Source organism: Mycobacterium sp. P2_H7 (assembly GCF_056403275.1).
Genome location: NZ_JBFUFU010000022.1, coordinates 56,486 through 111,886, shown reverse-complemented (window position 1 = coordinate 111,886; position 55,401 = coordinate 56,486). Strand labels below are relative to the sequence as shown.

At 65.4% G+C, this 55,401-nt stretch carries 57 protein-coding genes (1 of these 57 running past the window's edge); 33 read left to right on the top strand and 24 right to left on the bottom strand.

Annotated features, from left to right (window positions below):
• On the bottom strand, positions 1 to 803 hold an 803-nt coding region (locus AC1DY7_RS28260; RefSeq protein WP_477497062.1), incomplete at its 3' end, for an amidohydrolase family protein.
• A gap of 19 nt (positions 804 to 822) precedes the next feature.
• On the bottom strand, positions 823 to 1,941 hold the full coding sequence (locus tag AC1DY7_RS28255) for an amidohydrolase family protein (RefSeq protein ID WP_477497061.1): 1,119 nt from the start codon (positions 1,939 to 1,941) through the stop codon (positions 823 to 825).
• Positions 1,942 to 2,185: 244 nt separating this feature from the next.
• On the opposite strand from AC1DY7_RS28255, the gene AC1DY7_RS28250 reads away from it, so the two are divergent.
• Both AC1DY7_RS28250 and AC1DY7_RS28245 read left to right on the top strand, forming a co-directional pair.
• Positions 2,186 to 3,214, top strand: a complete 1,029-nt coding sequence (locus AC1DY7_RS28250; RefSeq protein WP_477497060.1) for an acyl-CoA dehydrogenase family protein — start codon at positions 2,186 to 2,188, stop codon at positions 3,212 to 3,214.
• Positions 3,198 to 4,361 carry an acyl-CoA dehydrogenase family protein gene (locus tag AC1DY7_RS28245; RefSeq protein WP_477497059.1) on the top strand — a complete coding sequence of 388 codons (1,164 nt, stop codon included), beginning with the start codon at positions 3,198 to 3,200 and terminating at the stop codon, positions 4,359 to 4,361. Before AC1DY7_RS28250 ends, AC1DY7_RS28245 begins: the two co-directional genes overlap by 17 nt.
• Here AC1DY7_RS28245 and AC1DY7_RS28240 read toward each other — a convergent pair.
• The 6 genes from AC1DY7_RS28240 to AC1DY7_RS28215 all read right to left on the bottom strand — a co-directional run bounded on the left by AC1DY7_RS28240 (position 4,355) and on the right by AC1DY7_RS28215 (position 8,850).
• Positions 4,355 to 4,693: a hemophore-related protein gene (locus AC1DY7_RS28240; protein ID WP_477497058.1), complete on the bottom strand. Its 339-nt coding sequence runs from the start codon at positions 4,691 to 4,693 to the stop codon at positions 4,355 to 4,357. The two genes, AC1DY7_RS28245 and AC1DY7_RS28240, sit on opposite strands and share 7 nt — an antisense overlap.
• A 239-nt stretch (positions 4,694 to 4,932) precedes the next feature.
• Entirely contained in the window at positions 4,933 to 5,475 is a 543-nt protein-coding gene (locus AC1DY7_RS28235; RefSeq protein WP_477497069.1) for a TetR family transcriptional regulator, read from the bottom strand.
• A gap of 120 nt (positions 5,476 to 5,595) precedes the next feature.
• Positions 5,596 to 6,963, bottom strand: coding sequence for a cytochrome P450 (locus AC1DY7_RS28230; protein WP_477497057.1), 1,368 nt, complete (start codon positions 6,961 to 6,963; stop codon positions 5,596 to 5,598).
• Between the two features lie 54 nt (positions 6,964 to 7,017).
• Complete coding sequence (locus AC1DY7_RS28225; RefSeq protein WP_477497056.1) at positions 7,018 to 7,209, bottom strand: ferredoxin; 192 nt, start codon at positions 7,207 to 7,209, stop codon at positions 7,018 to 7,020.
• Positions 7,210 to 7,258: 49 nt separating this feature from the next.
• Positions 7,259 to 8,131, bottom strand: coding sequence for a mycofactocin-coupled SDR family oxidoreductase (locus AC1DY7_RS28220; RefSeq protein ID WP_477497055.1), 873 nt, complete (start codon positions 8,129 to 8,131; stop codon positions 7,259 to 7,261).
• A gap of 17 nt (positions 8,132 to 8,148) precedes the next feature.
• Complete coding sequence (locus AC1DY7_RS28215) at positions 8,149 to 8,850, bottom strand: SDR family NAD(P)-dependent oxidoreductase (RefSeq protein WP_477497054.1); 702 nt, start codon at positions 8,848 to 8,850, stop codon at positions 8,149 to 8,151.
• A gap of 299 nt (positions 8,851 to 9,149) precedes the next feature.
• Here AC1DY7_RS28215 and AC1DY7_RS28210 point away from each other — a divergent pair, with 299 nt between their 5' ends.
• The 15 genes from AC1DY7_RS28210 (at position 9,150) to AC1DY7_RS28140 (ending at position 25,160) form a co-directional block, all read left to right on the top strand.
• Positions 9,150 to 10,580 carry an aldehyde dehydrogenase family protein gene (locus AC1DY7_RS28210; protein WP_477497068.1) on the top strand — a complete coding sequence of 477 codons (1,431 nt, stop codon included), beginning with the start codon at positions 9,150 to 9,152 and terminating at the stop codon, positions 10,578 to 10,580.
• A complete protein-coding gene (locus tag AC1DY7_RS28205) occupies positions 10,580 to 11,788 on the top strand; it encodes a CaiB/BaiF CoA transferase family protein (protein ID WP_477497053.1) in 1,209 nt (402 codons plus the stop codon). The genes AC1DY7_RS28210 and AC1DY7_RS28205 overlap by 1 nt, the downstream gene beginning before the upstream one ends.
• 31 nt (positions 11,789 to 11,819) lie before the next feature.
• A complete protein-coding gene (locus tag AC1DY7_RS28200; RefSeq protein ID WP_477497052.1) occupies positions 11,820 to 12,995 on the top strand; it encodes a Zn-ribbon domain-containing OB-fold protein in 1,176 nt (391 codons plus the stop codon).
• 85 nt (positions 12,996 to 13,080) lie between these two features.
• Positions 13,081 to 14,250, top strand: coding sequence for a thiolase C-terminal domain-containing protein (locus tag AC1DY7_RS28195; RefSeq protein ID WP_477497051.1), 1,170 nt, complete (start codon positions 13,081 to 13,083; stop codon positions 14,248 to 14,250).
• On the top strand, positions 14,240 to 15,049 hold the full coding sequence (locus AC1DY7_RS28190; protein ID WP_477497050.1) for an MlaE family ABC transporter permease: 810 nt from the start codon (positions 14,240 to 14,242) through the stop codon (positions 15,047 to 15,049). Before AC1DY7_RS28195 ends, AC1DY7_RS28190 begins: the two co-directional genes overlap by 11 nt.
• A gap of 4 nt (positions 15,050 to 15,053) precedes the next feature.
• Positions 15,054 to 15,911, top strand: coding sequence for an MlaE family ABC transporter permease (locus AC1DY7_RS28185; protein WP_477497049.1), 858 nt, complete (start codon positions 15,054 to 15,056; stop codon positions 15,909 to 15,911).
• Between the two features lie 13 nt (positions 15,912 to 15,924).
• The gene (locus tag AC1DY7_RS28180; protein ID WP_477497048.1) at positions 15,925 to 17,121 is read left to right on the top strand and encodes an MCE family protein; all 1,197 of its coding nucleotides are present in this window, start codon (positions 15,925 to 15,927) and stop codon (positions 17,119 to 17,121) included.
• Positions 17,118 to 18,146 (top strand): MCE family protein, encoded by a 1,029-nt coding sequence (locus AC1DY7_RS28175; protein WP_477497047.1) that lies wholly within the window; start codon positions 17,118 to 17,120, stop codon positions 18,144 to 18,146. Before AC1DY7_RS28180 ends, AC1DY7_RS28175 begins: the two co-directional genes overlap by 4 nt.
• Before the next feature lie 34 nt (positions 18,147 to 18,180).
• A complete protein-coding gene (locus tag AC1DY7_RS28170; RefSeq protein WP_477497046.1) occupies positions 18,181 to 19,275 on the top strand; it encodes an MCE family protein in 1,095 nt (364 codons plus the stop codon).
• Positions 19,272 to 20,744, top strand: coding sequence for an MCE family protein (locus AC1DY7_RS28165; protein WP_477497045.1), 1,473 nt, complete (start codon positions 19,272 to 19,274; stop codon positions 20,742 to 20,744). The genes AC1DY7_RS28170 and AC1DY7_RS28165 overlap by 4 nt, the downstream gene beginning before the upstream one ends.
• Complete coding sequence (locus AC1DY7_RS28160; protein WP_477497044.1) at positions 20,744 to 22,039, top strand: MCE family protein; 1,296 nt, start codon at positions 20,744 to 20,746, stop codon at positions 22,037 to 22,039. The genes AC1DY7_RS28165 and AC1DY7_RS28160 overlap by 1 nt, the downstream gene beginning before the upstream one ends.
• A complete protein-coding gene (locus AC1DY7_RS28155) occupies positions 22,040 to 23,686 on the top strand; it encodes an MCE family protein (RefSeq protein WP_477497043.1) in 1,647 nt (548 codons plus the stop codon). It begins immediately after the preceding gene.
• A gap of 31 nt (positions 23,687 to 23,717) precedes the next feature.
• Positions 23,718 to 24,227 (top strand): Rv2253/PknI dimerization domain-containing protein, encoded by a 510-nt coding sequence (locus AC1DY7_RS28150; protein WP_477497042.1) that lies wholly within the window; start codon positions 23,718 to 23,720, stop codon positions 24,225 to 24,227.
• A gap of 38 nt (positions 24,228 to 24,265) precedes the next feature.
• Positions 24,266 to 24,664: a hypothetical protein gene (locus tag AC1DY7_RS28145; protein WP_477497067.1), complete on the top strand. Its 399-nt coding sequence runs from the start codon at positions 24,266 to 24,268 to the stop codon at positions 24,662 to 24,664.
• Between the two features lie 40 nt (positions 24,665 to 24,704).
• Complete coding sequence (locus AC1DY7_RS28140; RefSeq protein WP_477497041.1) at positions 24,705 to 25,160, top strand: hypothetical protein; 456 nt, start codon at positions 24,705 to 24,707, stop codon at positions 25,158 to 25,160.
• A 26-nt stretch (positions 25,161 to 25,186) separates the two neighbouring features.
• On the opposite strand, the gene AC1DY7_RS28135 is transcribed toward AC1DY7_RS28140, so the two are convergent.
• The 5 genes from AC1DY7_RS28135 to AC1DY7_RS28115 form a co-directional block, all read right to left on the bottom strand.
• Positions 25,187 to 25,834, bottom strand: a complete 648-nt coding sequence (locus tag AC1DY7_RS28135; protein ID WP_477497040.1) for a hypothetical protein — start codon at positions 25,832 to 25,834, stop codon at positions 25,187 to 25,189.
• Positions 25,831 to 26,592, bottom strand: coding sequence for a VirB8/TrbF family protein (locus AC1DY7_RS28130; protein ID WP_477497039.1), 762 nt, complete (start codon positions 26,590 to 26,592; stop codon positions 25,831 to 25,833). The genes AC1DY7_RS28135 and AC1DY7_RS28130 overlap by 4 nt, the downstream gene beginning before the upstream one ends.
• A 226-nt stretch (positions 26,593 to 26,818) precedes the next feature.
• Complete coding sequence (locus tag AC1DY7_RS28125) at positions 26,819 to 27,202, bottom strand: hypothetical protein (RefSeq protein WP_477497066.1); 384 nt, start codon at positions 27,200 to 27,202, stop codon at positions 26,819 to 26,821.
• 210 nt (positions 27,203 to 27,412) lie between these two features.
• The gene (locus tag AC1DY7_RS28120; RefSeq protein ID WP_477497038.1) at positions 27,413 to 28,015 is read right to left on the bottom strand and encodes a TetR/AcrR family transcriptional regulator; all 603 of its coding nucleotides are present in this window, start codon (positions 28,013 to 28,015) and stop codon (positions 27,413 to 27,415) included.
• An 84-nt stretch (positions 28,016 to 28,099) separates the two neighbouring features.
• Positions 28,100 to 29,380, bottom strand: coding sequence for a cytochrome P450 (locus AC1DY7_RS28115; RefSeq protein ID WP_477497037.1), 1,281 nt, complete (start codon positions 29,378 to 29,380; stop codon positions 28,100 to 28,102).
• A gap of 160 nt (positions 29,381 to 29,540) precedes the next feature.
• Here AC1DY7_RS28115 and AC1DY7_RS28110 point away from each other — a divergent pair, with 160 nt between their 5' ends.
• Positions 29,541 to 30,206, top strand: coding sequence for a TetR/AcrR family transcriptional regulator (locus tag AC1DY7_RS28110; protein ID WP_477497036.1), 666 nt, complete (start codon positions 29,541 to 29,543; stop codon positions 30,204 to 30,206).
• Between the two features lie 5 nt (positions 30,207 to 30,211).
• Here AC1DY7_RS28110 and AC1DY7_RS28105 read toward each other — a convergent pair whose 3' ends face one another.
• Genes AC1DY7_RS28105 through AC1DY7_RS28090 form a run of 4 tightly spaced genes read right to left on the bottom strand, consistent with a single transcriptional unit; the run spans position 30,212 to position 32,585 of the window.
• Positions 30,212 to 30,490 carry a cytochrome C oxidase subunit IV family protein gene (locus AC1DY7_RS28105; protein WP_477497035.1) on the bottom strand — a complete coding sequence of 93 codons (279 nt, stop codon included), beginning with the start codon at positions 30,488 to 30,490 and terminating at the stop codon, positions 30,212 to 30,214.
• A gap of 6 nt (positions 30,491 to 30,496) precedes the next feature.
• Complete coding sequence (locus tag AC1DY7_RS28100) at positions 30,497 to 31,096, bottom strand: cytochrome c oxidase subunit 3 family protein (protein ID WP_477497034.1); 600 nt, start codon at positions 31,094 to 31,096, stop codon at positions 30,497 to 30,499.
• Positions 31,093 to 31,884, bottom strand: a complete 792-nt coding sequence (locus AC1DY7_RS28095) for a hypothetical protein (protein WP_477497033.1) — start codon at positions 31,882 to 31,884, stop codon at positions 31,093 to 31,095. Before AC1DY7_RS28095 ends, AC1DY7_RS28100 begins: the two co-directional genes overlap by 4 nt.
• A complete protein-coding gene (locus AC1DY7_RS28090; protein WP_477497032.1) occupies positions 31,881 to 32,585 on the bottom strand; it encodes a hypothetical protein in 705 nt (234 codons plus the stop codon). The genes AC1DY7_RS28095 and AC1DY7_RS28090 overlap by 4 nt, the downstream gene beginning before the upstream one ends.
• 106 nt (positions 32,586 to 32,691) lie before the next feature.
• Here AC1DY7_RS28090 and AC1DY7_RS28085 point away from each other — a divergent pair, with 106 nt between their 5' ends.
• Complete coding sequence (locus AC1DY7_RS28085) at positions 32,692 to 33,207, top strand: VOC family protein (RefSeq protein ID WP_477497031.1); 516 nt, start codon at positions 32,692 to 32,694, stop codon at positions 33,205 to 33,207.
• Between the two features lie 11 nt (positions 33,208 to 33,218).
• Here the strand turns inward: AC1DY7_RS28085 and AC1DY7_RS28080 are convergent, their stop codons facing one another.
• Positions 33,219 to 33,935, bottom strand: a complete 717-nt coding sequence (locus tag AC1DY7_RS28080) for an enoyl-CoA hydratase/isomerase family protein (RefSeq protein WP_477497030.1) — start codon at positions 33,933 to 33,935, stop codon at positions 33,219 to 33,221.
• Positions 33,936 to 33,993: 58 nt separating this feature from the next.
• On the opposite strand from AC1DY7_RS28080, the gene AC1DY7_RS28075 reads away from it, so the two are divergent.
• From AC1DY7_RS28075 to AC1DY7_RS28050, 6 genes are read left to right on the top strand one after another with little or no spacing between them, the layout of a single operon-like run.
• A complete protein-coding gene (locus tag AC1DY7_RS28075; RefSeq protein WP_477497029.1) occupies positions 33,994 to 35,553 on the top strand; it encodes an AMP-binding protein in 1,560 nt (519 codons plus the stop codon).
• A gap of 60 nt (positions 35,554 to 35,613) precedes the next feature.
• Positions 35,614 to 36,804, top strand: a complete 1,191-nt coding sequence (locus tag AC1DY7_RS28070) for an amidohydrolase family protein (RefSeq protein ID WP_477497028.1) — start codon at positions 35,614 to 35,616, stop codon at positions 36,802 to 36,804.
• On the top strand, positions 36,805 to 38,319 hold the full coding sequence (locus tag AC1DY7_RS28065; protein ID WP_477497027.1) for a FadD3 family acyl-CoA ligase: 1,515 nt from the start codon (positions 36,805 to 36,807) through the stop codon (positions 38,317 to 38,319).
• Between the two features lie 35 nt (positions 38,320 to 38,354).
• On the top strand, positions 38,355 to 39,560 hold the full coding sequence (locus AC1DY7_RS28060) for a cytochrome P450 (RefSeq protein WP_477497026.1): 1,206 nt from the start codon (positions 38,355 to 38,357) through the stop codon (positions 39,558 to 39,560).
• A 19-nt stretch (positions 39,561 to 39,579) separates the two neighbouring features.
• On the top strand, positions 39,580 to 40,356 hold the full coding sequence (locus AC1DY7_RS28055) for an SDR family NAD(P)-dependent oxidoreductase (protein WP_477497025.1): 777 nt from the start codon (positions 39,580 to 39,582) through the stop codon (positions 40,354 to 40,356).
• A gap of 11 nt (positions 40,357 to 40,367) precedes the next feature.
• Positions 40,368 to 41,720, top strand: a complete 1,353-nt coding sequence (locus tag AC1DY7_RS28050) for a cytochrome P450 (RefSeq protein WP_477497024.1) — start codon at positions 40,368 to 40,370, stop codon at positions 41,718 to 41,720.
• A 10-nt stretch (positions 41,721 to 41,730) separates the two neighbouring features.
• On the opposite strand, the gene AC1DY7_RS28045 is transcribed toward AC1DY7_RS28050, so the two are convergent.
• Both AC1DY7_RS28045 and AC1DY7_RS28040 read right to left on the bottom strand, forming a co-directional pair.
• Entirely contained in the window at positions 41,731 to 42,543 is an 813-nt protein-coding gene (locus AC1DY7_RS28045) for a Coq4 family protein (RefSeq protein WP_477497023.1), read from the bottom strand.
• Between the two features lie 23 nt (positions 42,544 to 42,566).
• On the bottom strand, positions 42,567 to 43,376 hold the full coding sequence (locus AC1DY7_RS28040; protein ID WP_477497022.1) for a phthiotriol/phenolphthiotriol dimycocerosates methyltransferase: 810 nt from the start codon (positions 43,374 to 43,376) through the stop codon (positions 42,567 to 42,569).
• 123 nt (positions 43,377 to 43,499) lie between these two features.
• On the opposite strand from AC1DY7_RS28040, the gene AC1DY7_RS28035 reads away from it, so the two are divergent.
• The 3 genes from AC1DY7_RS28035 to AC1DY7_RS28025 are packed head-to-tail and all read left to right on the top strand — an operon-like array spanning position 43,500 to position 46,452.
• Positions 43,500 to 44,879 (top strand): cytochrome P450, encoded by a 1,380-nt coding sequence (locus AC1DY7_RS28035; RefSeq protein ID WP_477497021.1) that lies wholly within the window; start codon positions 43,500 to 43,502, stop codon positions 44,877 to 44,879.
• Between the two features lie 10 nt (positions 44,880 to 44,889).
• Positions 44,890 to 45,549, top strand: a complete 660-nt coding sequence (locus AC1DY7_RS28030) for an SDR family NAD(P)-dependent oxidoreductase (RefSeq protein ID WP_477497020.1) — start codon at positions 44,890 to 44,892, stop codon at positions 45,547 to 45,549.
• A 57-nt stretch (positions 45,550 to 45,606) separates the two neighbouring features.
• Positions 45,607 to 46,452 carry a phthiotriol/phenolphthiotriol dimycocerosates methyltransferase gene (locus AC1DY7_RS28025; RefSeq protein ID WP_477497019.1) on the top strand — a complete coding sequence of 282 codons (846 nt, stop codon included), beginning with the start codon at positions 45,607 to 45,609 and terminating at the stop codon, positions 46,450 to 46,452.
• Between the two features lie 5 nt (positions 46,453 to 46,457).
• On the opposite strand, the gene AC1DY7_RS28020 is transcribed toward AC1DY7_RS28025, so the two are convergent.
• Entirely contained in the window at positions 46,458 to 47,843 is a 1,386-nt protein-coding gene (locus tag AC1DY7_RS28020; RefSeq protein ID WP_477497018.1) for a wax ester/triacylglycerol synthase family O-acyltransferase, read from the bottom strand.
• Between the two features lie 128 nt (positions 47,844 to 47,971).
• Between AC1DY7_RS28020 and AC1DY7_RS28015 the strand changes: the two genes are divergently transcribed.
• Genes AC1DY7_RS28015 through AC1DY7_RS28005 form a run of 3 tightly spaced genes read left to right on the top strand, consistent with a single transcriptional unit; the run spans position 47,972 to position 50,546 of the window.
• Positions 47,972 to 48,937, top strand: coding sequence for an NADPH:quinone oxidoreductase family protein (locus AC1DY7_RS28015; protein WP_477497065.1), 966 nt, complete (start codon positions 47,972 to 47,974; stop codon positions 48,935 to 48,937).
• Between the two features lie 22 nt (positions 48,938 to 48,959).
• Positions 48,960 to 49,967 (top strand): patatin-like phospholipase family protein, encoded by a 1,008-nt coding sequence (locus AC1DY7_RS28010; RefSeq protein ID WP_477497017.1) that lies wholly within the window; start codon positions 48,960 to 48,962, stop codon positions 49,965 to 49,967.
• Positions 49,968 to 49,973: 6 nt separating this feature from the next.
• Positions 49,974 to 50,546 carry a 2-C-methyl-D-erythritol 4-phosphate cytidylyltransferase gene (locus AC1DY7_RS28005; RefSeq protein ID WP_477497016.1) on the top strand — a complete coding sequence of 191 codons (573 nt, stop codon included), beginning with the start codon at positions 49,974 to 49,976 and terminating at the stop codon, positions 50,544 to 50,546.
• Here AC1DY7_RS28005 and AC1DY7_RS28000 read toward each other — a convergent pair.
• Positions 50,530 to 51,237 carry an IspD/TarI family cytidylyltransferase gene (locus AC1DY7_RS28000; RefSeq protein ID WP_477497015.1) on the bottom strand — a complete coding sequence of 236 codons (708 nt, stop codon included), beginning with the start codon at positions 51,235 to 51,237 and terminating at the stop codon, positions 50,530 to 50,532. The two genes, AC1DY7_RS28005 and AC1DY7_RS28000, sit on opposite strands and share 17 nt — an antisense overlap.
• Before the next feature lie 39 nt (positions 51,238 to 51,276).
• On the opposite strand from AC1DY7_RS28000, the gene AC1DY7_RS27995 reads away from it, so the two are divergent.
• A complete protein-coding gene (locus AC1DY7_RS27995) occupies positions 51,277 to 52,536 on the top strand; it encodes a low temperature requirement protein A (protein WP_477497014.1) in 1,260 nt (419 codons plus the stop codon).
• On the opposite strand, the gene AC1DY7_RS27990 is transcribed toward AC1DY7_RS27995, so the two are convergent.
• Positions 52,533 to 53,801 carry an MFS transporter gene (locus tag AC1DY7_RS27990; RefSeq protein ID WP_477497013.1) on the bottom strand — a complete coding sequence of 423 codons (1,269 nt, stop codon included), beginning with the start codon at positions 53,799 to 53,801 and terminating at the stop codon, positions 52,533 to 52,535. The two genes, AC1DY7_RS27995 and AC1DY7_RS27990, sit on opposite strands and share 4 nt — an antisense overlap.
• A gap of 326 nt (positions 53,802 to 54,127) precedes the next feature.
• On the opposite strand from AC1DY7_RS27990, the gene AC1DY7_RS27985 reads away from it, so the two are divergent.
• Positions 54,128 to 54,691 carry a MerR family transcriptional regulator gene (locus AC1DY7_RS27985; RefSeq protein ID WP_477497012.1) on the top strand — a complete coding sequence of 188 codons (564 nt, stop codon included), beginning with the start codon at positions 54,128 to 54,130 and terminating at the stop codon, positions 54,689 to 54,691.
• Between the two features lie 3 nt (positions 54,692 to 54,694).
• On the opposite strand, the gene AC1DY7_RS27980 is transcribed toward AC1DY7_RS27985, so the two are convergent.
• Positions 54,695 to 55,401, bottom strand: the 3' portion of a protein-coding gene (locus AC1DY7_RS27980) for an ABC transporter permease (protein WP_477497011.1). The gene runs 94 nt beyond the window's last position; only the last 707 of its 801 coding nucleotides appear in the window; its start codon lies beyond the right edge, outside the window; the stop codon is at positions 54,695 to 54,697.

The window sequence follows — 55,401 nt, the reverse complement described above, 5'->3', positions numbered from 1 at the left end:
AGCGGCAGGATCCAGCTGAAGGCGTGTTCGACGAAGACGATGCGCAGGGTGGGGAAGCGGTCGAAGACGCCGTCGAAGATGAGGCTCATGACTTGGTTGGCGGCCAGGAGTGAGTAGGTGACCATGAAGTCGTGGTTGTAGCTGGGGAAYCCGACCGGCGGGATGGGCAGCGTCTCGTAGTACCCACGGGAAAGGTGGCAGGACACGGTGATGTCCTCTTCCGTCGCCGCCTGCCAGATCGGGTCGTACATCGGGTCACCCCATGACGGACGCGGTTCGGCTTTGATCAGCACCTGGGCCATAAAGGGGTGTTGGGCCCACTTGTGGATCTCGGCGGCGGCCAGTTCGGGCGCTTCGATCGCCGCGCAGATGGAACCGCGCCAGCGCTCGTGCCAATTGTTCTTCGAATCCAGCCAGTTCTCCGCCAGCCAGGAATTCACGCCCTGGCAGAACGCGTGGGTGGCTTCGCCCAGCCGGTACTCGACGTGGGTGGGCTCCAGGATCGCGATATCGGAGCCGGCCTCCATGATCAACTGTTTGAAGGCGAACTCCGGGTCGCTGCAGGCGAATTGGCCGTCGGGCGGGAAGGCGTCCACCCGCATGGCGTAGGAATGCGCGTAATCCGGTGCGTCGTAATAGATCTGCTCGCCGACGGGGTGCGAGCCGAAGTACTTGCTGCGCCAGGGCTCGGGTAGGTACGGGCCGAGTTCACCGCGCCGCGGCATCGGGTGCACGTCGGAGTCGACGCAGCGCACCGCGATTCGTTCGGCCGGAGCGACGCGGGGGGTGGCGGTAACTGTCATCAGGGCCTCCTCGCCGGCTCTACTGTGCGCCAGAAGCGGATGAAAAAACCGGACTTTGAATGCCATACAGTTCGGCGGCGTTGCGCCAGCACAACTTGTCGCGCTGCTCGGCGCTGTACGCGGCAGGCACGGTCAGGTCGGCGGCATGGAAATGCGGGTAGCTGGACCCGAACATCGTCATGTCCTCCTTGCCGGTGAAGGCGAACCATTCACCCGCGTAGTCGACGTCGCCGGGTCCGTCGTATCCGCCCTGGATGAAGAAGACGTGCCCCGGCAGATAGTCGCTGGGCATCTTGGGCGCCCACGGGGTCTGCTCCAGATGGGGCCTGCCGAAGCAGTCCATCCGCCACATGAACGGGGTGAGCATGTCGGCGGCGCCGTCGGCCCAGACCATCTTGAGGTTGGGCATCCGCTCGAACACGCCCTCGGCGATCATGTTCATCAGGTGGTACAGGTAGTTCAGCGACATGAACGACAGGTACTGCTCATAGGTCCGGGTCTTGCCAGATGGTGTGGGGGAGAACTGGATTCCGGCGCCGACCTCGATGTGCACGGCTACCGGCAGGCCGGCCGCTTCGGCGGCTTCCCACAACGGCCAGAACTGCGGCTTGCCGTACAGCTCGCGCGACTGCAGGGGAACACCGATCTGCACGACCCGCGGGTGGTCCTTGTACTTCGCGATCTCGCGCAGGGCCCCGATGATGTCGTCGGGGTTGACTCGGATGGTGCCCCGGAACCGGTCACCGAATTCGTCGTGGTCCAGCCAGCGGGTCACCATCATGTCGTTGTGGGCCGCGGCGAGTGCGGAACCGAGGTGGCGGTCGGGCATGATGCCGCGGGTCATCGGGTGCAGCACCGCCACGTCCACGCCGCGATCGGCGAACAGGTGCTTGGCCACCAGATCGACGTCGGAGCCCGGGTATTCGCGGTTGGGGCCCTTGGCTTCCTTCAGGTACTCACCGCCCGGTGCGCCGTACCAGTCCATCTCGTAGTCGGGGAAGCCGCGGCTGCTGAAGGGTTCACGCAGAAAATTCTGTCGAAGGTCCTTGTTGGAACCGAAGAAGACGTGAACGCTGGCATCGATGACGGGCACCTGCACCACGCCCGAGCCGTCACTGAACTGCTTCACCAGCGCCATCCTTCAGATCGCATGCCGGACCGAAAACCGGGCCGGAGTTGTTCCCAGCATAGATCCTTGTTCTTCCAAATCAAGAATAATGTTCTCCAGCGGTTCGCTTACATCGCCGCTGGTGGGAGAGTGTGCTGGTCAGTCGCGTAGCCGTTGATTAGTGAAACTCCATACTGGCTGGAGGAGAACGCGGACACCAGTTAGGAGAATGCTATTCTCACAGCGTCCGAACAAGTAAGGCGGGAGGTGCCGCGTGCTTCTTGAGTTCGATGATGACCAGCGGCTATGGCAAGAGACGGTGCGCGACGCGGTGGGCAAACAGTGCCCGGCGTCGCTCGTCCGCGGAATCGCAGAGGACAAGGGGACCCCGGTAGCAGCCGAATCACTGTGGAAGTCCTATCTGGAAGCGGGCTGGACCGAGCTGGCCGACCCGGAGAACGCGGTCGAACTGGCCATCGTGCTGGAGGAACTCGGGCGCGCCACCGACCCGACGCCGTTCCTGGCCACGCTGTCGCAGTTCGCGCCGCTGGCCGGTGAGCGTTTCGATCCGTCGAAGGCCGGCGCCGCGATCTATGACGGGGTCAGCGCCAACTGGAACCAGCAGGGTTGGGTGCTCGACGGCACATCGAAATTCGTGCTCGACGGGGACCGTGCGGAGCGGCTCGCCGTGGTCACGCCTGCCGGCATCTTCCTGATCGACGCCGACATCGCCAAGGCACATCGCCGGGACGTGTTCGATCCGGTCCTGCACGTGGCCGAGGTGAGCTTCGACCGGGTGCGGGTGGAGGAGACGGACCGACTGGATCTGGATCCGTCTACCGCGCTTGCCCTGGTGGAACGTTCTCGGCACATCGCGTTGATGGGGATGGCCATCACGATGGTCGGGGCCTGCCAGCGCATCCTCGATCTGGCCCTCGAACACGCGAAGAGCCGCCAGCAGTTCGGGGTGCCGATCGGCTCGTTCCAGGCCATTCAGCACAAGGCCACCGATATGTACGTGGCGATCGAGCGGGCCCGGGCGCTGTCCTACTTCTCCGCGCTCACCATCGCCGCCGACGATCCGCGGCGGCGTATCGCCGCGGCGATGGCGAAGGCCAGCGCGGGTGAATGCCAGACACTGGTGTTCCAGCACGGCCTGCAGACCTTCGGAGCCATGGGCTTCACCTGGGAGAACGACCTTCAGTTCGCGCTGAAGCGGGCCAAGGCCGGCGAGCTTCTGCTCGGCGGCGCCGCTGAACACCGCGCCCTCATCGCCGAGGAGTTTGATGCAACTCGAATTTGATCCCGACGTCGAGGAGTTCAGGGCCGAGTTCTCGGCCTTCATCGACGAGCATCTGCCCTCTGCGAAGGACACACTGGAACGTCCGCGTTCGGTGTCGCACATGCCGCAATGGGCGCGCGACTGGCAGCGACTGCTGTTCGACAACGGCTGGCTGCTGCCGGCCCAGCCGCCGGAGTTCGGCGGGCGCAACGCGTCGGTGCTGCAGACCTACGTGCATCTCGAAGAGCTCTGCCGGCGACGGATCTATCACAGCTTCAACCCGCAGGGCGTGAACATCATCGCGGCCTCGCTGTTGACGTTCGGCACCGATGAGCAGAAGCAGCAGTGGGCCGTACCGGTGCTCAAGGGGGAGAAGACCGCCTCCCTGGGGATGAGCGAGCCCAGCGCCGGGTCCGACCTTGCGTCGTTGCGTACCAAGGCCGTTCGAGACGGGGACGATTTCGTCGTCAACGGTCAGAAGGTGTGGACCTCGGGGGCGCACGACGCCGACTGGCTGCTGACGTTCGTCCGCACCGATCCCGACGCGCCCAAGCACAAGGGCATCAGCGTGTTGATCATCCCGACGGACACCCCCGGCGTGGTGTGCCGTCCGTTCGCCGACCTGACCGGTGAGGAGAACAAGGACTTCAACGAGGTCTTCTTCGCCGATGTGCGGGTGCCCGCCGAGAACCTCGTGGGGCCGCTCAATGCCGGCTGGAAGGTGGCCAACGGTTCACTCGGCCACGAGCGCACCATGATGTGGCTGGGTTTCGCGGACCGGATCGCGAACTCGATCGGCGATTTCAAGCCGTCCACACCGCTGGAACGCGATCAGTTGGCGTCCACGATCATGGACTACCAGGCGTTGCGGCTGCTCGGCTCGGTCGGGCTGGCCAAGGCGGCCCGCGGCGAGGTCGACGTCGCATCCGTGTCGGTGCCCAAACTGCTGGGCGCCGAGGCCGAACTGCGGGCGTCGAACAACGCGCTCGCGGCGGCCGGGTCCGAGGGGCTGATCCACCCGTCGTTCAGTGGGCCCTACGCCCACATGAACCTGGACCACTACTACGCCAGTTGGTTCGAGCGCTACGCCCGCAGCTTCTCCGGCACCATCGCCGGCGGCACGTCGGAGATCCTCCCGAAACGCGCCGAATTCGTGATTGCTCAGTAGTTGTTGCAGCTGGTGATGATCTGCGCGATCCCGTCGAAATACTTCGACGCACCCGGTGCATTCGCGATCTGAGTAGCGGTGCGCTGACGCTCCGCCGGACCTGACGCAAGGAAGTTGCGCAGCATCGCCTGACCGACCGGCTGTGCATTGAACTGCTGAGCCAGATCGGGCCGCTGCGCATTCATCGCACCGATGACCTGGTCATAGTTGCACGTCGTGTTGATCACCGGGCTCAGGTCGGGGGTCGCCGACGCGATGCCTGCCGTCAGAGGCAGCGAGGCCGCCAGCCCGACCAGGGTGAACACCAGTTTCTTTCCCGACACCTTCAACATTGTCTAGATACCTTTCCCCGCCCGACCAGTTTCCGGCGACACACTCTTTTCGGTGTTCACGCCGGTTGCGTTACACGCTGATTTTTACAGGCTAACAGGGGTTGCGACGGGGCAGTCGGCTCGACGAAAACAGGCCGCTTGAGCTGGCCTTTTGCAATTTATTCCAATTCTCGGACAAGTATTGCCAATCTCACAGTAATTCAGCAGCAGCAGAAATCGGCGGCCATTCGTTCCGCCATTCAGGCCGGCGGCTGCATGCTGCGCAGCGTCCGGGTGAGGTAGTCGTGGAGCAGGTCGTGCCGGCTCGGCCAGTCGCTCGTGGTGATCAGCAGCGCGTACAGGCCGAGCAGGAAGTACACCGCGCTGTTCATCGGGCTCACCGTGGCGTCCAGCTCGCCGCGGCCCCTGGCCAGTTCGATCTGGTCGGCGACCAGGACGATGACCGGGTGATCCCGGCCGTCCTCGGCGGGCGGGCGGGTCTGCGAGAAATGCAGCGCCAGAAAATCCTTGAACAGAACGTCGCCGAGCCTGCGTTCCAAGCCCATGATGAGTCGCGCCGCTTCGCTGAGCGCCGAGGCGAGCTCACCGGGCGTCTTGAGGAACTGCCTGAACTGTTTGGCGATCCGCTCTTCTTCGCGCCGCTCGAGTTCCAGCAGCACGTGTTCCTTGGTGGGGAAGTGGAAGAAGAAGGTGCCGTGCGCCACGCCGGCGGCGGCCACGATGGCCGCGACGTCGGCGGCGGCCAACCCGGAGCGCTTGAACTCGGCGATCGCCGCACCCATCAGGCGCTCCCGGGTCTGTAGCCGCTTCGCCTCGCGCGCCGATACCTCCACCACAGCGACACAGTAGCGTCTGACGGTCGTCGGCCAGACAGTCCCTGCGGCTGGTGCTGCAGGAGGCGGCTACCAGTCGATGACGGCAGTCTCTTTCCGTTCGGTGATGGGGCGCGCCAGTTCCTGCTCGTTGCAGATCCGCTGCAGGTTGTCCAGGGTTTCGTCGAGACCCGGCCCCAGCCGCTTGCCGGGAGTGAATGTGGCGGGCAGGTTCCGCATGCCCTGGATCACGCCGATGCTGTCGTAGTGGACCGCACCTTCGGGATCACACACATAGTCCGGCATCCGGTCGAGCACCGCGGTCAGCATCGACTTGAAGACGGTGCGGGCCACGTTGGATCCCACGCAGCGATGGACACCGATCCCGAAGCTGAAGTGCCGGTTGCCTTTACGGTCCATGACGATCTTGTTGGGATCCTCGAACACCGACGGGTCCCGGTTGGCCATCGCCCACGAGATCCACAGCCGCTCACCCTCTTTGAAGCGGGTGCCCTCGACCTCGACATCGGCCGAGAAGGTGCGGCCGTCGCCGGGTGCGGGGGTGAAGAAACGCAGGAATTCTTCGGTGGCCGGGTTGAGCAGTTCGTCGCGTTCGCGACTGAGCAGCTCACGTTGTTCCGGGTTCTCACCCAGCCATTCCAGGGCGTGCGCGGTGAGCGCGGTGGTGGTGTCGAACCCACCGCCGATGATCAGGCCGAGGTTGCCCAGGATCTCCATGTCGGGAGCGGGCTCACCGTCGATGCGCAGCTGGAGCAGGGCGTTGATCAGGCCCGGCCGCGGGTTCTCCTTCATCGCGAACATGTTGGTGAGCAGGTCGATACCCATCTCACGGTGCTGCTCGTTGATCTTCGCGCGGTCGGGGGAGTGCTCCGGGGTGTACACCGACGCGTGCGTCGGCTCGCTGTAGACGTTCCACTTCTTGAGGTCCAGGCCCATCATCGCCAGGGTCAGGACCGCGGGAACGACGTTGGCCAGGTGGTCGACGAAATCGATGCTGCCGGACTCGATGTGCTCATCCAGTGCTGCACGGGTGATCTCGTCGACGAATGGCACCCACCGCTTGATGGCGGCCGGCGACAGGTACGGGTTCAGCGCGCCGCGGTAGGTGCTGTGGTCGGGCTCGTCCATCTCCAGGATGCCGCCGCGGACCGTGGCGGCCCGACTGGCGAGCGGGATGCTGATGCCCTCGTAACCCGTTCCCTCACCGGTGATGTCGTGATCGTTGGAGACCACGGGGCAGCGGGCCAGCTCGAAGACGTGCTTGCTGTCGGCTGCGACCCAGTGCCCCTTGTAGACGTCGGTCCACGCCATGGGGCACCGGGCGTGCATCTCCTCGGTGATCTTCTCGAACTGCAACCGGTACTCCGGCGTGTGCCGGTCGAAGTGGTAGTTGTTCTTCTTACGGTCGTCGTCAGTCGCGACATCGTCGATGCTCACGGCGTTGTCTCCCTTAATTTTTCGTGGACGTTAGACGGCGGCCCTGCCGATGGATCATTCGATGACGATGGCCTGTTCCGGGCAGGAGTGCGCGGCTTCGCGCACCGCATCCTGCTGATCGTCGGGGACGATCTCCGAAACGGGCGAGGCATGACCGTCGACGTCGTCGAGTTCGAACGAGTCCGGCGCGATCATCGAGCACAACGTGTGCCCCTGGCAGCGCGAGGCGTCAACTGAGACCTTCACTACGTCAGCTCCTTCTGCAGTGCGTTCTGGCGAATTCCGTTGCCGGACATCACACGTGGTAGTCGTACCACTTGAGGTAGCCGCCCGCGTCGACGCGCAGCTGCATGCCGGTGACGAACCGGGCCTCATCGGAGGCCAGCCACAGCACCGCGTTGCTGATGTCGACGGGCTCGACCCACGGCACCTTCATGGCCTGCTGCACGTAGAACACCGGTTCGGCATCCTTGAGCTCCGGGTTTTCCAGATCGGGCCGGAACGACTTGTACATCGGCTCGCTCTGCAACATGTTGGTGTTGCAGTTGGTCGGGTGGATGACGTTGGCCCGGATGCCGCGCGGGGACAGCTCGGTGGCCAGGTAGTGGACGTACTCCGAGATCATCCGCTTGGACACCATGTAGCCCATGCCGCCGGGATCAGAGCCCGGGTTGGGCTTGTTGCTGGCGTCCATCAGGGCGGCCGCCGACGCGGTGGCGATGATCGAGGCGCCTTCGGTCAGGTGGGGCAGTGCCACCTGGATGGCGTTGATGGTGCCGACCAGGTTGGTGTTGATGCCGTCGGTCCAGGCCTGCATCGGCGGCTGGCCCTTCATCGCGGCGACACCGGCCTGGGCCACCACGATGTCGACCTTGCCGAACTCGGCGAGGCCGGCGTCGAGGGCTTCCTTGAGCTGGCCCGCCTCGCGGACGTCGGCCTGCGCGGTGACGATGCGCCGGCCGGTCTTCTCGACGAAGCGTGCGGTCTCTTCCAGATCTTCGGGGGTGGCCAGTGCGTAGCCGATCGTGTCGATGTTCTGACACAGATCGACGGCGATGATGTCGGCGCCCTCTTCGGCGAGCCGGATCGCGTGGCTGCGACCCTGGCCGCGTCCGGCGCCGGTGATGAATGCGACTTTCCCGGCAACCCGGCCGTCAACATTTCCCATGAGGAGTCCCTTCGGTCTTAGGTGTTCCGGCCGCCGTTGACGCCCAGGATCTGTCCGGTGATGTAGCTGGCTTCTTCGGAGATGAAGAAGGCGCAGGCCGCTGCGATGTCTTCGGGCTTGCCCATCCGGCGCACCGGCGTCTGGGCGATCTGCTTGTCGGTGTCACCGAGGAATCCGCGGTCTTCGGCCTTGCGCAGCATCGGGGTGTCGATGAAGCCGGGCGGGACGGCGTTGACCGTGATTCCGGCCGGGCCGTACTCCAGGGCCAGCGACTTCGTCAGGCCGTTCACCGCAGACTTGGCCGCCACATACGGTGCCATGAACGGCTGGCCCGAATGGGTGCTCGATGACGAGATGTTGACGATCCGTCCCCAGCCGGCCTCGATCATGTCGGGCAGTACGGCCTGGACGCAGTGGAACACGCCGTTGAGGTTGACGTCGATGACGCGCTGCCACTGTTCGAACGACGTGTCCGTGAACTTGCGGAAGCTGTCCAGTCCGGCCGCGTTGACCAGGATCGAGATCGGGCCCAACTGGGCGCGGATGGCGTTCAGCGCCTCGTCGACCGCGGCACGGTCGGTCACGTTGGCCACGAACGAGTTCGGCTCGTCAGACGGGTTCAGATCGAGGATGGCCACGTGGTGACCGTCCGCGCGGAGTCGGTTCGCAATGGCTAGCCCGATTCCCGACCCGCCGCCGGTGACGACAGCGTTCTTCACCTACAGAGCCTCCTCGTGTGTGGCGTCGATCTCAAGAATCGGCCTTCCGATTATGAGAACCGTACTCTCGCACGCCGTGATCCCGCAAGGCTAGAGGCGCTGTCCCGCGGAACAAAACTTAGGCCTGCGATCCAGGTTGGGACGCTCGACTAGGCCATCTACGCTTTCTTGCGTTCTCATCCAGCGGATGTAAGATTCGCCGGTGATGAGAATGGAATTTCCATCACAGTGAGGAGCCCTTTGTGACCGAGACCTCGACGATCACGTCGGAGCGACAGGCCGGCGCGGCCGACCGACGCATGCTGATCGACGGACAACTGGTCGACGCGGCGCAGACTTTCGCGACATTGAACCCCGCCACCGGTGAGGTGCTGGGCCATGCCCCGGATGCCGCCGTCGCCGATGCCGAGGCGGCCGTGGCGGCCGCTCGCCGGGCGTTCGACGAATCCGGTTGGGCCACCGATGTCGCGCTGCGGGTCCGTTGCCTGGAGCAGTTCCACAACGCTCTGATGGAGCACCGCGACGAGCTGGCCGCGCTGACCACCGCCGAGGTGGGTGCAACCGCCGCACTGCTCGCCGGTGCCCAGCTGGACCAGCCGATCGCCATCGTGAAGTACTACACAGATCTGTTGCGTGACTACCCGCTGACCGAGGATCTGGGCAACGTCGAGAGCCGCGGTGCGCTGCACCACCGCTGGGTGGAGAAGGAAGCGGCCGGCGTCGTCGCCGCGATCATCGCGTACAACTACCCCAACCAGTTGGCGCTGGCCAAGCTCGCGCCTGCGCTGGCGGCGGGCTGCACGGTGGTGCTCAAGGCAGCTCCGGACACGCCGCTGATCACCTTGGCGCTCGGCGAGCTGATCGCCAATCACACCGACATCCCGGCGGGCGTCGTCAACGTCATCAGCGGTGCCGACCCGCAGGTGGGTGCGGTGCTGACCACCAGCCCGGACGTCGACATGGTGACCTTCACCGGTTCGACCCCGACCGGCCGGGCCATCATGTCGGCCGCGAGCGCCACCTTGAAGAAGGTGTTCCTGGAACTCGGCGGCAAGTCGGCGGCCATCGTGCTCGACGACGCCGATTTCGGTCTGGCCGCGGTGTTCTCGGCGTTCAGCATGGTCACCCACGCCGGCCAGGGCTGCGCGCTCACGTCTCGGCTGCTGGTGCCGCGCAGTCACCACGACGAGATCGTGGAACTGATCAAGACCAATTTCTCCCACGTGCGCTACGGCGACCCGACCGACCCGTCCACCTATATGGGGCCGCTGATCAGTGAGAAGCAGCGCGACAAGGTCGACGCCATGGTGCAGCGCGCCGTGGCCGACGGCGCGACGCTGGTCACCGGTGGCGAGAAGAAGGGTCCCGGATTCTTCTACACGCCGACGCTGCTCACCAACGTCGACGCCGACAGCGAGATCGCCCAGGAAGAGGTGTTCGGGCCGGTGCTCGCCGTCATCGCCTACGACGATGACGACGACGCGGTGGCGATCGCCAACAACTCGATCTACGGGTTGTCCGGCGCGGTGTTCGGCGGCCAGGAGCGTGCGCTGGCGGTCGCCCGACGGATCCGCACCGGCACCTTCTCCATCAACGGCGGCAACTACTTCAGCCCTGACAGCCCGTTCGGCGGGTTCAAGCAATCGGGCATCGGTCGCGAGATGGGAGCGGCCGGGCTGGAGGAGTTCCTGGAAGCCAAGACCTACGCCGTGCCGGCTGGGCCTGCCTGATGAGCAAGCCACTGGACGGAATCCGGGTCCTCGAGGTCGCGATGTACGGTTTCGTCCCGTCGGCCGGCGCGGTGCTGGCGGAGTGGGGCGCGGACGTGATCAAGGTCGAGCACGCTGTCACCGGCGATCCGCAACGCGGCCTGCGCCAGACCGGCCCGTTGCGGGTGGAGGGCGATCCGAACCCCAACATCGAACACGCCAACCGCGGCAAACGCAGTGTGGGACTGGACATGTCGGTGCCCGAAGGCAAAGAGGTGCTGCTGGAACTGGCGCGCCGTGCCGACGTGTTCCTGACCAGCTTCCTGCCGGGGCACCGCAGGAAGTTCGGGATCGACGTCGAGGACATCCGCGCGGTGAACCCTTCGGTGATCTATGCGCGCGGTAGTGCGCTCGGGCCGCGCGGTGATGAATCCGAGAAGGGCGGTTACGACATGACCGCTTTCTGGTGCCGGGCCGGCACCGCCGCCACCATCACCCCGCCCGGGGTGGAGGGCATGGTCGGGCCGCCCGGACCGGCCTACGGTGACACCATTTCCGGCACCAACCTGGCAGGCGGTATCGCCGCGGCTTTGCTGAAGCGGGAACGCACGGGGCAACCGTCGGTGGTCGACGTGTCCTTGCTCGGCAGCGGCCTGTGGGCGATGGGGCATACCGTCGCCCTCACCTCGCACCTCAACCAGCGTCTGGTGGCCCAGCCCCCCGGGGTGCACGGATCACCGATCAATCCGCTTGTCGGGGTCTACGGGACCGCCGATGACCGTTACATTTCGTTCGTCATGATGCAGCCCACCAAGTTCTGGGCCGATGTGTGCCGCCACGTCGACCTGCCCGAACTGGCCGACGATCCGAGGTTTGCCACCGCCGAGTCGATCGCGGAACACACCGCCGAGGCGGTCGATATCCTGCGCGAGGTGATGATCACCAGGACTCTGCCGGAGTGGAGCAAGAAGTTTGCCACTCTGGCGGGTCCGTGGGCTCCGGTGCAGGACACCCTGCAGGCCGCCGAAGACGCCCAGGTCCGCGCCAACGAATACATCGTGACCGCCGGTGAATTGGAACTGGTGGCCAATCCGGTGCAGTTCGACGTCGGCGCACCGCACACCGCCGGTGCGCCGGGCTTCGCCGAACAGACCGAGGAGATCCTGTTGGAACTCGGACTGGACTGGGACCGCATCATCGAACTGAAAACTGCAGGCGCAGTTACCTAATCGGCTATCTGAGAGGTCGACCACACAGCCCATGCCCTATGTCGCTTCTATCGGTACGTACCTGCCGTGCTGGGGTAACACCCAGTACCGGGTGCCCGGCGACGACGAGGATGCCATCACCCTCGCCGTCGAAGCCGGCCGTGCCGCACTGGAATCCGGCGGGGCGGTCGAGCGCGTGGTGTTGGTGAGCCGCAGTTTCCCTCTGCTGGAGAGCAGTAACGCCGCGGTGCTGCTAGCCGGCCTCGGTTTGGATTCCGAACTCGAGGTCGACGAGCGACTGGGCGGCGCCCCGGCGACTGCCGATGCGGTCAGTTCGGCCCGGCCGCGGACCCTGATCATCGGCGTGGATCTGGAACCGGCGGGCGCGGCGGCCCTGGTGACGGCCGAACGCGGACTGCAAGTACGCACCGCCGCACGGGTGGCGCGCAGCCTGCCGGTGCGGACCCGTACCCAGGCGGGCGGCGTCCGGGACTATGGCGACCCTCGACTGCTCCATGAGCGTGGCCTGATCGCGTCCCTGGAGGCTGCCTGGATGGACACACCCGTGGCGGTCGCCGGAGTGGACCACGACCAGGCGCGCGAACTGTGTCTGCCGGATCCGCCGGGGCTGCCCACCGTCGGCGCAAGCGCGAGCATTTTCGCCCTGGCCGGGATGGCCGAGACGGGCAGAACCGGACCGCTGGTGGCCGTCGAGCAGGCCATCCTGTCCGGCATCACGGTCGGCAACGGCGTTGCGGTGACGCACCGCCGCGAACCTTTGGCCCGAGAGGTACCCGTCAGCAGGATCACCCCCGGCATCGAGATCCCGATCTCGCTGGCTGCCTACGAGCGTGCCTTCGAAGCCAAGGTGCGCTGGGAGGCGGGAACCTTCGCAGGCAGCGCCGAGTTGGATTTCCCGCCGCGATTCCGGGTCGCCAGGGACGGGTCGCTGGCGATGGACTACGAACTTGTGCGGCTGCCGCGCACCGGCACCGTCTACACCGAGGTCACCGTGCACGTACCGGTGCCCGGTCTGCGGACGCCCTACTCGCTGGTGATCGTCGAACTCGACGGGGTGGGGGTGCGCGCGTTGGTCAAGGTGACCGGGGTCGAGCCCGGCACCGTCGACATCGGCGACCGCGGCCGGATGGCGTTGCGGCGGGTCGCCGTGCGCTCCGGGGTTCCGGATTACGGCTACGCCTTCGTGCCCGATGCGGCGGCGGCATGAGTGCCGGGCAGCGCCGGATCGGCAAAAATCGTGAACTTTACCGTAAAGCATTCGATAAGATCCGCCCGAGCAGGGGAGGGAGGTCATGAGAAACGTCGCCATCGTCGGCGCCGGAATGACCCCCTTCGGGGAGCACTTCGCGCTGGGACTCAAGGATCTCCTGCCGCTGGCCTTTGCCGACTGCGTACGCAGCATCGACAAGGGTCTGGACAAGCATGACCTGCAGGCGGCCTGGTACGGCTCGATGGGCACCACCGACGGTTTCCCGGCGGGAATCCTGGCGGATACCCTCGGTCTGCCCGACCTGCCCGTCACCCGCATCGAGAACTCCTGCGCCACCGGTAACGACGCGGTGCGCAACGCGATGTATGCGGTAGCGTCCGGCGCCTTCGACGTGGCACTGGTGATGGGCGCCGACAAGCTGCGCGACACCACCAGCAGGGACATGTTGTGGGAGTGGGAGGGGATGGCCCGGGACAAGGCATGGGACTATCCGCTGGGCCTGGTGGCGCCGGCCGGTTTCGCCCTGCACGTGCGCCGCTACCTGCACGAATCCCCGGCCACCCGTGAACACCTCGCGATGATCGCGGTGAAGAACCACCGCCACGGTGTCAACAACCCGAAGGCGCGGCTGCGCTTCGAGATCACGCTGCAGCAGGCGCTGGACGCCCCGACCGTGGTGACCCCGTTCCACGTCTATGACTGTGCGCCACAGAGCGATGGAGCGGCCGCACTGGTGATAGCCGCCGAGGACGTGGTGGATCGCTTCACCAACCGGCCGGTGTGGATTCGTGGGGTGGGCCTCGGCCTCGATTCGGTCATGCACCAGCACAAAGGCGATATGACGACGTTCCCGGCCACGGTCCGGGCGGCCAAGCAGGCCTTCGGCATGGCAGGCATGACCCCTGCCGATATCGACGTCGCCGAAGTACACGACTTCTTCACCGGTATCGAGTTGATCAGCTACGAGGATCTCGGCTTCGCCGACCGCTTCGAGGGCTACAAGCTCGTCGAGACCGAAGTCACGAGCGTGGGAGGCGCGCTACCGGTGAATACGAGCGGCGGATTAAAAGCCAAAGGGCACCCGCCGGGTGCCACTGGTGTGGCACAGTGCGTCGAACTGTTCGCGCAATTGCGGGGGGAGGCCGTCAATCAAGTGGACGGAGCTCGAGTTGCGTTGGCACACAATGTCGGTGGACCCACGGCGGTCGCCGCGGTGACTCTCTTGGAAGGACCGGGTTTCAATGGCGATTAAGGGCCCGGAACGGTGGACCGCGGGGGTGTCCATCGGTAAGAGCGCGTCGGGACCGATGCAGGCCATCGGAGGCTTGTTCCTGATGTCGGCCGACGCGGTGAAGTACTTGTTCCAGCGGCCGTTCTTCTGGCGCGAGTTCCTGGAGCAGGCGTGGTTCGTCGCGCGAGTGTCGTTGGGCCCCACCCTGTTGGTGGCCATCCCGTTCACCGTGCTGGTGAGCTTCACGCTCAACATCCTGCTCCGTGAACTGGGTGCGGCCGACCTGTCAGGCGCCGGTGCGGCATTCGGCGCGGTCACCCAGGTCGGGCCGATGGTCACCGTGCTGATCGTCGCCGGGGCCGGCGCGACCGCCATGTGTGCCGATCTCGGCTCCCGCACCATCCGCGAAGAGATCGACGCCATGGAAGTGCTGGGTATCAATCCGGTCCAGCGTCTGGTCACGCCGCGCATGCTGGCATCGGGCCTCGTGGCGCTGCTGCTCAACAGCTTGGTCGTCATCATCGGAATCCTTGGCGGATATACCTTCTCGGTGTTCGTCCAGGACGTGAACCCCGGCGCTTTCGCCGCAGGTATCACGCTGCTGACCGGCGTCCCCGAGGTCATCATCTCCTGCGTCAAGGCCGGTCTGTTCGGGCTCATCGCCGGTCTGATCGCCTGCTACCGCGGGCTGACGATCTCCGGCGGTGGCGCCAAGGCCGTCGGCAACGCCGTCAACGAAACGGTGGTGTACGCCTTCATGGCGCTGTTCGTGGTCAATGTGGTGGTCACCGCCATCGGCATCCAGATGACGGCCCGGTGAGTTGATGGGCAACAGAGCCGCACTCTCGGCCACCTATCCACGGGTGGTGCGCACGGTCAAGAAGCCGGTCGCCACGCTGTCGAGCCTGGGCGACCACACGCTGTTCTACGGCAGGGCCATCTCGGGTATCCCGCACGCCGGGGTGCACTACCGCAAGGAGGTCATCCGGCTCATCGCCGAGATCTCCATGGGCGCGGGCACGCTGGCCATGATCGGCGGCACCTTGGTGATCGTCGGATTCCTGACCCTGGCCACCGGCGGAACGCTGGCTGTGCAGGGGTACTCCAGTCTCGGCAACATCGGTATCGAGGCGCTGACCGGCTTCCTGTCGGCGTTCATCAACGTCCGGATCGCCGCGCCGGTCATCGCGGGTATCGGGCTGGCCGCGACGTTCGGCGCCGGTGTGACCGCGCAGCTGGGCGCGATGCGGATCAACGAGGAGATCGACGCGCTGGAGGCCATGGCGATCCGGCCGGTCGAGTACCTGGTGTCCACCCGGATCGTCGCCGGCATGATCGCCATCACGCCGCTGTACGCGATCGCGGTGATCCTGTCCTTCCTGGCCTCGCAGTTCACCACCACGGTGCTGTTCGGGCAGTCCGGTGGCCTGTACTCGCACTACTTCAACACCTTCCTCAATCCGATCGACCTACTGTGGTCCTTCCTGCAGGCAATCCTGATGGCCCTGGCGATCCTGTTGATCCACACCTACTTCGGGTTCTTCGCCACCGGCGGACCCTCCGGTGTGGGTGTCGCGGTCGGTAACGCGGTGCGCACCTCCCTCGTCGTGGTGGTGTCGGTGACCCTGCTGGTGTCACTGGCCATCTACGGCTCCAACGGCAACTTCAACCTGTCGGGTTAGGGAAGAGGCGATCATGAAGAGCATCAATGCGCGCGCTCTGGCCGGCCTGGGCACCGTGGTGGTCCTTGCGCTGATCTTCGCGCTGGCCGTCGGGTTGTTCCGCGGAAGTTTCACCAAGACCGTTCCGCTGACCGTCGTCTCGCCGCGCGCCGGCCTTGTGATGAACCCCGACGCCAAGGTCAAGATGCGCGGTGTGCAGGTGGGCAGCGTGGACTCCATCGAATCCCGCGCCGACGGCACCGCCGTCCTGCATCTGGCCATGGATCCCGCACAGCTCACGAAGATCCCGTCCAATGTGCAGGTCGACATCGCGTCCTCGACGGTGTTCGGCGCCAAGTTCGTCCAGCTTGAGGCCCCGGCGGATCCGTCCTCCAAGCCGATCCAGCAGGGCGCGGTGCTGCAGGGCGACCACGTCACCGTGGAAATCAACACCGTGTTCCAGCAACTCAACCAGGTGTTGACCAAGATCGACCCCGCCAAGCTCAACGAGACGCTGGGAGCCATCGCCAAGGCCTTCGACGGCCGCGGAGAGAAGCTCGGCCAGACGCTGTCCGACTTCAACTCGTTCCTCGGCAAGATCGAGCCGAGCCTGCCGAAGTTGGAACAGACCATCGAGAAGATGCCGCCCGTGTTCACCGCTTACGGCGACGCGGCGCCGGACCTGACCACCACGATCGAGAACACCACCAAGCTGTCCAACAGCATCGTGTCCGAACAGGGCAACCTGGATGCGTTCCTACTCAGTGCGATCGGGCTGGCCGACGTCGGCGACGAAGTGCTGGGCGGCAACCGCCCTGCGCTGACCAGACTTGCGCAGATCCTCGTTCCCACGTCCGAACTCTTGGACAAATATCACCAGTCGCTGTACTGCGCGATCGGTGGTCTGGTGCCGTTCGCCAAGTCGCCGCCGTTCCCGGTGCCCGGCATCATCATTGCGGCCAGCTTCGTCCTGGGTGAGGAGCGCTACCGCTACCCCAACGACCTGCCGAAGGTGGCGGCCAAGGCCGACCATCCGTTCTGCGAGGAGTACAAACTGCCCAACGTGCCGTCCGAGTTCCGCGCGCCGTCGATCATCGCCGACGTCGGTGCCCGCCGTGATCAGTACGGCAACCAGGGCATCCTGCTCAACTCCGACGCGCTCAAGCAGTGGCTGTTCGGTCCGTTGGGTGGGCCGCCGCGCAACTCCGCACAGATCGGACAACCGGGATGACGGGTTCCACCAAGACGATCATCAAGTTCGGCAGCTTCGCGGTGATCATGCTGATGCTCTCCGCCATGCTGTTCGCCATCTTCGGCGAGGTTCGGGTCGGTTCGACCAACGATTACTCGGCGGTGTTCAAGGACGCGTCCCGGCTCAAGTCCGGGGACAGCGTCCGCGTCGCGGGCGTGCGCGTGGGCACTGTCAATGATGTTGCGCTGCAAGGCGACGGCACCGTGCTGGTGGACTTCGACGCCGACCGGACGGTGGCTCTCACCACCGGCACCAAGGCCTCCGTGCGCTATCTGAATCTGGTCGGTGACCGCTTCCTGGAACTGCAGGACGGCCCGGGTTCGACCAAGCTGCAGTCCGCCGGATCGCAGATCCCGGTCGATCGCACCGCGCCCGCACTGGATCTCGACCTGCTGCTCGGCGGCCTCAAGCCGGTGATCCAGGGGCTCAACCCGCAGGATGTCAACGCGCTCACCGCATCTCTGATCCAGGTGATGCAGGGCCAGGGCGGCACCATCGAGTCGCTGCTGTCCAAGACGTCGTCGTTCTCCAGTTCCCTGGCCGACAACAGTCAGGTGGTCGAGTCTCTCATCGACGAACTGCAAACCGTGCTCGGCACCCTGTCCAAGGATGGCGACCGGTTCTCCGGCGCCGTGGACAAGTTGCAGAAGTTGGTGAGCGGGCTGAACGACGACCGCGACCCGATCGGCACGGCGGTGGAGGCCCTCGACAACGGCACGGCGTCACTCGCCGACTTCCTCGGTAAGGCCCGCCAGCCGCTGAAAGACACCATCGCGCAGGTGAATCGCCTGGCGACGAATATCGACCAGGACAAAGCCGGCCTGGACGTCTCGCTGACGAAGGCGCCGGAGAACTACCGTAAGGCGATCCGGCTGGGCTCTTACGGCGGATTCATCCAGTACTACATCTGTGGCGTGGCAATCCGCGCGAGTGATCTGCAGGGCCGCACCGTGGTCTTCCCCTGGATCAAACAGGAAGAGGGACGATGCAAAGACACGGACTGAGTTCTGCGTACGGCGCGGGCCGAGGTGACGCCCGATGCTGAAATATCGTGGCGGACACCTCATCCGGTCCGGCGTCATCGGCGTCGTGTTGATCGTGTTGTTGATCGCGATCGGCTTGCAGCCCGAGCGGCTGACCGAATGGGCGACCTCGGTGCGCTACCAGGCGCGCTTCGCCGAGGCCGGTGGGCTGTCCACCGGCAATGACGTCACCCTGTCCGGCATCAAGGTGGGTGCGGTTTCCGACGTCGCCCTGGACAACGGCGACGCTCTCGTGACGTTCACCCTTGCCGGCAAGTACGGGCTGGGGTCGGACACCACCGCACACATCCGCACCGGCAGCCTGCTGGGCGAGCGGGTGCTGGCCTTGGAGCCGGCGGGCAACGGCCGCATGCACGCGATGGACCAGATTCCGGTATCGCGGACCTCTTCGCCGTACTCATTGACCGATGCGGTGGGAGAGCTCACCTCCAACAGCGCGGGCACCGACACGCAGTCGCTGAACCAGTCGCTGGACACGCTGTCGGAGACCATCGATCAGATTGCTCCGCAACTCGGCCCGACCTTCGACGGACTGACCCGGTTGTCCAAGTCGCTCAACAGCCGTAATGAAGGCCTGGCGGACCTGCTCAAGAGCGCCGCCGATGTCACCGGTGTGCTGTCGCAGCGCAGCGGTCAGGTGAACACGCTGATCCTCAACGCCAACGATCTGGTAGGTGTGCTCAACGACCGGCGCCAGGCGATCGTCGCGCTGCTGGCCCAGACCGCCGAGGTGTCGCGCACACTGTCGGGGGTGGTGGCCGACAACGAAAATCAGCTCAAACCGACGTTGGACCGGCTGAACTCGGTGTCCGCGGTGCTGGAGAAGAACCGGGACAACATCGCCAAGGCACTGCCCGGCTTGGCCAAATACGAACTCACCCAGGGTGAGGCCGTCTCCAACGGCTTCTACTACAGCGCCTACGTACCCAACCTGCTTTTCGGTCAGTTCTTCCAGCCGTTCCTCGACTACGCGTTCGGTTTCCGGCGCGGTGTCGGTGCCGGGCAGCCGCCGGACAATGCCGGTCCGCGGGCCGAAATCCCGTTCCCCGTCAACGGGATTCCCCAGCCAGGAGATCTTCCGCCCCGATGAAAACACGCAAACCTCTCGTGATCGGTGCCGTCGCGCTCGCGGTGGTGCTGCTGGTCGCCGCCGTCGTATTCGGCTTGCGTCAGTTCGTGTTCAAGCCCACCACCATCACGGCGTACTTCCCAAGTGCGACCGCGATCTACCCCGGCGACGAGGTACGCATCGCGGGTGTCACGGTGGGCAAGATCGATGCCATCGACCCCCAGGGCGATCAGGCGAAACTCACCCTGCGGGTGGACCACGGCATCTCGGTCCCAGTGGACGCCAAGGCCATCATCGTGGCCCCGAACCTGGTCGCCGCGCGCTTCGTGCAGCTGACACCCGCCTACCGTGGCGCCGGCGGACCCACGATGTCCGACGGGGCGGTGATTCCCAAGGAACGCACCGGTATACCCGTCGAATGGGATGAGGTCAAAACCCAATTGGACCGGCTGGCAACCGAACTGGGCCCACAGAGTGGGATCTCGGGCACGTCGGTGTCCAGGTTCGTCGACAGCGCTGCCAATGCGCTGGACGGCAACGGCGCCAAGCTGCGCGAGACACTTGCCCAGCTGTCCGGCGTGGCAAGGGTGTTCGCCAATGGCAGTGGAAACATCGTCGACATCATCAAGGGCCTGCAGACCTTCGTCACCGCACTGCGGGACAGCAGTGACCAGATTGTGGTGTTCGAGAACCGGCTGGCCACCTTGACCAGCGTGGTGGACGACAGCAACTCCAGCCTGGACGCCATGCTCGACAACTTGTCGGTGGCCGTCGTCGACGTGCAGCGCTTCGTCGCAGGCACCCGCAAGGAGACCAGCGAACAGGTGCAGCGGCTGGCCAACGTGACCCAGGTACTGGCCGAGCAGAAGGACGCAATCCGCAACATCCTGCACGTCACGCCGAACGCCATCGCGAATACGTTCAACATGTACAACCCGTCCAGTGGGTCGGCGGTGGGGTCGTTCGCGCTGGCGAACTTCAGCAATCCGGTTCAGGTCCTGTGCGCGATGATCGGCGCTGTGGAGAACACGACGGCGCCCGAGACGGCCAAGTTGTGTGCGCAGTACGCGGGGCCCGCCTTGCGCCTGCTGAACTTCAACAACGGGCTGCCATTCCCCTTCAGCCCGTACCTGACCAAGGCGCCGAGCCCGGACAAGCTGATCTACGCCGATCCGTCGATGATGCCGGGTAACCCGAATCAGCCGCAGCAGCCGGCCGAGCCGCCGCCCACGGTGTCGGCGTATACCGGCCTGAATGGTGATGTCGCGCCGCCTCCCGGATGGGGAGTGCCGCCCGGGCCGCCCAGCGCTTTCCTGCCCAACGGGACCATGCCTGCAATGCCGTCGCCTCCGGTATACCGGGGCGCGCCGCCGCCGGGGCCGACCACGTTTGACGGCATGTTGCTGCCTACAGGTCCCGTCCCAGGCCCCGCTCCGGGTCCGGATCCCAACGCTCCGTTACTGCCCGCCGAAGGGACACCGCCGTCATGATGAGATTGCGGAGAACGGCCCGCACGGGGCTGGTGGCCGGCTGCGCGGTGGCGCTGACGGTCAGCGGCTGTGCGTTCCAGGGTGTGAATTCCCTGCCCCTGCCCGGTGCGCAAGGGCACGGCGAGGGCGCTCAGGTGTTCCATGTCGAGGTCGCCAATATCGGTACCCTGGAATCGAATTCGCCGGTGATGGTCGACGACGTCGTGGTGGGCAGCGTCGGCAAGATGACAGCGGACAACTGGCACGCCGACGTCGACATCTCGGTGAACAAGGGCGTGGTGATCCCGGCCAACGCCGTGGCCAGCGTCGGCCAGACCAGCCTGCTCGGCTCCATGCACCTGGCGCTCAATCCGCCCATCGGGGAACAGCCGTCGGGTCAGCTGAAGTCGGGGGCCACCATCCCGTTGAGTGCCTCGTCGACCTACCCGTCCACCGAGCAGACGCTGTCCTCGCTGTCGGTCCTGGTCAACGGCGGCGGGCTGGGGCAGATCGGTGACATCATCCACAACTTCAGCACGTCGATGTCGGGCCGCGAACCCGAGATCAGGGAACTGATCACGCGGCTGGACAACTTCGTGGGGGTGCTGGACAACCAGCGGACCAACATCGTCACGTCCATCCAGCAGCTCAATCGGGTGGCGCACACTTTCGCCGCCCAGAACGACGTGGTGGATCGGGCGCTGAAGGACATCCCACCGGCCATCGACGTGCTGATCAAGGAACGGCCGAACTTCACCGCCGCGCTGGACCGGCTCGGAAAGTTCAGCACCACGGCCACCGGTGTGGTCAACGATGCGGGCGATCAACTCGTCGCCGACCTCACCCACCTCGAACCGGCCATCAAGGCGCTCGCCGACATCGGCCCCGATATCAACGCGGCACTCGCGTACGCCACGGCCTTCCCATACGGGCCGAACGCGATCGAACGCGCCGTCAGGGGTGACTACCTCAACCTGTACGCAATCTTCGATCTGACGTACTCGCGGCTGAAGCGGTCCCTGTTCCTCGGCACCCGCTGGGGCGATGAGAACGCGAAACTCGTTCCGGCACCTGGTGATCCGTGGTATCTGAACTACAGCTACGATCCACTCACCAACCCCCTTGCAGCGCCGATACCGGACTCGGCGCCGACTCAGCCGCTTGCCGGTGCGATGCCCGCTGTCAACGAACCAATATTGCCGGTGGCCCCGCCACCGCTGATGCCGGCGGCCATCCCGCCGACGCCGGCTGGACCCGTGTTCGCCGGTCCTTATGCGGCGTCCCCCGCGCCGGTGCCCCCGGGAGGTGGAGGCTAGATGCTGACAAGATTCGTTCGTACTCAGCTGATCATCTTCACCATCGCCTCGGTGGTGGGGGTCGCGGTGATGGCCTTCGCCTACATGCAGGTGCCCACCCTGCTCGGGTTGGGTCGACTGACGGTGAAGCTGGAACTGCCCGAAACCGGTGGCCTGTACCGGTTCTCGAATGTCACCTACAACGGTGTGCAGATCGGGAAGGTCACCGATGTGGCACTCACGGGAAGTGGTGCGCAGGCCACGTTGTCGCTGGACACGTCGCCGAAGATCCCGGCCGATCTGCAGGCCGAGGTGCGCAGTGTGTCGGCGGTCGGTGAGCAGTACGTCGACCTGCGGCCGCGCAACGACAAGGGCCCCTTCCTGCAGGACGGCTCGGTCATCTCCCGGGACAACACCACCGTCCCTCAGGCGGTCGGCCCGATGCTGGACAAGGTGAGTGGGCTCGTCGACTCCATTCCGAAAGACCGGATCAGCGATCTGCTCGACGAGACCTACCAGGCGTTCAACGGCGCCGGCTACGACTTCCAATCGCTGATGGACTCGGCGTCCACGATCAGCACGTCGGCCAACGGGGTGTCCGACCAGATGCGTGCGCTCATGGATGACAGTGGGCCACTGATTGATTCGCAAGCCAAGACCACCGATGCCATCCGGACCTGGTCGCGCAGTCTGGCCGGTGTCACGGGGCAGGTTGCAGCGAACGATCCGCAGATCCGGACGCTGTTGCAGCAGGGTCCCGGATTCGCCCAAGAGGTGTCCGGTCTGCTCACCGACATCAAGCCGACGCTTCCACTGCTGCTGGCCAACATGAACACCGTCGGTCAGATCTTGCTCACCTACAATCCGTCCATCGAGCAGCTGATGGTGTTGTTGCCCGGGTATATCGGTGCCCAGCAGAGTTTCGGCCTACCCAAGTCCACGGCCACGGGCTATCCGCAGGGCGACTTCAGCTTGACTTTCTCCGACCCGAACGCGTGCACGGTGGGCTTCCTGCCGCCGTCATCGTGGCGGTCACCCGCAGACACCACGACCATCGACACCCCGGACAACCTGTACTGCAAGCTGCCGCAGGATTCGCCGACCTCGGTGCGCGGCGCGCGTAATTTCCCCTGTATCGAACATCCGGGCAAGCGGGCGCCGACGGTGCAATTGTGTGATGACCCGCGCGGGTTCATTCCGTTGGCGATGCGGCAGCACATCACCGGTCCAGAGCCGTTCGATCCCAGCCTGATCAAACAGGGGGTTCCCCCGGACGACCGCGTGACCTTCAACGACCGGATCTTCGCGCCGGTGGAGGGTACCCCGCTGCCACCGGGAGCCATGCCGGCCGGCACGCCGCCGGACGCGCCGGGTACGGCCCCGCCCCCGCCGGGAGCGGTGCCGCCGGTGCCCGCAGCCCCTGCGGCACCGTACATTCCGCCGCCGCCGCCGGGTAACTCCATCAACGGTGTCCCGGTACCGCCGGCCGACGGGGCCATCCCTGCCGCGCCCAGTGGCTATGCCGGCAGCGGGCCGTCGGTGGCGATGGTGCCGTACGACCCGCACACGGGCCGCTACATGTCCGGTGACGGGCGATTCGAGCAGCAGACGAATTTGGTTGCGGGTTCCCCAGCGGCCACGTCCTGGAAAGATCTGATGCCCACGTGATCGGTGGTATCGGCAACGGTGAGGAGATGCGATGCGGACCTTTCGTGTAACCGCCGGCGTCGCTGCGCTGATCAGCGCGCTGTCCGGCGTGGCAGTGGCGCCAGAAGCGCACGCCGCCATGGGTTGGGAACTCAACGGCGCCTACCGGGTGGTGTCCAACGGTGACTGGGCTCGTACCAATGAGGTCTTCATGGACGAGAAGACGGTCGTCGCAACGTGGACTTTCAGTTCGTCCTGTAGTGACGCGCACACCTGCAGCGGCACTGTGACCAGTGACCAGGGTTGGTCGGCGCCGCTGGAGTTTCGCACCACCCGCTGGATCGTGGATCTCTACCACGACAATTGGCAGCCTTGCCCGGACGGCACCTTTTCGCCGGGCCGGCAGCGTTTCCAGTTCCAGGGCACCGATGCCAACGGCCAGTACGACAGGATGAATGTCGGAACTCTGCAGGGCTATGACCGGACCATCGGTGTCAGCGGCGCATGCGGCAAGAATCAGCCGCTGGTGATCCAGATGCCGTTCACCGTGCACAAGTTGTGATCCGGACACAGGCGGGGAAAGGCAGGACAGCCATGAGCATGCGACAAAGGGTGGCGGCCTTGGCAATGGCGGTGACCGCTGCAGCGACACCGTGGGCAATTGCGCCCCTTGCCGCGGCCGACCCCGCCTCGACGCCGGGGGGATGCGACTATCCCGGCTGCACACCGGGTATCGCGCCCAACGTGGTGCTGGGTGCTCCGTGCGACAACACCACCTACTACGTCTACGGCGTGACGAATTGGGGGCGATTGGTGTTCTGCGGATCGCCGCGGCGGTACGCGCCGAGGTGGTTCCGGTCCCCAGAGATGCACGGTGTCAAAGACGAGAATTCCGAGTGCCACGGCTACGACGGGGAAGTGGCACAGGCGCCCGATGGCCTGTTCCTGACCTGCGTGCCCGCCAATGACAAAACCGTGTGGCTGCGCGGAGACCTGTAATCGGCTCGCGGCCCATGCTTTACCTAGAACGGGAGGACCGATGAAGCGGTCGATTCTGAGCGCAGCCGTCGCCGCCGTGGCTGCGGTGGGCTTGGCCCCATCAGCACACGCTGACCAGAAGCTGGGCAACTACGAGGTGCTGAGCGACCGCTGGGCCAACGGTGGCCCGCAGTGGATCTGGGCGTTTTATCCGTGCGAGGCCAACAATCCCGGCCCGTCCGGAATGCCTCTCGAGTGTGCCGTGGTGAGCGCGCTCCCAAGTCCGCAGCGCGGCGCCTACTACGGAGGCAAGGCAACCCGGGTGGGCAACCAGTTCTCGTTCACCTCTGATGTACCCGACGGATTGCGTTGCCTGGGCCAGGTGCTGCCGACCCGCGACACCTACACGTGGGATGCGAACACCCTCGCCGGGTTCGTCGAATCCCGTTACGATGTTGGCTGTTTCAATGGTCCACCCGGGATGAACACCTGGACGTTCGCGCTGCAGCGGTACTGATCGCGGCCGCTGGACCGGATCAACCGCTAGACCGGATCGAAAGCGGAGATCAGCCAGGCGCCGTCGTGGCGCTCCATGCTGACCTTGACGGCGCTGGTGGTGTAGGAACCATCGGGATTTTCCTTGCTGATGGTGACCTGGTTGAGGAACACGAGCGCCACCGCGCGGTCCGGATCGATCTCCGCGATACCCTTCCGGATGACAGCGGCCGACGTCTTCACGCCCTTCTGCTTGGCTGCCGGCGTGACGATCTGCTGGGTGAAATTGGTGTAGTACGACAGGAAATCACCGGTCAGGTGCGATTTGGCCTTGCTGAAATCGGCGTCAAGAGTCTCCGGTGAATACGACAGCAGCGCTACTGTGCCGTCGTTGGCGGCCTTGAGCACCGCCTGCTGGGCGTCGGCATCGACCAGTTGGTCGGGACGGTACTGGTGGAAGTACAGCCAGGCCGTCGTGCCCGCCGACGCGAGGAGCAACACCGCGAGGACAGCGGCCACCAACCAGGAGCGGCTGACCCGTCGCCTCGCCGCGGCGCCGCTGACTTCCGTTGCGTTGTCGCCCTTTTCGCCGGCCTCCACGGCGTCGGTGGCCGTCTCGGTATCGGTGTCGGCGCTGCTCTCGGTGAGCTCGGCGGCGGCCGAGGTGACCGAGGAGTCCTTGTCGTCTGCGGTCACGGTACGAACTCGACTTTCGATACTTTGATCTGATCGCCTTCACGGACGAGGTTCACGGAAAGGCGCCAGTTGCGTGGTTCCTGCCGGGCGCCGGCGGCGTTGGTGACCTTGGTGGTCGCGGCAACGAGGACGACGGCATCCCGGTCCGTGGAGGTCTCCACCGCTGCCGAGCTGACGCTGGCTTCGGTGACCGCCTTGGACTCGCGAGCGGTCTTCTTGAAATCGTCGGCGGCGCTCTCGAAGTCCTTCTTGAAGTCACCGGTGGAGTTGTCGACGATCGCCTTCACGTTGTCGTCGACCTTGTTGTAGTCCAGCGACATCAGCGTCACGACGCCCTGGCGGGCCGCCGCCTCGAACTCGGCGGTCCGCTGCTGGTGGGCCTGGACGTTCTTGTGCTGGGCGACAATCCAAGCGCTCGCCGCGATCAGGCCGCCGATGATGAGCACCGTGACCACGGCAGCGACCCAGCGCAGCGCCCGGCCGAGTCGGCGGCTGCGGGCGGGGGCTTCGGTGCTTGAGGTGTCTTCGGCGGCGGCCTCATCGACGACCGCCTCGGGGTCGTCCTCGACGTCTTCGGTCTGGTCGGCTTCGGTCTCGTCGACCTGGTCGGCGTCGGCCTTGGCGCGTTCGGCTTCGCGACGCAGCCGCAGCACGTCCGCCTTGGCGCGCGCGGCCGTTGCGGCGGTCTCGGCTTCGAGCGCCTCGGCCTCCGCCAGCTCAAGTGACTCCGTGGCGTCGGTGTTGGTCGGTGTGCTCATGCCGGCACCGTCATCAGCGTGCTCGGGTGTGCCAGGTTTGCGGGATGGCATCCGGCCTCCTGTCCGTTGTGCACCCTGCGGCACTGCGTTCGTTGTGAGAATGGCATTATCTTTCCTACGGTACCCGAGCGCGGGAAGTATCCCGACCGGGCGCTGTTAACAAGCTTTGAGCTGCGGAAATGTCATTTCCGCAGAGGTTACGCGCCGCGCCCCGCCTGGTGTTCACTCACCAGCTGCGCTGCGAGCAGAGCACTCCTTTGGTTCCCGAGTCCGTCGCGACCACTATGTCATCAACGCGGAGCTCGCACACAAAGCCAGGCTGTGAGAGTTCTGCCATGTGCTCGGGCTTGGTGGCGACCACCATCGCCCAATCCTGCGGGTCGGCCAGCATGGCCTCCAACACCCACGGCTTACCCGGCCCGAGATCCGCTTCCACATTCGGGCTGTACACATAGGGATTGTGGCTGTAGTCGGCGAACGTCGGCGGCTGCGTATCGCGGTAGTAGATCTCCGCACGCAGTGGCTGGCTGGCTCCGACGGTGTACTTGACGTGGTGCAACACCGGATCGTCGGCATGCGCAGGCACCGCCGCGAGCAGGGTTGCCGTCATTGTCGTGCCCACGATGGCGGCCACTGTCGCGACGCGGGTCGCGGTATTCGTCACGACCGACTTCACGGGCGTCCTCCACGGCTAGGCGATCTCCGGCTGACTATAGAACGGTTGCTGGCCGCATTCGGCAAAAACGCGATTCTAGGCTTCGCACTTTTGAAGAATGATGTTCTCGTCATCGGAGAGCATAGTTTCGATTGCGGTGCGAGGCTAGCGCCCCGCTGCCAAGGCGAGGCGCACCGGCAACAGAAAACGCCTGGCGTACTCCTCGGGGCCGTCGGCGGAGTCCAGCTTGAGGACGCCGCCGGGAATCAGGATGAAGGAGTGGATGGTCCGCGCGACGTGTTCGGCGAATTGGGCGCGCACGTCGTCGGGCAGCTCGCCGGCCCGGACCGCTGCGAAGACGAAGCCCCGTGCCAGATCCATCGCGGTCGAGTTCTCGGCGATCAGGTACGGGGCGAGCAGGTCGGGGTTCACCCGCAGGACCGTCGTGAACGCGGGATGGTGTCGCAGTCCTCGATACGCCGCAGCGAAGCCGTGCACCAGCCGGTCGTCGGTGTCCTCGTAGCCGTCGATGACGGCCTGGATGCCTGCGAAGTAGCGCGCCAGTTCGGCTTCCACCAGGGCCGCGATCAATGCTTCGCGGCCGTTGAAATAGAGGTAGAGCGTGGCCCGGCCGATCTTGGCCGTCCGCGCGATCTGTTCCATCGAGTACTTGCGCAGTCCGGTCGTCGACGCGAGGTCGAGGGCGGCGTCCAGGATTCGGCGCCGGGTGTCACCGGAATCGGCGCCGAGAGAACTGCCGGACGTCACGCCGCCATTATCCCTGACCCGTAGACGACGTCATGGCTGCTCCGAAGCACTCGGAACAGCCATGACGTCGATCTGAGCGGAGGGTTACGCGACCGGGGTGAACTTGATGTTCAGCTCGGTCAGGCCGCGCAGCACGAACGTCGGTTCGTAATTGAAGTTCTGGTCGCCGACGGGACCGTGCTTCTCGGCGTCGACGTGGATGTCCAGCATCCGGTCCAGGATGCGCTCGATCGAGACGCGGCCCTCGACCCGGGCCAGCGGTCCGCCGGGGCAGGAGTGCACGCCGCGGCCGAAGGCCATGTGCTCGCGCACGTTCTTGCGGTTCAGCTGCAGCTCGTGCGGGTTCTCGAAGCGACTCGGGTCGCGGTTGACCGCTCCGGGGAGCACCATCACCGGGGCGCCTGCCGGAATCCGAACACCGTTCAGCTCAATTGTCTTGCGGGCCAGACGGAAGTCGCACTTGACCGGGCTCTCGAGGCGCAGCGACTCCTCGATGAAGGTCGGGATGAGGCTGCGATCCGCGCGCAGCTTCTGCTGCACCTCGGGATTCTCGGCCAGTACCCGCATGGCGGCGCTGAGCAGTTTGGTGGTCGTCTCCTGGCCTGCGGCGAAGAGGAACGTCGCCGACCGCACCGGCTCGATGACCGGAGGCACCGATCCGTCCGGGTACAGCGCGGTCGCCAGTGAGGTGAGGACGTCCTCGCGGGGGGTGGCGCGCCGGTCCTCGAGGTAGGCGACGAACTTGTCGTCGAGGAACTGCAGCGGATTCTCTGCGACGACTTCCTGTTCCAGGGAGCCGACGCGGGCGCCGGGCCGATCGGCGCCCAGCACCGTGCGGAACTGCTTGTGGTCCTCCTCGGGCACACCGAGCAGGTCGGCGATCACCAGCAGCGAGAACGGCTTGGCGTACTCGGCGAGGAACTCCGACTGCCCGTTGGTCAGGAATTCGTCGAGCTGGACATCGGCCAGCTTCCACATGAAGTCCTCGTTCTCCTTGAGCCGGCGCGGAGTGAGCAACCGGTTCAGCAGCGAGCGGGCCTTGGTGTGGTCGGGCGGATCCATGGTGACCATGTGCTCGAACATCGGCAGCAGATGGCGGTGCGCCTCGAGCTGCTCGGAGATGTCGTCACCCTCCGGGGTGAACGGCAGCGGAGGGAACGGTCCGCCCAACGCGACGGCATTGGAGAAGGTATCGGTGTCCTTGTAGACCGCGATTGCCGCTTCGTAGCCCGTGACGGCGTAACAACCCCACGGCGGAACCTGCAGCACCGGATTCTGCTCACGCAGGTAATCGAAGTACGGGTACGGATTGGGCACCAGCGACTGGTCGGTGAGGAAATCCAGCGTCGCGTAGTCGTTCGTCATCGAAAAGTTCTCCCTGGGCTGAGGGAACGGTGAATCCGTCCAAAGTCATTGCGGCTCAAAATGCTGTGCACCTGCTTAGCATGGCGATAGAGTCGTGGTCAAGATCACAAGGCCGCCGGTGACTACGATCGGTGCACGCTGAGCAAAGACTGGGGAGAGCATGACGACGTCGCGCAGGATCGGGGCACCGGATGCGAAGAATCGCGGTGTCCTGCTCGATGCCGCCGAGGGGTTGATGCTCGAAGAGGGCTATGCCGCCGTCACCTCCCGCCGTGTCGCCGAGAAAGCCGGTCTCAAGCCGCAGCTGGTGCACTACTACTTCCGCACCATGGATGACCTGTTCCTCGCGGTCTTCCGCCGGATCGCCGAACAGGGTCTCGCGGTGCACGCCGCCGCGCTGCAGACGGAGCAGCCACTGTGGGCGCTGTGGTTGTTCGGCATGGACCCGACGGCGACGAGACTGACGATGGAATTCATGGGGCTGGCAAACCATCGCAAGGTGCTGCGCGCCGAGATCCGCACGTTCGCCGAGAGATATCGCGAAGACCAGGTGGCCGCGATCTCCACCGCCCTCGATCGCTACGGGGTGGACACCTCCGAGGTGCCGCCGGTGGTGTGGACGGTGTTCGCCACCAGCCTGTCCCGGGTGCTGGTGGTGGAGCAGGTGCTCGGCATGTCCACTGGTCATGAGGAGACCCTGAAGATGGTGGAGCTCTGGCTGCACGAGCTGGAGGGCCCGCTACGGCCGCTGGAGATCCCCTTGCCCGACGGACAGTTGCTGCGCATCGAGGACGGGATCCCGGAAGTGGTGCCCGCCGCGCAGTAGCGCCCTCACCGGGCCGTGAGGTAGAAGGCCAGCAGCAACGCGAAGAGGCCGATCAGCCAACCGGCGGTGGTCGCCCGCAGCCAGACGGGTGCCTGGCGCACCTCCATGAAATGCCAGATGACAAGAAAGGTCTTCACCGCGGCGAGCGCCAGGACGGTGACGGTGACCGCGACGTTGAGCTGATGCGCCGCACCGCCGTCACGGGCCGTCAACCACGACACCACGGTGACCGTCGTGAGCAGCGCCCAGACGGCGATCAGCGGGTTGCGAAGGTAGGACGTCACCGGTCATCACCTCATCAGGTAGAGCAATGCGAACAGGATCAGCCACAGCACGTCGACCATGTGCCAGTAGGTGGCGCCGGTCTCCACGAATGCGATCTTCGGCGCATGCGGGCCACGCAGGTCGCGGATCACGAAGGCCAGGATCACCAGACCGAGCAAGACGTGACACAGGTGCAACCCGGTCATCAGGTAGTAGTACATGAAGAACAGGCTGGTTCCGGGCGTCAGGCCGGCCGTGATCTCGGGGATGTACTCGAAGAGCTTCAACAGCGGGAACGCCGCACCGAAGGCGAACGCGACGCCGAACAGTCGCATCGCGTCGGCAGCCTTGCCGCCGCGAGCAGCCGCGGTGCCCAGCGCGACGAAAAGTGAACTGGTCAACAACATCACGGTGTTGATCGCGCCGACGTCGACGTTCAGCCTTGCCTGGCCCTGCAGGAACAGCTCAGGGTCCTGGCCGCGGTAGTACATGTAGGCGACGAAGTAGACGCCGAAGATGAACAGGTCGCCGATGACGAAGAACCACATGCTGGGCTCACCGGGAAAGTGGTTGCGTGCCTTGATGTTTCGCCGGGTGTCGGTCGTTCCCTCGGCGAGGTCTGTCATGCGTGCGCCTTCTCCGGTGCCGGTGACGACGTTTCCAGCCAGGTTTTTTCGAGTTCATCGTCGGGTTGGTTCTTGATGGCCCGGTAGATGCAGACGTAGACGATGATCTGCCATGACACGTAGAGCACCATGGCGAACCAGAACGTCAACAGGCCGTTCCACGCGAACGGACCGGACTTGGCGATCCACACCGGCGCCGCCATCAGCTCGGTGACGTACTGCCAGATGGTGTAGTAGCCAAGCCATTTCGGCAAGATGTTGTTCGTGTCGAGCAGGATGGCCAGCCCGAAGCACATCCACATGACGCAGAAGCAACCCAGCGAGCCGATGTAGGCCAGGTAGCCGAAGTCGTAGAGCATCGCCAGCGTCGACGGGTCGTATCCGGACCGAAAGGCGCCGAGGCCGAAGCAGAACATCGGGAACAGCATGCCGACCATCGCGCCGGTCATGGACCCGATCATGACCCCGTAGCGAAACGCCGGGCTGACCGACATCCGTTTGATCTGGGTGAGGTACACCGCGTTCGACAGGGGCGCCAGCCCGAAGGAGAGCGTCAGGATGGCGCACGCGATGAGCAGATTGTGCGATTGCATGAACTCGACGATCTGGGGTTCGCTGCTGCTCGGTGAGCGCGGCGGCATCATCCAGCTCAACGGGACGAAGACGATCCCGAACAGGTTGAAGAACACGGGCACGGTCCAGAACGCGATCCACTGGTCCCGCTTGCGGCCGGGGCGGCGGGTTTGTGCGCCCGTGGATCGTTGATTCGCTCGGCAAGCCTCGCTCATGCCAGCACCGCCTGTTCGCTGCCCTGGCGCGCCACGGTGCGCAGCAGTACCAGGAACATCACCACGAGGTAGCTCGCAAACACGAGGAGCCGCAACGTGAATGACAGGGCACCGTCCCAGGCGAGCGGGCCCGTCGTGTGCAGGATCGAGAAGGCGCTCGGGATCAGCAGGGCGGCGATGGCGATGTTGAAGTGGGCGACCCAGCGCGGAAAGATCGGGTCGGGCCGGGCGTCCAGGTAGACGCTGAGGGCGAAGCAGAGGTTCTGTACGACGATCGCGCCGACCGGTGCGATGAAGAAGAACCAGGCCATGTCGTTGAGCAGGCTGATGAGCTGCGGGTCGCGGTCGGGCCGGAACGCCGCCACCCCCCAGCAGTAGTCGGCGAGGATGAACGCCGTCGTGCCGACGCCGACGCAGATGACGTAGGCGTAGGTGAACACGCTGCTCGACGTGCCGGTGCGGGAGATCTGTACGGCGGTGACGGCGAACAGCGGGACCAGGGACCCCGCAATCAGATTGCAGAGGATCACCACGCCGAGGATGCCGGTGTTGTGGTCGCGGAAGAACGCTGCCACCTCCTCGGGGGTGAGCGTCGGCGACAGCGGTGGGGAGAAGGGCGGGAACAGGACGTAGGCGAGCACCAACAGCGCGACCGCCGGCGGTGCCGTCCACAACAGGATGCGCTGGCCTCTGGTATTCATCGACACCCGCCTTCATGCTGATAGCCGTTCGGCTATCCAGATCACCCACAGTAGCCGATCGGCTATTTCGCCTCAAGCATGCGCCGGCCGCGGCTAGGCTGACGCGGTGCTTCCCGGAAATATCCGCCAGATCGGCTATGTGGTTCCCGATCTCGATGCGGCACTGGCAGATTGGGTACGTCTCGGTGTCGGGCCGTGGTTCGTCATCCGTGGCTTGCCGCAGCGGGTCACCTACCGCGGTGCGCCCTGTGAGGTGACGCTGTCACTGGCGCTGGCCAACAGCGGCGACCTGCAGATCGAACTGATCACCCAGCACGACGACACCCCCAGCGTGTTCACCGAATTCCTGGCCGCGCGCGGGCCGGCCGGGGGATTTCACCAATTGGCCTATTGGACCGAGGATTTCGACGCCACCATGGCGGACATCGAACGCGCGGGCTGGCCGGTGGTGTGGTCCGGTGGGGAGGACGGGGGAGTGCGGTTCGCCTACGCCGAACCGCCCACCGGGGCGGCCATCATGGAGATCATGGAGCTGACGGAGGCGTCGGCGGGAATGGCGACGTTCGTGCGCCAGGCCGCTGAGGGCTGGGACGGCACCGATCCGATCCGGGAACTGGGCTGAGCCCACCCGGACTACTTGCTCTTGTTCAGCACCTTGTCGGCGGCGGCCCAGTGTTCGTCGGACACCCACAGCTTCGCGAATGCGGACACCGCATCGGTGGTCGTGGTCCCGTTGATGACGCGCTTGATCGACGCGCCCGGCTGGCGGGCCAGCAGGTGCGCCGTCGTGCGCCAGTGCTCGGCGAACTCCGCGCGCGGCACCACTTCGTCGAGCAGGCCCAGCCGCTGAGCCTCGGCGGCGCCGAGCACCCGGCCCGTGCCGGCAAGTAAGAGGGCGCGGCTGCGGCCGACCAGGGCGCCGAGGCGCTCGGCCCCACCCCACGCCGGCATGATCGCCAACGAGACCTGGTTGAAGCCGATCTTGATGTCGTCTGCGGCGATGCGGATGTCGGCAGCAACGGCGAACTCGGCGCCACCGCCGAGGGCGTGCCCGTTGAGGGCGGCCAGCACCGGGCCGGGGAAGCCGGCGATGCGATCGCAGATGGTGCGCATCCGCCAGGCCATCTCGGCGGCCTCCAGTTCGGTGCGCAACGCGGCCAGTTCCTTGAGATCTCCACCCGAGACGAACGCCTTGTCACCGCCGCCGGTGATGACCAGGGCTCGGGCGCCCTCGGCACCGTCGAGCGCGGTGCTCAATTCGTTCATCGTGTCCAACGAGATGGCATTGCGCGCGTGCGGCCGGTCGACGGTGATGACCGCCAATCCGTCCTCGATCTCGAGGTCGACCATCAAGCATTCTCCCAATTCGATATTGGCATTCTCGCGAGGTGAGAATAGCATCACCAAGGTGCGCGTCATCCCCGTTGACCTGACCAAACGGTACGTGGAGGAAGGGTGGTGGCGACCGGAGACCCTCGGTCAGATGTTGGCCGACGGCTTGGCCGCCAGCCCGGATGCCGGTTTCTACGTGCATTCCGAGACCCGGCCCTACTCGGGCACCTTCGGTGAGGTCGAGCTGCAGGCCAGAAGGTTGGCCGCCGGTCTGCACGCGCGCGGCGTCGGCCCCGGTGACGTGGTGGCGCTGCAACTGCCGAACTGGATGGAAGCCGCCGTCGCGTTCTGGGCCTCGGCGTTCCTGGGTGCGGTGACGGTGCCCATCGTCCACTTCTATGGGCGCAAGGAACTCACGCACATCATCGCGACGGCCCAACCGAAGGTCTTCCTGTCCACCGAGCAGTTCGGCCGGATGACCTTCCAGCCCGACCTGTGCGCGGACATCCCGGTCGTGGGCCTCGTGGGTCAGCCGAGCTTCGACGAGTTGCTCGCAGACCAGCCCATGAGCGGAACCCTGGCCGCCGACCCCGCCGCCCGGGCGCTGATCGCCTTCACCTCCGGCACCACGAAGGATCCGAAGGGCGTCATCCACAGCCATCAGACGCTGGGCTTCGAGACCCGGCAGCTGCTCGCCAACTACCCGCCCAACCGGGGCCGACAACTCACGGCGACCCCGGTCGGGCACTTCATCGGCATGATCGGCGCCTTCCTCATCCCGGTGCTGGAAGGGACGCCGATCGACCTGTGCGACGTCTGGGATCCGGCGAAGGTGCTGGACCTGATCGAACGCGACGGCCTGTCCATCGGCGGCGGGCCGCCGTACTTCGTCACCAGCCTGATGGACCACCCCCGATTCGACTCGGGCCACCTCGCGAAGTTCACCACCGTCGGCCTCGGTGGCTCGACCGTGCCCGCTGCCGTCACCCGGCGACTGGCCGACCAGGGGCTGTTCGTCTATCGCTCCTACGGCAGCACCGAACATCCGTCCATCACGGGATCGGGGGTCACCGCACCCGAGGACAAGCGGCTGTTCACCGACGGCAACGTCCGCCCGGGGGTGGAGATCCGGCTCGCGCCGGACGGGGAGATCTTCAGCAGGGGCCCCGACCTGTGCCTGGGCTACACCGACGACGCGCTGACCGCGAAACATTTCGACGACGACGGCTGGTACCGCACCGGTGACATCGGCGTACTCGACGAGGACGGCTACCTGACCATCACCGACCGCACGGCGGACCTCATCATCCGGGGCGGGGAGAACATCAGCGCCCTGGAGGTCGAAGAGGTGTTGCTGAGCATGCCGCAGATCGTCGAGGCGGCGGTGGTGGCGGCCCCCGACACCCGCCTCGGAGAATGTGTCGCTGCGGTGCTGCGCATCCGCAGCGGCGCGGAGATGCCGACGCTGACCCAGGTCAAGGAGCATTTCGCGGCGGCCGGCGTGGCCCGGCAGAAATGGCCGGAGCAGTTGCACGAGGTCCCCGACGGCCAGGACTATCCGCGGACCGCCAGCGGCAAGGTGCAGAAGTTCCGGATCCGTCAGCTTGTGAGCGAGTCCTCAGGCAATGCCCCCTGAGGGCATTGCGACATCAATTTTATGAGAATATGATTCTCAAGAACCGAAAAGGAGCATCTCATGGGTCAACTGTCGCATCGGGTCGACGTTCCGTTTCCGCTATTCGATGCGGACAACCACCTCTACGAGCCGCCCGAGGCGATGACCAAGTACCTCCCCAAGGAGTACAAGGACATCGTCCAGTACGTCGAGATCAACGGCCGCACCAAGATCGCCATCAAGGGCCAGATCAGCAACTACATCCCCAACCCCACCTTCTCGGTGGTCGCCAAGCCCGGCGCGTGGGAGGAATACTTCAAGTTCGGCAATCCGGACGGCAAGAGCAAGCGCGAACTGTTCGGTGAGCCGATGAAGGCCATCCCGGCGTTCTTCGAGCCCGAGCCGCGCCTCAAGGTGATGGACGAGCTGGGCCTGGACCGCTCGCTGATGTTCCCGACGCTGGCCAGCCTGATCGAAGAGCGGCTCGCCGACGACCCGGTCGCCATCCACGTCATCGTCCACGCGCTCAACGAGTGGCTGCACGAGGTGTGGGGCTTCAACTACCAGGGCCGTATCTTCACCACCCCGGTCATCACCCTGCCGATCCTGGACAAGGCGATCGAGGAGCTGGAATGGGCGGTCAAGCGTGGCGCCCGCGCCATCCTGATCCGTCCCGCGCCGGTGCCCGGTTTCCGCGGCCCGCGCTCCTTCGCGCTGCCCGAGTTCGACCCGTTCTGGGAGCGCTGCGTGCACCACGACGTCTTCGTCGGCATGCACTCCAGCGACAGCGGTTACTCGCGCTACACCTCCGAATGGGACGGTGGCGCGCAGGAGATGCTGCCGTTCCAGACCAACGCGATGTCGATCCTCAACGAGTGGCGCCCCATCCAGGATGCCGTGGCCTCGTGGGTCATCCACGGTGCGCTGTTCCGGCACCCCAAGCTGAAGGTCGGCATCGTCGAGGCCGGCTCCAAGTGGATGTTCCCGCTACTGGACTCCATGGCCGAGGTTTACAAGAAGGCTCCCGAGGCCTTCCTGGGCAACCCGATGGAAGAGATCAAGAACCGCATCTACGTCAGCCCGTTCTACGAAGAGGGCATCGACGACCTGATCAACCTGATCGGCGTGGACCAGGTGCTGTACGGCTCCGACTGGCCGCACCCCGAGGGCCTGGCCGAGCCGACCCACTACATCACCGCACTCGAGCACCTCGCGGTCGAGGATCAGGCCAAGATCATGGGTGGCAACCTCGGACGTCTCATCACCACCTAGATGAGCTGGCAGACCATCCCAGAGATGGTGCTCAGCGCTGCGGACCGGTTCGGCGATGCCGAAGCCGTCGTCGACGGTCCGCAGCGCTTGTCCTTCGTAGAACTCGTTGAACGCATCCGCCTGGCGTCGGGTGCGTTCAACGAGTTCGGCATCGCCAAAGGCGACCGGGTGGCCGTGTGGGCGCCCAATTCGGTCGAATGGATCATCGCCGCGTTCGGCATCATGACCGCGGGCGGCGTCCTGGTGCCCGTCAACACCCGGTTCAAGGCTGACGAGGCCGCTGACGTCGTCGCCCGCAGCGGCGCCAAAGCCGTTCTGGTGCATCAGGGTTTCCTGGACCAGGATTTCGCGCTGCCGGGCGTCCCGAATATCGATCTGCGCTCGGACTTCCTGGGCAGCGGTACACCGTTCGTGGCGGACACCGACGGCGGCGACGTCTCCGATGTCATCTACACCTCGGGTACCACCGGGCGCCCCAAGGGCGCCATGATGGGTCACCGTCAGACGCTGCGGATGTACGAGGAATGGGCGACCCTGGCCGACCTGCGCCGCGGCGACCGCTACCTGATGATCAACCCGTACTTCCACACCTTCGGGCTGAAAGCCGGCCTCATCGCCTCCTTCCTGCGCGGTGCGACCATGGTGCCGGTAGCCATGTTCGACATCGACGCTGTGGTGGATCTCATCGAGCACGAACGCATCACGATGCTCCCCGGCCCGCCCACGCTGTATCACTCACTGCTGACCGTCGCCGACAAGTCCAGGCTGGCCACGCTGCGCGCGGGCGTGACGGGTGCCGCCGACATCCCCGTCGAACTGATCCGCCGAATCCGTGACGAGTTGCCGTTCCAGACGCTGATGACCGGATATGGCCTGACCGAGGCCGGCAACGTCACGCTGTCCCGGCCCGGCGACAGCCCCGAAGACGTCGCCACCACCGCGGGGTTGCCGTGCGCGGATGTCGAGGTGCGCATCGCCGAGGACGGTGAGGTGGTGGTGCGTGGCTACAGCATCATGCGCGGGTATCTCGACGACCCGGCAGCCACCGCGGACGCCATCGATGCCGACGGTTGGCTGCACACCGGCGACCTCGGCGAGTTCACCGACTCCGGACGGCTGAAGATCGTCGGCCGCAAGAAGGACATGTTCATCGTGGGCGGTTTCAACGCCTACCCGGCCGAGATCGAAGGGTTCCTGATGGAACATCCCGCCGTGGCGCAGGCCGCGGTCATCGGCGTCCCCGATGAGCGGATGGGTCAGGTGGGCAAGGCATTCGTGGTGTTGCATGCCGGGGCGAGCGAAGCGACGGGGAATGAGGCCGGGGCGAGCGAAGCGACGGGGAATGAGGCCGGGGCGAGCGAAGCGACGGACGCCGAGGGGCTGATCGCCTGGAGCCGGGACCGGATGGCCGGGTACAAGGTGCCTCGGTACGTCGAGTTCCTCGACGAGCTGCCGCTGAATGCGACCGGCAAGGTGATGAAGGACAGACTCGTCGACGCGGCGCAGGCCACCTGACGACGACAGCTCGCAGCACACGAGTCAGGGGGGCAATGGCTGCGTTGGAATCGAACTTCGATCCGTACTCGCATGAGTTCCTGATGGACCATCACGGCATCTACCGTCAGCTGCGGGAAGAAACGCCCGTCTACTACAACAAGGATCACGACTTCTACGCGCTGACTCACTACCGCGACGTGGTGGCAGCGTACGGGGACTACGAAACATTCTCATCGACCAAAGGCTTCGACCTGGCGATGGCGAAGTCCGGCGAACAGGCGCCGCCGGCGATCCTTTTCATGGACCCACCCGAACATCGTAGGATGCGTGGGCTGGTCAGTAAATCCTTCGGCGCCAGGGCAATTGGTGCGCTGGAGGGAGTCATTGAGGACCTCGTCAAGTGCTACCTGTCCGTGGCCGACCCGGCTCACTTCGATGTGGTGGGCGAATTCTCGTCGCTTTTTCCCATCGAGATCGTCGCGAGTATGGCCGGCGTGCCCGAAGAATCGAGGCAGCAGGTCAAGCGCTGGGTGGATCTGGCCAACAGCAAGGTGGAACCGGGGCGGATGGAGCGCAGCGCGGCGAGTACGGAAGCGATCGGCAAAGCGGTGATGTTCTTCTACGAACTCGTGCAACAGCGCCGGATTTGCCCCGCCGATGATCTCATCAGCCGACTGCTGGACGCCGAGATTGAACGCGGCAGCGGAGAGACCTCCAGGCTGGAGGATCTGGAGATCACCGGCTTCGCCTTGGTTCTCGCCGGTGCCGGTGGCGAGACTGTCACGGAACTGGTCGGCAACGCGGTGGCTGTATTCGCTGCGCATCCTGACCAATGGGAGACGTTGGTAGCCGACCGCACCAAGATTGCGGCTGCGGTGGAGGAACTACTGCGTTATGACGGGCCGGTCCGCTACAACGTCCGATGGACCATGAAGGACACCGAGATACAAGGGATCCCCATCCCGGCGGGCAAAGCTGTCCTGCTCTGCGGTCCCGCAGCGAACCGCGACCCAGCGGTCTTCGAACATCCCAACACCTTCGACATCGATCGCGGCGCAACGCAACCGGTGCATCTCGGCTTTGGATATGGGATACACACCTGCCTCGGGGCGCCCCTCGCACGGCTGGAAACCGCCATCGCGATCGATCATCTGCTCGACTTCATGCCGCGCTACAAGGTGCTCTGGGACGAGGCTAGACGGCTGGAAGCACCCACCGTCGCGGGTTGGGAATCCCTTCCGGTCACGGTGATTCGATGACCACGCCGAGGAGGCAGGCATGCGGGTGAGGGGCAAGACGGTATTGCTCTCGGGCGCCAGCGGCGGCCTCGGGTGTGCAATGGCGCGGGGGCTCAAGAATGCCGGAGCCGAACTCATCCTGACCGGACGGCGCGCGGAGCCGCTCGGGGCGCTGGCGGCCGAACTGGATGCCACCGCCATTGTGGCCGATCTGTCCCGATCCGAGGATGTCGATCGGCTGATCTCACAATCCGGTCCCGTCGATGTGCTGATCGCGAACGCCGCCGTGCAGGCCGGTGGCAGGTCGGGTGAGGTGGCGGTGCAGGACATCGACGAGGCCGTCGCGGTGAATCTGCGCGCACCCTTGGTGATGGCGCATGGGTTCCTGCCGATGATGAAGGAACAGGGCCGCGGACACATCGTGTTCATCGGCTCGGCGGGCAGCAGGGTCACTGCCGCGAATTCAGTCGTCTACAACGCCACGAAGTTCGGCCTACGAGGGTTCGCGCTGGCGCTGCGCCAGGATCTGCACGGGCTCGGGATCGGGGTCTCCATCGTGGAACCGGTATTCGTACGGGACGCCGGAATGTTCGTCGACAGCGGGGTGGCGCTGCCCCGGGGCATGCGCACCAACAGCCCACAGGAGGTGGTGGCGGCAGTGTTGAATGCGGTCAGACGCAACAAGGCCGAGACGATCGTGGCGCCGATCGATATCCGTCTGGCGCTGGCGTTCGGGGCGATGGCGCCGGAACTATCCGCGCGGGCCGGGCGGCTGTTCGGTGTCAATCTCGAGCCGGCCAGTCCGAAATCCGTCTAGGAGCCCGCGACATGAGCCCAGCGATTCTACGGCGTCCGCCCGGTCCGGGTCTGGTCCGGTTCGCCATGATTCTCGCCGGTCAGTTGCCCGATCCGACGTACACCTTGTTGCCGGAGCTCGCACGCCGCTACGGCGACGTGGTCGACATCCCCGTTCCCGCACCCGGAATCGTGGTGACCCTGGTCAGTCATCCCGATCATGTCGACCATGTGATGACGCGTCATCACGACCGCTACCTCAAACACGAGTCGATACGCGAACTGTTCTTCGACGAACCGGTTCCGTTGCCTTTGCTTGTGGGAGAGGAATGGCGGCGCACCCGGCGAGAGCTCAGCCCACTGTTCGGTGCGCAGGCGCTGGCCTCGGTAGGGGACGCGCTGGTGGCCGGCATCTCTGAACGGGTCGACGGTTGGCGCATTCTCGCCGATTCAGGTCAGCAGATCGACCTGCAGGATGAGCTCGCCGTCGTGGTCATGGACGGATTGATGCGGTCGATGTTCGGCATCGCCCTGTCGGTCACGCAGCTCAGACGGTTCGTCGGGGCGATCCGCGCGTACGCCGGCTACGTGATGTGGCGAACGACGACGTACGTGCTTCCGGACTTTCTGCCGCGACCGTCCCGGGCGCGCGGCGAGGCCGCGAAGCAGTTCATCGTCCAAGCATTGGACGGATTCATCGCACACCGTCGTGGCACAGGGCCGCAAGCAAATCCCGATGTGCTCGACGTGTTGCTGGGGATGTCCTTCCCTGGCTCACCGGCAGAACAGTATGCCCGCATGCGCTCGGAGCTCCTCGATCTGGTGCTGGCCGGGGTGGATACCACTTCGGGTGCACTCGGCTGGACGGTGGCGTTGTTGGCTGCCGATCGAGAGGCACTGGGACGGGCTTACCAGGAGGTCGATCGCCTGTCCGGTGTGCCGCTGAGATATCGGGATCTGGACGAGTTGACATATCTTCGCTGCTGTTTTGACGAAGGTCAGCGGATTCAGGCAGCAACCCCCGCGAATATCCGGACCGCCGCCGAAGATGACGAGCTCGGCGGTTACCTCATTCCCTCCGGCTCGCACGTGCTGGTCTCGCCGTACGGCCTGCACCGCGATCCGAGATTCTGGACCGAGCCGGACGCGTTCCGGCCCAACAGGTTCCTCGACGACGAGATCAATCGAAATGCCTACGTGCCGTTCAACATCGGGCCACGCAAGTGTATGGGCTACCGGATCGCCAATGCCGCGGCGGTCTTGACCCTTGGCGCGATCCTGCAACGCTTCAGCGTGACCCTGCGGGCGGGCTGGCGGCCCAGGCACCAGATGCGCGGTGCCACTGGCTTGGCGGGCGGGCTGCCTGTCACCTTGTCGAGACGATGAACCCCACGGACTACAGGCCGGCGACTATTTCGTCGTAGTCCCAGCGGCTCAGCGGATCGGCTCCCCGGGGAGTCCATGTGGTGTACCACGTTCCGCGTGGATGAGCTTCTGACAGCGGCGCGACACCGAGAAGCGCGCGCACCTCGTCCAGCGGTTCGTCGAGCAGGTCCTCCCACGGCGCGACCGCGAGCTTGTCCGCTCGGCGGCCTCGTTCGACGGCCTGCCGGTATACCCGCAGTTTGTGTGGCAGGCGAGCGCCGGGGACCCCCGCGGCCATGGCATAACCGATCTGCCGCAACGGCGTGGCGGGTTCCATCTGTCCACAGGTGAAACCGATCGCGATGACCTCACCCGCTAGGTCAGGGCCGTAGCCGGTGAGTACGTGGATCAGATCGTGCAACGCCGTCACCCGCATGACGAAGTAGTAGTAGTCCTCATCCCAGTTGTACTTTTCGGCCAACGGTCGCACGATGCCGGCCTCGTCGTAGATGCCCGCGTCCAGTCGGTTGGTGGTCAGGAACGTCCGGTAGGCGTGCCCGACGGTGCCCGGCGGAAGTGTTGCCAAATACGCATCGTCACGCAACTTCGACAGAATATTCGGCTTGTCTCGAAAAACCTTACGCCCGTTGGGATGAGCGCGAACCTGGTGGAAGGAACGCCCCCATACGTTGGCCGCGAGCGACAGGTGGACCTCGAAGACGACATCGGGATCGCCCTGGACGTAACCGCGCCAGCACGCCAACGCGGCCCGCAGGTCCGATTTGCTGGGGACTACGCCCCCGGGTCGCGTGTAGTCACCGAGATGAGCAGCAGGAGTGGACATGCTTCGACCTCCGATTCGGCACCTTACTTGATGAAGTTGTACATCCGATAGGAGATCCGGCCGCTTTGCAGGGCCCGGAACACCCAGAGAATCCACACGCGCGTCATGTCCCGCAGCGCCTTGGGGACATATCGATACACCCCTTGCTGATTTTCCCGCGACCCGTTCTTCTCCAGGGCCAGTAGAACTTCGGGATTGATGTCGCGGCGCGAGACCATCCGCATCGAGGTGTGGTCGAGGTCGTCCTCCCAGGCGCGCGCGTCGGAGGCCGTACGGCCGTCGGTGTACAAGAAATGACCGCCGGGGCGAAGTACGCGGGTCACTTCAGCGAGGAAACGGGGGAACGAGCGGTAGTGGATCGAAGACTCGACATTGAGGAGGACATCGAAGGATTCGTCCGGGAACGGTAGGTCCTCGGCGTCTCCTTGCACGAAAGTCAGATTCGTCAAGGGGTGGCGCCGCTGACAGAAGTCGATTCCCGCAGCGTTGAGGTCGAGTCCGGTGTACGAGGCAGGGCTCAGGTTGCGCAGGAGATACGACGCGCCGCCGCCGTGGCCGCAGCCGACCTCGAGGACATCTTTGCCGGCGAGATCGACTTGCGTCGCGACCCGGTGGTAGAGCTGGATCGAGTACCGGTTGGGCTCATCGGCGTCATCGAGCGTGATCGCCATGGGTGGATCTTCCTCATAGCCGTAGTTGATGAACAGCACGTCCCTTGCCCCGTACCTTCGCGTCAGATAGGGATAGACATATTTCTGGAGGTACTTCAACCCGACCCTGTCGCCGATGTTCCATTCAAGTGGGTGACGAAACACTCTGTGACTGAGCGACATAACCGGATTATCGCAGAGCGTGTCGCGCCAGGGGAGCTCTTGACTCCGCACCGACAAGTTCGTCGATGTGCGGATATTGCACATCGACCGACAAGGGTCGCGAAGGTGTTATGTTGAGCGGCGATGAGGATCGGCTCGGCGGCGATGCGTTCGCAAGCCACGGGAGGTCTACGGCGGCCGCCCGGACCCAGTCTTGTCCAACTCGTACCGATTGTTGCCGCAGTTCGACCCAACGCGGCCTTCGGTGTGGCGGGGGAAATCGCTCGCCGATACGGCGACGTGGTCAACTTGCCGGTACCGCTGCCGGGGATGAGAATGACTCTGGTCAGTCACCCGGATCACGTTGAGCATGTCATGGTGCGTCATCACGCTCGCTACCTCAAGCATGAGTCGATACGTGAGTTGTTCTTCGACGAACCGATGCCGATGCCGATGCTGAACGGAGAGGAGTGGAAGCGCTCCCGCCGATCACTCAACCCGCATTTCGGGGGACAGGCGTTGGCAGCCGTCGGCGACCGCCTGACCTCTGGTGTGACGGATCGGATCGCAGCGTGGGAGGTGCGTGCCGATACGGGTGCACCGACCGAATTGCAGCACGAGCTCGGTGTGGTCGTTATGGACGGCTTGATGCGGTCGATGTTCAGTACGTCGTTGCCGGCCGAGCGGCTCGAACAGTTCGTTCGGGCGATCAATGATTACGATTTATATGTGATGGCGCGATCCGTCACCTACCTTCTACCGGGATTCGTGCCCCGACCCTTCCGCGCGCGCGGGACGGCGGCGAAGCAGTTCATCGTGGGATGGCTCGACGAGTTCATCCATCGACGGTGTGAGCTGCCTGCACCGCAGCCCGATCTTCTGGATGCGTTGCAGGCGGCGGAGTTCGACGGATCCCCGCAAGTGCGGCATTCCCGAGTGCGGTCCGAGCTCTTCGCGCTGCTGCTGGCGGGAGTCGGAACCACGACCGCCGCGCTGGTGTGGGCAGTCGCCCTGCTCTATGCCGATCCGGCCGTGCTGGCCAGGGCGGCCGCAGAAGTCGACAGCTTGGGCGATGCGCCACTGCGGTATGACAATCTGCAGCAACTACAGTATCTCCGGTGTTGTTTCGACGAGGCACAGCGGATCCAATCCGGCATCCTGGCGCATATACGCACGGCGACCGAAGACGATCAGATCGGCGGGTTCGACATTCCGGCAGGCTCGCAGATCGCGGTGTCCCCCTACGGCATACACCGGGATGTGAGGTTCTGGACCGACCCCCAGCAATTTCGGCCGAGCCGATTCCTGGAGGACCCAATTCATCGAAATGCCTTCGTGCCGTACAACGTTGGACCGAGAAAATGTTTGGGTTTCAGGCTCGCGAACGCGGAAGCCGTGCTGATCCTGGCGTCGATACTGCGGCGCTACCAGATCCGCCTGCCCGCAGGCTGGCAGCCCCGCCACAAGTTCATGGCGGGGACCGGCTTGCCCGGCGGTCTTCCCGTCGTCCTTACCAGGCGGTGAATCCCACGATATGGCCCCAAAAACCCTGACCGCCAAGACGATAGTCGTCACTGGAGCCAGCGATGGCATAGGTGCTGCTGCTGCGCGCCAGTTGCACCGAGCGGGCCACACCGTCGTGATTGTCGGCCGATCAGCGCACAAGACACAACATCTCGCCACCGAACTGGGAGTCTCCGGGTTCACCACCGATTTCACCGATCTGGCGCAGGTGAGGAAACTCGCGCACGATCTGCAGTCGCAGTATCGGCGAATCGATGTGCTGGTCAACAACGCGGGTGGAATGCGGTCCAAGACTCAGCTGACTCCGGACGGCTTCGAGGAGACCTACCAGGTCAACTATCTCGCTCCATTCCTTTTGACTACGTCATTGCTCGATCATCTGGTGAGCTCTCGGGCTTCGATCGTGAACACGACGAGTTCGGCGCAGAAGTTCCTGGGCAGCATCGGCATCGAGAAACTGCGGCACACGGATCGGACCGGTCCCGGTGTCGCGTACGCACTCACGAAGTTGGCGATCATCTTGTTCACCACGGCATGCCGGCCGTCGACTGGCAGTCGGGCGAATACTATTCCCGGCAAAGGCGTTCCACACCGCATCGCGCCGCCGCTGACCAGGTGCTGTCGCGCCAGCTCTGGGATCTCAGTCTGCAGGACGTCGCGATATGAGTGATGAGTGTTCGTCCCGTGCACTTGCCCTGCACTCGAGCCCACTAGGTTAGGAGGCGCAGTGTCGCCGTTCACCGTCTCGTCGCTCACGCGCTCATTCGACGATCTCGTCAACCGGCTGGTGCTGACTCCGCCGGCCATGCGCGTCGCCGCCAGATTCATCTATCCGATGTACACCCGGATGCTCGGTGGTGATGACAGAGTGCAGTTCTTCAATTTCGGCTATGAGGAAGACCCACCGATGGGTCTGCCGTTGAGTGAAGAGGAAGAGCCCGACAGGTATTCGATCCAGCTGTACCACGGCACAGCGATCCAGGCGGACATCGGCGGCGCCCGAGTACTCGAGGCAAGCTGCGGGCATGGCGGCGGCGCCGCATATCTGGTGCGCGCATTGAAGGTCCGGGCTTACACCGGCCTCGATCTCAACAAGAACGGAATCGAATTCTGCCGGCGCCGCCACCACGAGCCCGGTCTCTCCTTCGTGCACGGCAATGCCGAGCAGCTACCCTTCGCGGCCGGTGATTTCGACGCAGTACTGAGCATCGAAGCGTCACACCACTATGCGGACTTTCCGGGTTTTCTGGCCGAAGTGGCACGTGTGCTGGTGCCGCAGGGACACTTTCTGTACGCCGATATGCGACCACGCGCCTGGGTGCAACGGTGGGAGGCCGATCTGCGTGCGGCGCCGTTGCGGCAGGTTTCGGCCCGCGACATCAGTCCAGACGTGTTGCGAGGCATCCGTCACAACGGCACGCAGGTGGTGGGCTACGTGCAGGAGCACCTCCCCGACGTGCCGTTCGCGCGTGAGATCGCCGGTGCTGTGGCCGCACGTCCGTTCGCGGAGGCCGAACAGAAGCTGTCCAGTGGTGAGTACACGTACCGGATGTACCACTTCATCAAGGACTGATCTGATCATGTCGCGGCGTTGAGGATCTCCCTGAGCACACCGGGGATTCGGTCTGCAAGGCTCCACAGATCCGGGAGCAGTTCCGGGCATGAGGCTAATCCGATGTCCAGCTTGCCGTTCAGCGAACTCACCCCGGCGTGCAGCCCTATGCCGTGCATCACCGGCGGCACACCGTACATCGCCTTTACCCTCGCGCCGCCCAGATACCACTGCACTGGCGGCGCTGGCACATTGGACACCGAGATGTTGCACGCCGGCCTGCGCGCGCTGGCGCCCGACCACACGTACAACCTCATGACGGCACCCAGGATCCTGTGGGACACGTACTGCAAGGTGTCCTGCAGCAGCGTCGGTCCCATCGCGGAGCTGTGCTCCTTCGCCGCTGCACTGGCTCCGGCTATCGCCCTCAAGCGTGCGACTGGGTCTGTGGTCCTGGTGTACAGGCTGCAGAACGTCGCGGAAAGCTGGTTCGCGCCGACACTTGTGGCCCGGTCTTCGACCGCCATGGGCACCAGTGCGATCAAGTCGGAGGTGGGGAGTGCGCCGAGGTCGAGCAGGTGATCGCGCAGGGCGCCGGACAACAACGCCAGAATGACGTCGTTCACCTTGACGCCCCAAGCGTTCTTCGCGGCCTTCACGTCCGCCAGATCCAACTGTAGATAGGCGATGGTGCGAGAGCCGGTTGCGTTGCCGTTGAACGGTGTCGATGGTGTCTGGAATGGGCTGGACATGACCCGCGACGATGTTGCCAGGCGCACCGAGTTGGCAATCGAACGCAACACGGCCGGCAATAGTGTGCCGACGATGCGTGATGGCCTGCGGGCGAATCGGGCCGCGCCGTCCAGTGCGAGTGCCGCGGTGGTGGCGGTTCCCGCGCCGGGCAGCCGATCCGGCTTCACCGCATCGGCCTCGGTGCTGCACAGGCGCCCCATCAGGTCGGTATCGCTGGCGCCGTCCATGATGGCGTGGTGCTGTTTGAGCACCACGGCGAAGGGCCCACCTTGGTCTGGCCCCTCGACCGCCCACATTTCCCAGAGGGGCCGGCTGCGGTCCAGCCGGGCCCCGGCGTGTTGCGCTGCGACAGCGGCCAGCTCATGACGGCCGAATGGGACAGGAAGCACGACCCGATGCAGGTGATGATCCAGGTCGAAGTCGGGGTCGTCGACCCAGATCGGATTGTCCAGATTCAGCAGACTGTCTGCCAGTTTCACGCGGAGTTCGGGAAGTGCGTCCATCCGTTCGGCGAGGTGCGCGCGAAAACGTTCGAAGCTGTAACCGCCGGGCACCGTCGAGCTGTCCAGTTCGATGAGGGTGCAGATGTTCATCGTCTGGTGGCCGAATTCCAGAAACAACAGGCTCGCATCCAGTCCACCGAGCCTGGCCAGCGTCATCGCGATCAGTCCCCCAACTGCGCTACTGCATTCTCGGATTACATAACGACAATTCCGGTTGTAGAGAATAATATTGCACACTCGGAGACTGGTGGGCGGGGATAAGCGATGCGATGGCGGCGGCTCTGGTGAAGGCGGTTGTGGCGCAGCAGTTTTCTGGACCCGGGGGATTGGCCTTCGCCGATGTCGATGAGCCGGACGGAACAGGCCTGGTGGTGATCGACGTGGTCGCCGCCGGCGTGTGCTTCCCGGACCTGCTGCTGATCCGTGGCGAATACCAGTGGAGGCCCGAACTCCCGTTCATCCCGGGAAACGAGGTCGCAGGTGTCGTCCGATCGGCCCCGCGGGGCTCGGGATTTTCTGCCGGACAGCGGGTTTCGGCGTGTCCTTTACTCGGCGGATATGCCGAAACGGTGGCTGTTCCGCCGGAGTACGTGACCGCTACGCCGAGTGGCGTCGATGATGCGGCGGCCGCATGCCTACTGGGAAATTACTACACCGCGTACTTCGCATTGGTGCACCGTGGCCGGATCCGCAATGGTGAGACGGTGCTGGTTCTCGGAGCGGCGGGCGGCATCGGCACCGCCGCGACGCAGGTCGCCAAGGCTCTCGGCGCGACAGTGATCGCGCTGGTGAACCGGCCGCATGCGCTCAGCTTCGCTGAATCCCTGGGGGCCGACGTCGTCTTGCCACTCGTCGACGATTGGCCGCAGCGGATCCGGGAGTACACCGCTGGCCGCGGTGTGGACCTGGTGATCGACCAGGTGGGTGGGCCCGTATTCGGCGACGCGTTGGGGGTGCTCGCGCCGGAAGGCAGGCTGTTGGTCCTCGGTTTCGCATCCGGCGGTGGGGTCCCCGAGTTGCAGGTGTCACGACTGGTCGCGCCCAGCATCAGCGTGGTGGGCGTGAACTCGTACGACTTCGTCGCGCGTACACCGGATGGGCGGGCGCAGTTGCAACGCGGAGTGGCGGAGCTGGTGCGGGCGGGCTTGCGGCCGCCGCCGCCGGTGCTGGTTCCGTTGTCCGACGCGGGCGGCGCGTTGGAACGCCTTGCCGAGGGCGATGTGTTGGGCAAGGCGGTGTTGGTGCCCTGACCCGTCGCGGTATCGTCGGGTCGTGTCCTCCCTGTCCGCGGATCTGGTGCTCTCCGGAGGCGGAGTCAAGGGTGTCGGACTGGTCGGCGCGGTGGTGGCACTGCTGAATGCCGGTTATGCCGCGCAACGGGTGTCGGGGACCTCGGCCGGCTCCATCGTCGGCGCGATCGTGGCGGCAGGTTCGGAACTCACCGGAGCCGAAGTCAAAGACCTTGCCCTGCAACTGGATTACCACAAGTTCCGGGACCCCGTCGCGTTGCAGCGGCTGCCGTTGGTGGGTGGCTCGCTGGCGGTGCTGCGCGGCGACGGAATGTACAAGGGCGACTACGCCCACGGCTGGGTACGCAGTCAGCTCAGGGGCCTGGGCGTCGAGACGTTCGGCGACCTGGCCATCGACGATGACGAGTTGCCCCCCGAACAGCGTTACAAGCTCGTCGTCACCGTCGCCGATGTCACGACCGGTCAGTTGGTCCGGTTGCCGTGGGACTACCGGCGGGTGTACGGCCTGGATCCCGACGAGCAGAGCGTGGCCGACGCGGTGCGCGCTTCGATGTCCATCCCGTTCTATTTCCGTCCGGCCACCCTGACCAGTGCCACCGGACGCACTTCGACCCTGCTGGACGGCGGCCTGCTGTCGAACTTCCCGGTCGACTCGCTGGACCGCACCGACGGTGCGGCGCCGCGATGGCCCAGCTTCGGGGTCACCGTCGTACCCGACCTGCCCGACGGCAAGGATCAGGTGATCCCGGACTGGGGGCCGCTACGCCACCTGGGGCCCTCACGCCTGCTCGACGATCTCATCACCACCGTGCTGGTCGGCCGGGACCAGGCCTACCTCAACCAGCCGTGGGTGCGTGCACGCACCATTCGGGTCGACTCGACGGAGGTCGGCTTCCTCGACTTCGACATCACCGACACCGAGGTGGAAGCGCTGTACGCCAAGGGTTACCACGCCGCCCAGGCTTTCCTGGCCGGTTGGGACTGGAACACCTACCTGCTGCGATTCCGCGCCACGAGCCCGATAGCCTGACCGGCGGTGAAGATTTCAGCGATCGTGCCGGTGCGCCGGGCAGAGGTGTTGGCGCCGGTGGCGGGGCAGCCTGCCCTGCGGCGCGTGGTCCAGGCGCTGTCGGAAGCCGGCCTGCACAGCGTGGTGGTGGCCGTCGCGCCACCGCTGGCGTCCGGCGTCCGGCTCGCGCTGGCGGATCTCTGCGCGACGGTGCTGGACATCGCCGATGAGGACGCCGTCCCGGCGGCGGTGGAACATGTTCGGGCGGAAGGGGTTTCCCATGTGCTGGTGGCCGACCCGCGCCAGGTGCTGGTCTCGCCGCGGGTGATCGAGCGGGTGGTGGCGGCCCTGTCCGGCGGTGCGGTCCGGGTGGTGCCGATCGTGCCCGTCACCGACACCGTCAAAACCGTTGACGCCCAAGGTCGCATCCTGTCCACCGTGGACCGGTCGGAACTGCGGACCGGCCAGCACCCCTACGGGAGGGCCATCGACGCGCCGGCGGATGCGCAGGTCGTGACCGTCGAGGGTGACCCCGACGCGATCCTGGCCGACCTGCCCGCCGATGCCGCCTTGATCGAGGCTCTCATCGCGTGCCGCTGAGCAGATGCTCGGCAAGGGCGATGTCGTGGCGGAACGTCACCTTCAGGTTGGCCGCCGCCCCAGGGAACACCCGCACGTCGACGTCGGTGAAGTGCTGGACGCACGACGAGGTGTCGGTGCCGTCGAATCCCGCCACACCGGCGCGCCGGTAGGCCGCCAACAATGGGGCGGCGCGGAACGCCTGCGGGGTCTGGACCCGCACCAGGTTGTCGGCGAGTGCGGCGTTGGTGTCCGCGCGCAGCACGCCGTGGGCATCGACGGCGGGCACCGCGCCCCCGAATGTCCGTGCGGTGGCCAGGGCCGCCGTCATCAGGTCCGGGGTGGCCAGTGGGCGGGCGGCGTCGTGGATGAGCACGACGTCGATCACGCCGGAATCGATGTCGGCGGCGAGGTGATCCAGCACGTTGGATTCGGAGTCGTGGCGGGTGTCGCCGCCCTCGACGTACTCCACCGGGGTGTCCGGAAGATCGTGGCGCACGGTGCTTTCGGCGATATCGCGCTCACCCTTGCGATAGACCAGGACGGTCCGGTCGATTCCGGGGGTGGCGGCCACGGCCTGCACCGACCAGGCCACCATCGAACGCCCGGCCAATCGGAGGTATGCCTTGTTGCCGTCGGCGCCGACCCGCGATCCGATACCTGCGGCGAGCACGACGCCGACCGCGGACCCTAGGGTGTCGGGGGTGGGCATTCGCCCACGCTAGCGCGTCGGGTGGAAAAGGACGGTGTCGTGAGCGAAGCAGGCGACCGCGGGGGCGACATGACGCATCGGGTGCAGGTGATGTCGGGACGAGATCCGCACGAACGGCACCGGGTCGCCACTCCGTTGGAGCTGCTTTTCGACCTCACGTTCGTCGTCGGATTCGGCACCGCCGCTTCCGAGTTCGCCCACGCCCTGACGGGTGATCACATCTGGACCGGCCTGATCTCCTTCGTGTTCGCGGTGTTCGCGATCTGCTGGGCCTGGATCAACTTCACCTGGTTCGCCTCGGCCTATGACACCGATGACTGGGTGTACCGGGTGACGACCATGGTTCAGATGGTCGGCGTGGTGATCCTGACGCTGGGTATCCCCGACGTGTTCGCCTCCATCGAGCACGGGGGGCACGTCGACAACGCGGTGCTGGTCGCCGGCTACGTGGTGATGCGCGTCGGGCTCGTCGCGCAGTGGCTGCGCGCGGCGGCCGGGGATCCGCTGCGGCGCCGCGCGTGCCTGACGTACGCGATCTCGGTCAGCGTGGTGCAGATCGGCTGGATCGCCCAGATCTTCGCGCACACGTCCCTGATGGTCACGCTGGTCTGGTGCGGAGTGCTGATCCTGCTGGAGATCTCCGTGCCCGTGCTGGCCGAGCGGCAGGTGGGCGGCACGCCGTGGCATGCGCACCACATCACCGAGCGATACGGACTGATGGCCATCATCGCCCTCGGCGAGGGTGTGGTCGGGACGGTCGCAACCTTGTCGGCGGTGGTTCAGGAACAGGGCTGGACGGTCGACGCCATCCTGGTCACGGTCGCCGGAATAGGGCTGACCTTCGGCATGTGGTGGGTGTACTTCACGGTGCCGACGGCCGACCTGCTGCACGCCCATCGCGAACAGTCGTTCTGGTTCGGCTACCTGCCGATCTTCCTGTTCGGATCGATCGTCGCCACCGGCGCCGGGTTACACGTCGCCGCCTACTACCTGGAGGGGCATTCGAAGTTGGGCTCGGTGGGCACCGTGTTCTCGGTGGTGATCCCGGTGGGCCTGTTCGTCTGCCTTGTCTTCCTCATCTATTCGACGCTGGTGCGGCAGACCGACCGGTTCCATCTCCTGCTGCTGGTGCTCACCGCCGGCGTCCTGGTGGGTGCGGTCCTGCTGGCCCTGGCCGGGGTGTCGATGGCGCTGTGCCTGCTCGTCGCCACGGCGGCTCCGATGGTGTCGGTCATCGGGTACGAACTGGTCGGGCATCGGCACATGGCCGCGGCGATGGCCCGGCGGCTGGTGGCCTAACGGCCGGCGTGGGTGTCGAACGTTTCCAAGAGATCCCGTTCTTCTTCAGCGCGCATCAGCTTCCGCGCTTTCTTGCGGGTGATCAGGATGCCGACGACGGACAGCACCCATACCGCGTACTGCAGCGTCCAGGCCAGGTGGAACGAGTCGAACGAGTAGCCGCCCGCAGCGTCCAGGATCCAGCCCATCGCCTGCATGAGGATGAGCGAGGCCAGAAAGCCGCCCATGTTGACCATGCCCTGGGCGGTGCCCAGCGTCGCGCTCGGATTGAACGTGCGGGCGAAATCGAAGCCCACCATGGAGCCCGGGCCGCCGACCGAGATGATCACGATGAGCAGGATCAGCAGCCACAGTGGTGCGGGACCGGGCAGCGCGAGCACCACGGTCCAGATCGCGGCGCTGCTGCCGATGATGCCGAGCACCATCCAGGATCGGCGGTGTGGGTAGCGGCCCGTGTAGATACCCAGCACGATGCCCGCCGCAATGGCGGTGACCACCGAGATGGTCAGCAGCATGCCGGCCACCGCGCGGGATTGGTGCTGCGCCACCGTCACATAGGGCACGCCCCACATGAGGGCGAAGATGGTCACCGAGAACTGGGTGCCCATATGCGTGAAGAACCCGAGCCGGGTGCCTGGGCGCATCCACACCGTCCGGACGCTGATCAGGGTGTCGCGCACGCTCATGGTCTCGGTGGCGGCCAGCTTGCCGTGCGGGGTGTTCTGCACGATCACGACGGTGAGCACCAGGGCCAGCACGCCGAACGCCGTGACCGACAGGTAGGCGGGCGTCCAGCCGGAGATGCCGAGCAGCGACAGAAACGGGATGGCCGAGAGCACTTGGCCGATCTGACCGGAGATGCCGGTCAACTGCGTGAGCAGGGGGATCTGACGGGGCGGAAACCAGTGCGGCACAAGGCGTAACACCGAGATGAAGGTGATGGCGTCGCCGAGGCCGACGACCGCGCGGGCGGCCAGCGCCAGCGGAAGCGACTCGGTGAGCGCGATGGCCAGCTGCCCGGCGGCCATCACAGCGGCGCCCGACACGATCAGGATCTTGGAGCCGTAGCGGTCCAAGAGGACGCCGGCCGGGACCTGCGCCCCGGCATAGACGATGACCTGCAGCACGACGAACGAGGACAACACGCTCGGGCTGGCGTGGAAGCGATCGGCGGCTTCCAATCCGGAGACGCCGAGCGTCGTTCGGTTGAGCACGGCGACAATGTAGGCGAGTAGCCCGGTGGCCCAGACGATCCAGGGACGCACGGCGGCAGCCTCTCTTCGGGAACAGGCAGACATGATTTGTCCTGTCATATCCTCCCAAAATGATGGGACGATTCACCAATCGATTTCCGGTGAATTTGCTCACGAGGCCGCGAATGCGTTCGCTGAGAGTTGGCTAAGTCTGACGGATTCAGTGTCGTTCGTCGCTGCCGCTAACGAATTTGCGCAGCTGAGACGCGTGATTATTGACAGTCGCGGAAGTGACGTACCGCTGATTGATATTCGCTCCGCGTTGCCTGGTGCGGGCTAGGATGTCGGAATGGGTGGTTGCAGAAGCGGGCGGGCGACCACTTTTGCCTGACTACCGCATGGGTGAGTTGGCCCGCATCTCCGGGGTGACCGCCCGCAACATCCGTGCTTATCGCGAACGAGGGTTGCTGGACCCGCCGCGCCGGGCCGGTCGGGCCGCGCTCTACGACGACCACCACCTCATCCAGCTGCAAGCCATCAACCAATTGCTGCGGCGCGGTTTCACGTCCGCCCACATCGCCGAGTTCTTCGACGGGGTGCGCAGCGGCACCGACCTCATCGGGTTCCTCGGGCTGCGCCAGCCCGCGTCCCTCGTCGATATCGATGTCGATGTCAGGGACGCGGACGCCTTGCTCGCCGCCGGGCTGGTCCGGCGCACCGATGCCGGACTGGCGTGGCTGAACCCGGCGATCGGGGCGATCGTCGCGCGGGCCGACGACCGACGCGGTTACCTGCGCTTCATGCTGCAACTGATCGAGGCGATCGACGGCGATGTCCAGCGGGTGGCCGACGACGTGTCCTCGACCGTGGGAGCGATCGCCGATGCGCCGGCCGATCACGTCGAGCTGAGCCGGCTGGTGGCATCCGACCGGCTCGAGCGGGCCCTGGCGCAGCGGCCCTGACGTTCACAGGCGGGTGGTGGCGGGATCCCCGCCGAACCGTTGCGCCAACCACACCGGCAGGATCGCCAGCGCCGTCAGCACCGCGGCGACCACGTTGATCACCGGCGCCTGATTCGGCCGGAACAGATTGGCGAAGATCCAGATCGGCAGGGTCTGCACGGCCGGGCCCGCCGTGAACGTCGTCACCACGATCTCGTCGAAACTGAGCGCGAACGCCAGGATCGCGCCGGCCACCAGCGCCCCGCGCATCATCGGCAGGGTGATGAAGCGGAACGTCTGCCATGACGACGCACCGAGGTCGGCCGAGGCATCCTCGAAGTGGGTGCCGAGGCGCCGCAGCCGGGCCTGGGTGTTGTTGAACACGATCACAATGCAGAAGGTGGCATGCCCGATGATCACCGTGGCCATGCCGAGCGTGACGCCCAACGCCGAGGTGAACGTGGCGTTCAGTGCGATGCCGGTGACGATGCCGGGCAGCGTGATCGGCAGCACGACAAGGAAACTCACGGCCTGTCTGCCGAAGAACCGGTAGCGCTGCACGGCGAAGGCGGCCATGGTGCCCAAGACCAGGGCGATGGCGGTGGCGGCGACGCCGACCACCGCGGAGTTGGCGAGTGCCTGCCACATCCCCGCGCTGCTCGCGGCGTCGGCCCACCAGCGCAGCGTGAACCCGGTGGGCGGGAAGGCGAACGTGCGTGACGCGTTGAAGG

What these genes read in the sequence shown, in the direction of transcription:
- AC1DY7_RS28245 (WP_477497059.1), top strand. Translation starts at nt 3,198, where the DNA reads ATGCAACTCGAATTTGATCCCGACGTCGAGGAGTTCAGGGCCGAGTTC.
- AC1DY7_RS28000 (WP_477497015.1), bottom strand. Translation starts at nt 51,237, where the DNA reads ATGCCCACCCCCGACACCCTAGGGTCCGCGGTCGGCGTCGTGCTCGCC.
- AC1DY7_RS28030 (WP_477497020.1), top strand. Translation starts at nt 44,890, where the DNA reads ATGGCCCCAAAAACCCTGACCGCCAAGACGATAGTCGTCACTGGAGCC.
- AC1DY7_RS28055 (WP_477497025.1), top strand. Translation starts at nt 39,580, where the DNA reads ATGCGGGTGAGGGGCAAGACGGTATTGCTCTCGGGCGCCAGCGGCGGC.
- AC1DY7_RS28130 (WP_477497039.1), bottom strand. Translation starts at nt 26,592, where the DNA reads ATGAGCACACCGACCAACACCGACGCCACGGAGTCACTTGAGCTGGCG.
- AC1DY7_RS28115 (WP_477497037.1), bottom strand. Translation starts at nt 29,380, where the DNA reads ATGACGAACGACTACGCGACGCTGGATTTCCTCACCGACCAGTCGCTG.
- AC1DY7_RS28160 (WP_477497044.1), top strand. Translation starts at nt 20,744, where the DNA reads ATGAGATTGCGGAGAACGGCCCGCACGGGGCTGGTGGCCGGCTGCGCG.
- AC1DY7_RS28220 (WP_477497055.1), bottom strand. Translation starts at nt 8,131, where the DNA reads ATGGGAAATGTTGACGGCCGGGTTGCCGGGAAAGTCGCATTCATCACC.
- AC1DY7_RS28235 (WP_477497069.1), bottom strand. Translation starts at nt 5,475, where the DNA reads ATGGGTGCGGCGATCGCCGAGTTCAAGCGCTCCGGGTTGGCCGCCGCC.
- AC1DY7_RS27985 (WP_477497012.1), top strand. Translation starts at nt 54,128, where the DNA reads ATGGGTGAGTTGGCCCGCATCTCCGGGGTGACCGCCCGCAACATCCGT.
- AC1DY7_RS28210 (WP_477497068.1), top strand. Translation starts at nt 9,150, where the DNA reads ATGCTGATCGACGGACAACTGGTCGACGCGGCGCAGACTTTCGCGACA.
- AC1DY7_RS28095 (WP_477497033.1), bottom strand. Translation starts at nt 31,884, where the DNA reads ATGAGCGAGGCTTGCCGAGCGAATCAACGATCCACGGGCGCACAAACC.
- AC1DY7_RS28200 (WP_477497052.1), top strand. Translation starts at nt 11,820, where the DNA reads ATGCCCTATGTCGCTTCTATCGGTACGTACCTGCCGTGCTGGGGTAAC.
- AC1DY7_RS28100 (WP_477497034.1), bottom strand. Translation starts at nt 31,096, where the DNA reads ATGACAGACCTCGCCGAGGGAACGACCGACACCCGGCGAAACATCAAG.
- AC1DY7_RS28070 (WP_477497028.1), top strand. Translation starts at nt 35,614, where the DNA reads ATGGGTCAACTGTCGCATCGGGTCGACGTTCCGTTTCCGCTATTCGAT.
- AC1DY7_RS28165 (WP_477497045.1), top strand. Translation starts at nt 19,272, where the DNA reads ATGAAAACACGCAAACCTCTCGTGATCGGTGCCGTCGCGCTCGCGGTG.
- AC1DY7_RS28150 (WP_477497042.1), top strand. Translation starts at nt 23,718, where the DNA reads ATGCGGACCTTTCGTGTAACCGCCGGCGTCGCTGCGCTGATCAGCGCG.
- AC1DY7_RS28110 (WP_477497036.1), top strand. Translation starts at nt 29,541, where the DNA reads ATGACGACGTCGCGCAGGATCGGGGCACCGGATGCGAAGAATCGCGGT.
- AC1DY7_RS28255 (WP_477497061.1), bottom strand. Translation starts at nt 1,941, where the DNA reads ATGGCGCTGGTGAAGCAGTTCAGTGACGGCTCGGGCGTGGTGCAGGTG.
- AC1DY7_RS28205 (WP_477497053.1), top strand. Translation starts at nt 10,580, where the DNA reads ATGAGCAAGCCACTGGACGGAATCCGGGTCCTCGAGGTCGCGATGTAC.
- AC1DY7_RS28065 (WP_477497027.1), top strand. Translation starts at nt 36,805, where the DNA reads ATGAGCTGGCAGACCATCCCAGAGATGGTGCTCAGCGCTGCGGACCGG.
- AC1DY7_RS28080 (WP_477497030.1), bottom strand. Translation starts at nt 33,935, where the DNA reads ATGGTCGACCTCGAGATCGAGGACGGATTGGCGGTCATCACCGTCGAC.
- AC1DY7_RS28170 (WP_477497046.1), top strand. Translation starts at nt 18,181, where the DNA reads ATGCTGAAATATCGTGGCGGACACCTCATCCGGTCCGGCGTCATCGGC.
- AC1DY7_RS28180 (WP_477497048.1), top strand. Translation starts at nt 15,925, where the DNA reads ATGAAGAGCATCAATGCGCGCGCTCTGGCCGGCCTGGGCACCGTGGTG.
- AC1DY7_RS28060 (WP_477497026.1), top strand. Translation starts at nt 38,355, where the DNA reads ATGGCTGCGTTGGAATCGAACTTCGATCCGTACTCGCATGAGTTCCTG.
- AC1DY7_RS28240 (WP_477497058.1), bottom strand. Translation starts at nt 4,693, where the DNA reads ATGTTGAAGGTGTCGGGAAAGAAACTGGTGTTCACCCTGGTCGGGCTG.
- AC1DY7_RS28175 (WP_477497047.1), top strand. Translation starts at nt 17,118, where the DNA reads ATGACGGGTTCCACCAAGACGATCATCAAGTTCGGCAGCTTCGCGGTG.
- AC1DY7_RS28050 (WP_477497024.1), top strand. Translation starts at nt 40,368, where the DNA reads ATGAGCCCAGCGATTCTACGGCGTCCGCCCGGTCCGGGTCTGGTCCGG.
- AC1DY7_RS28190 (WP_477497050.1), top strand. Translation starts at nt 14,240, where the DNA reads ATGGCGATTAAGGGCCCGGAACGGTGGACCGCGGGGGTGTCCATCGGT.
- AC1DY7_RS28185 (WP_477497049.1), top strand. Translation starts at nt 15,054, where the DNA reads ATGGGCAACAGAGCCGCACTCTCGGCCACCTATCCACGGGTGGTGCGC.
- AC1DY7_RS28020 (WP_477497018.1), bottom strand. Translation starts at nt 47,843, where the DNA reads ATGACGCTGGCCAGGCTCGGTGGACTGGATGCGAGCCTGTTGTTTCTG.
- AC1DY7_RS28040 (WP_477497022.1), bottom strand. Translation starts at nt 43,376, where the DNA reads ATGTCGCTCAGTCACAGAGTGTTTCGTCACCCACTTGAATGGAACATC.
- AC1DY7_RS28035 (WP_477497021.1), top strand. Translation starts at nt 43,500, where the DNA reads ATGAGGATCGGCTCGGCGGCGATGCGTTCGCAAGCCACGGGAGGTCTA.
- AC1DY7_RS28195 (WP_477497051.1), top strand. Translation starts at nt 13,081, where the DNA reads ATGAGAAACGTCGCCATCGTCGGCGCCGGAATGACCCCCTTCGGGGAG.
- AC1DY7_RS28155 (WP_477497043.1), top strand. Translation starts at nt 22,040, where the DNA reads ATGCTGACAAGATTCGTTCGTACTCAGCTGATCATCTTCACCATCGCC.
- AC1DY7_RS28145 (WP_477497067.1), top strand. Translation starts at nt 24,266, where the DNA reads ATGCGACAAAGGGTGGCGGCCTTGGCAATGGCGGTGACCGCTGCAGCG.
- AC1DY7_RS28045 (WP_477497023.1), bottom strand. Translation starts at nt 42,543, where the DNA reads ATGTCCACTCCTGCTGCTCATCTCGGTGACTACACGCGACCCGGGGGC.
- AC1DY7_RS28125 (WP_477497066.1), bottom strand. Translation starts at nt 27,202, where the DNA reads ATGACGGCAACCCTGCTCGCGGCGGTGCCTGCGCATGCCGACGATCCG.
- AC1DY7_RS28140 (WP_477497041.1), top strand. Translation starts at nt 24,705, where the DNA reads ATGAAGCGGTCGATTCTGAGCGCAGCCGTCGCCGCCGTGGCTGCGGTG.
- AC1DY7_RS28090 (WP_477497032.1), bottom strand. Translation starts at nt 32,585, where the DNA reads ATGAATACCAGAGGCCAGCGCATCCTGTTGTGGACGGCACCGCCGGCG.